Below are 55,943 nucleotides of genomic sequence, written 5' to 3'. Positions count from 1 at the left end.
ACCTTCCGACATAGCTGCGGGGAGCGGGCAAAAGCCGCTTCCCGTCATTGCCACGTCAGGCGCTCCATATTTCGGACTCCCATGACCGCTGTTTCAAGCACGCTACTGACACCACGCCTTACCACGGTTGTTGCCCACAACTGGAAACTCGCCATCGCTGTCGCTGTCGTCGTGTCGGCCATATCAATGGCGGGCTTGCCGGCGGCTGTCTCCTTCTGGGTGGTGGGCGCCACGGCGGCGTTGGTCGCGGCCGCATTTACCGTCAACGCGTATCGCCGCCACTACTTCGGCGCCTTGCTGGTCGCTCCGGCAATCGCCGTTCTGTTTGTAATGAATATCTTCCCCCTGCTGTGGTCGCTGGGCCTTTCGTTCTTCGCCTACCAGGCAAACCAGCAGACGATCCGCTTCGTCGGACTCGGGAACTACACCCGGATCCTTACCAACGATCTGGCTGCTCACGCGACTTGGGGCGCGCTGATCAATACCGCCATGTTCGTCGTGTTCACCGTCTCCGCGCAGATGATCGTCGGCTTTCTGCTGGCCATCCTGTTCGCCAAGCAATTTCCGCTGCGCAAGTATTTGTTGATCCTGGTGCTGACACCGATGATGCTTTCGGTTGTCGCCTCTGGCGTGTTCTTCACCTACTACTATGACCCGACATTCGGGATTCTCAGCTACGTCATCAATTCCATCTCCGGCAACCAGTTCATCCTGATGAGCAACAAAGTCGGTGCCGTGGCGGGAATCGTTTTCGCCGACGCATGGATGTGGTCGCCCTTCGTCATGCTTCTTGTGCTGGCGGGCCTCGTCTCGGTGCCGAAATACCTTTACGAGGCCGCTGCCATCGACCGTATTTCCAGCTGGCGGCAATTCTGGATGATCACCTTCCCCTACATCCGCGGCCTTCTGATGTTGGCCCTTCTCTTCCGCACTATCGAGGCATTCAAGCTGGCGGATCTCGTCATCCTCCTCACCAAGGGCGGCAACGACACACTGACGATCTCCTATCACTTGATCCGCATCGCCAACGAGCAGAACAAGACGAGTGAGGGCGCGGCGATCTCCTATCTGATGCTGTTCATGGTGATCGTTCTCACCAACCTCTACCTGTACCTCGCAAACCGCCGTACGCAGGGAGCATAACCCGTGGCCGAATCGATATTGGGAAAGCTCGGCTTCCGCAGGGCCAGCGGAGTAGACGAGGCCGGCTGGGGGCGGACGCTCGCCGTGGCCGTCGTCGCTTTTATCTATTTTCTGCCGGTGCTGTTCATCATATTCACCGCCTTCAAACCGCAGGGCGACGCGCTCCTGGTGCCTCCGACGCTGTCGCCCACGTCGCTGTTCGGCTTGATTCCGGACCATTTTGTGTTCAAGCCAACCCTCGAAAATTTTGGGTCCGTCTTTTCCCGCTCGATGACGCCGGACGGTGCCCCGGAAGCGACAGGATTCGACCGTTATTTCTTCAACTCGATCTTCATCGCCTCGGCGTCGGTGCTGCTGGCGCTGGTCATCGGCACCCTGGCGGCCTTCGGCTTCTCGCGCTATCCGCTGAAAGGCAATGACACCTACCTGTTCATCATCCTGACCACGCGCATGCTGCCGGCGATTGTGGTGATCATTCCGGTGATCCTGATGTTCCGCGTGGTGGGCCTGTCGGGCTCGTATCTCGGCATCATCATGCTCTACACCGCCTTCAACCTGGCCTTCACCATCTGGATGATGAAGAGCTTCTTCGATGAATTGTCGCCAGACGTCGAGGATGCCGCCCGCATCGACGGATCGTCCGGAATGCGGGTGTTCTTCAAGATTTGCCTGCCCCAGGTCATTGCCGGGCTCGCCGCCACGTTCGTGTTCGGCCTGATCCTCACCTGGAACGAGTTCCTCTTCGCCCTGTTGCTCTCGGGGCCCGACACGAGGACGGTCCCGGTCGCCATGAACCAAGCCGTGTCGTCGGGTGGACGCGGCACCGACTGGACTTTGCTTGCCGCCATCGAAACCCTGTTCCTTGTCCCAGTCTTCCTGGTCACCTTCTTCTTGCAAAACCATCTGTTGCGCGGCGTTACCTTCGGCACGGTGAAGCGCTGAGATGTCAACCATCGAACTCCGCAAAGTCACCAAACGCTTCGGCTCCTTCACCGCGGTCAAGGACGTTGACCTGTCGGTAGCCGCCGGTGAGGTCGTCTGCCTTCTCGGCCCGTCCGGCTGTGGCAAGACGACGACCTTGCGCGTCATCGCCGGGCTGGAACGCGTCACTGACGGCGAGATCGTCGTCGCCGGCAAGGTGATGAACAACCTGCCGCCCGAAAAGCGCGACATCGCCATGGTGTTCCAGTTCTACGCGCTCTACCCGTCGGCATCGATCGCCGAGAACATCGCCTTCCCGCTCTATCACGACGGCATTTCCGGGGCTGAGCGGACTGCCCGCGTCAACCGCGTCGCCGCGATCCTCCACTTGGAGCACGTTCTCGACCGGCTGCCGAACCAGATATCCGAGGGCGAAAAGCAGCGCGCCGCCATGGCCCGCGCCATCGTCCGCGACCCCAATTGCTTCCTCTTCGACGAGCCCTTGTCGCGTCTCGATGTCGAACTGCGCCAGACCATGCGTGGCCAGATCAAGGAAGTGCTGCAGGGCCTCTCCAAAGCGACCGTGATCGTGACCCATGACCAGCTCGAAGCGCTCACCATGGCCAACCGAATCGCCATCATGAAGGACGGCCTGATCGAGCAAGTCGGCTCACCCCACGAGGTATTTGCCAAGCCCGCCAATGCTTTCGTGGCGAGCTTCATCGGCACGCCGCAGATGAATCTTCTCGAGGCCGACCTCAAGACCTTCGCCGATGGCACGGCGGACATGACCGTGGCCGGCACTAGTCTGGCGATCCGCACGGACGCGGCGGTCGCGCGCCTGCAGCCCGGCAAGGTGACGATCGGTGTCCGCCCCCGCGCCTTCACCCCGACCGATACGGGGGACCGTGGCACCATCTCCGCCCGGGCCGAGCTCATCGAGCCCATGGGCGCCGAAACCCTTATTCATGCCCGCACGGCGGCAGGCGCCGACATCCGCGTCGTGGTGACGAGAAGCCAGCGGGTCAAGGTCGGCGAGGCGCTGAATCTACGCCCCGATCCCAGGCAAACGCATGTCTTCGATGGCGCCGGAAAGGCGGTGCGGTCATGAGCGACAGTTCTTCCGGCATGAGCCGGGCCGGCGCGTTCTGCCTCGAGGTCTTCATCATTGGCCTCGGCGTCGTGGCGCTGGTGCTGATCTTCCAACCCTTTTCCATCGGCCTGTACGCGGTCGGCAGCGGTCTCGTGGTGCTTGCCGGACTCATCAACAACCTGCTGCCGTTGGCCCAGCCGGGCGTCAAGGTGCGCAGTGTAGTGACAGTAGCGCTGGTCGTGGCGCTGGTCTTCTGCATTGTGCTGCTGGTTTCGATCACGGCGGCGCATCTCTACGGCGTCTTCTTCCTCAATCCACCGGACCCCAACACTCTCGCCGGCAAGGCGCAGCTCGCCACGCCGCCTTTCTACAAGCAGGCTTTCGTGTGGGAAATCGCCGCCGCGGCGGTGATTCTCGCGCTGGTCGTCACCGCTCTCAACAAGACAGCGCGATGATCAGCAGCTGACGCTATCCGGCAGGTCGCGCTCGCGCCGGTCCACGACGGTCGGTGTGCGTCGCCTCTCAACTCTCACGCCGTCATCCTCCGGCTTGACCGGAGGACCCGATGCCGAGATCAAGGATCGTGTCGATCGCGCGGCCCGTACGCTACGCATCGAGCATCTGCTCGACCGCAAGACCGACCGGCTCTCGGGCGGCGAGATGCAGCGCGTCTCGATCGGCCGCGCCATCGTGCGCAAGCCGCGCGTGTTCCTGATGGACGAGCCGCTGTCGGCGCTCGACGCCAAGCTGCGCGAGGCGCTGCGCACGGAACTGAAGAACCTGCAGATACAGCTCGGCGCCACCTTCCTGTTCGTTACCCACGACCAGATGGAGGCGATGTCGATGGGCGACAAGGTCGGCGTGTTGAACCACGGCCGCATCGTGCAGACCGGCACGCCGCACGAGATCTACAACAATCCGCGCGACACCTATGTGGCGAGCTTCGTCGGCTCGCCGCCGATGAACCTCATCGACGGCAGACTGGTGAACGGCCGCGCGGTGATGGCGCCGCTGAATTTCGAACTGCCCTTTTCGGGGGGAGCCAAGGCGAGCTCGGCGACCGACGGTCGCCCGCTCGTCTTCGGCATCCGTCCGGAAGACGTCTATCTCGAGAGCGGCGCGCCGGTCGAGGCGCGCGTCCATGATGTCGAGAACCATGGCGTCGAAAAGATCCTGACGCTGCGCGTCGGCGATACGACGCTGCGCGCCACGGTGCCGGCTAGGACCGATGTCGCCATCGAGCAGCCCGTGCGCTTTGCCTGGAACCCGGACAAGGTGGTGCTGTTCGACAAGGGCAGTGGCGTCAGCTTGCGTCACGCCGGATAGAGCGTCCGGTTATTTCGCCAAGTAGGTCTCGTAGGGCGTGTCGTTGATCAGCAAGATCACGCACTCCGTGTCGGACAGGCAAGCGTCGTCATGCATCTCGTTGGCCTTCTGGGTCCAGTAGGATCCCGGAGGCAGTTCGACCTTGGTCACTTCGCCGCCTTGCAGCTGCCAATGCGCCCACAGCCCCTTTATGACCACCGCACGGTAGTCGGCGGTGTGCGCGTGAACCGGAGCGCGCCAGTTGCCTGGGACTTTCAGCAGCGTTCCCGCAGGGCCCTTGGCCCTTTCGCCCCACAGCGGTCCGAGGCGCTGCGGCTGGTCTGGCGCCTCGGCGACATAGGGGATCTTGTTGGCCGGAAGATAGCTGTCCTCAAGGGCGAAAGCCTGGCCGGAGACCACGAGCATGGTGGCGAGCGTCAGGACCTTCAGATGATCTGGCATGGCTTTCTCCTTGAATCGGCCCGCTCACGGCTGGCAACGGCAAGCTATTGCATGCAGCCGGCCCGGCAATGACACAGCGTCCGGAAGACTTGGCAATTCATCCAGCCATCCAACACGGCAAGGTCCGTGCCGCGTTAGTCTAGCGTTCCTCGGAGGTGCCGTTGACGGTGCGCAGATGGCTGGGCGCCGTGCCGACGATGCGCTTGAACGCCCGGCTGAACGAAGCTTCGGACTCGTAGCCCAGTCGGGCGGCCACCACCGACACCCGCATCCGGTCTTCGATCAGCCACTGCCGCGCCTGGTGCATGCGCAGCCGGGCGACATATCGAGCCGGTGTTTCGCCGACGATTGCCGTGAACCGTTCGGCGAAGGCCGAACGTGAGGCGCCCATTTCGCGTGCGAGGGCTTCGACGGTCCAGTTCCGGTCGGGCTGGCGATGAATGGCCACCAGCACGCGGCCGATGTCGCGATCCCTTATCGCCGCGGTCCAGCCGGTGGTGCTGTCGCCACCGTTCTCCACCCATGAACGGATGATGCTTGCCGCCAATACGTCGGCCAGCCGCGCCAGCATGCTGCCCGAGCCGGCGCGATTGCCGGTCACTTCGCTGGCCATGGCTTCCAGAAGGTGCGGAATGCCCGGTTCGTCCGCCATCAAGTCGCGGGCGCGCATCATGTCCGGCATCATGGCGAGCACAGGATGCGATCCTCCCAGATTGAAGTGCATGCTGCCGCAAAACAGCAGGGTTTTCGCGCCATGGCCGCCGTTCGAGACGGCGTAGACATTATCCTGCAAAGGCTCGATGCTGTAGCTTTCGATCGGCACGGCATGGACGTCCGGCGCGCTGGCAAGAATGTGCTCGGCGCCACGCGGCAACAGCAGCGCATCGCCGGCTTTCAGCTCCGACCATTGCCGGGATGGCGAAAACAGCCAGCATCGGTGCCGGCCGATGAAGTGGAAACGCGCCGCCTCCTGGGCTGGAAAGAGCACGGCCCACGGCTCGCCAAGTTCGCAGCGGCCGTAATCGACGCCATCAAGCCGCAATCCTCGCAGCATGTCGGTCAGCGGACCGCCTGAAGCCGGCGAGACACCCTCGGATGATGTGAAATCCATGTCCGGGTTCTAGCGTGGAATTGTCAGTCCGTCACGGCCGAGATGCGTTACCCGGCCTGGCGGATGTCGGCCTGCTCCTCTGCGCGCAGATGGCTGGGCGCCGAACCGATGACGCGCTTGAAGGCACGGCTGAAGGCGGCGTCCGATTCATAGCCGAGGCGGGCGGCAACGACCGAGATCTTCATCCGGTCGCGGACCAGCCACTGCCGCGCCTGATGCATCCTGACCTGGGTGACATATTTTGCCGGCGTTTCGCCGACGATGGTGGCGAAGCGCTCGGCAAAGCCCGAACGCGAAGCACCCATCACCCTGGCCAGCGACTCGACCGTCCAGTCATGGTCGGGTTCGAGATGGATGGCGGCCAACACGCGGCCGATGTCGCGGTCCCGGACAGCGGCGATCCAGCCGGAGGAATCGCCGCAGCCACGCTCGACCCATGAGCGGATGACGGTGGCGGCGACCACATCGGCCAGCCGCGCCAGGATGCCGCCGGAGCCGACGCGCTCCATCGTCACTTCGCGCGCCATGGATTCCAACAGATGCGGAATGCCCGGCTCATAGGCTTCCAGCTCATGCGAGCGCATCACGTCCGGCATCATGCCGAGCAGCGGATGCAGGCCGTCGATGTTGAAATACATCGCGGCGCAGAACAGCAGCGTTCCCGGCTGGCAATTCTTGTCGCACATCTCCGCGTTCGACGTGCAATAGACGTCCTTGCAGACTTCCTCGAGCTTGTAGCCATGGATCGGCCAGGCCTTCGCCCGGGGTTCGCTGGCCAGTACATGGGCCTCGCCGCGCGGCAGCAGCACCGCATCGCCGGCATTAAGCTCCACCCATTCGCCGGAGGGCTGCTTCAGCCAGCAGCCCTTGCGGCCGATGAAGTGAAATCGCGCCCCTGGCTGAGCCGGAAACTGGATGCCCCAAGGCTCTTTCATCTCGCAGCGGCCATACTCGACGCCATCGAGGCGCAGGCCGCGCAATATGTCCGTCAGCGGGTCGCCCGTGATTGGAATTTTGGACGAATGGTCAAGCATAATGGGGTTTTTAGCATGGAAACTCCAGGGCGTCACTTCCTATGTTGCACTGCAGCCAAATGTTGCGCCGCAAACAAATCGCAGACCGGCCCCATGGCCAAGCCGTGACGGTAAGGCATGGAACGGGTGGAAGCCCCGGGCGGTCGTTTCTTATGTGGCGCTGCAACAGATCGGAGACTGACCATGGCCGAACCCGCAACTGATGTCATCGACGCCACACTTCTGAACCCCGCAGGCACCGATGAACGAACCGAACCGGCCTGGGGCGCCGTGGGTTCGCTGGCACTTGGCGTTTTCGGTCTCGTGACCGCCGAATTCCTGCCCACCAGCCTGCTGACGCCGATGGCGCGCGATCTCGGCGTCACCGAGGGCGTGGCAGGACAAGCGGTGACGGCAACCGCCATCGTCGGCGCCATTGCCGCGCCCACCATGGCGATCATCACAAGGCGCATGGACCGCAGGCTGGTGATGTGGATGCTGACCTCGTTCCTCATCCTGTCCAACCTTCTCGCCACCTTTGCCGCGTCGCTGCCCATGCTTCTGTTGGCCCGCGTCGTGCTCGGGGTCGCGCTGGGCGGCTTCTGGGCAATGTCGGCGGCCATGGCGCTGCGGCTGGTGCCGATGCGGCTGATGCCGCGCGCCATGTCGATCATCCTGACCGGTGTTTCGCTGGCCACCGTCACCGCCGCTCCTGTCGGCGCCTATGTCGGCGACATCTGGGGCTGGCGCACGGCGTTCATGGTCGCGACCATCGTCGGTGCCCTTGCGCTGCTGGTGCAGTTGGTCACCATTCCGAAGCTGCCGCCGGTGGGTGTCGCGAGCTTCCGCACCTTGCTCTATGTCCTGGAGCGGCCGTCGATCCGGGTGGCCCTGCTGGTGATGCTGCTGGTCGCGTCGGGGCATTTCGCCGGCTTCACCTATGTGCGCCCCTTCCTCGAAAAGGTGCCGATGCTCCACATCGAGACGATCTCATTGGTGCTTCTGGCCTATGGCATTGGCGGTTTCTTCGGCAATATCGCCGGTGGCTTCCTGGCCGAACGCAACCTCAAGATAGCTGTGGCGCTGGCGCCCCTGCTGATCGCCCTGGCAGCCGCCTCGATGCTGATCTTCGGCACCTCGCCGACGATCGCTGCGGTTGCCGTCGCCGCCTGGGGCTTTGCCTTCGGCGCGGTTCCGGTCGGACTGCAGAGCTGGCTGGTGCGGGCGGCACCCGACCAGGCCGAAAGCGCCGGCGGCTTGATGGTGGCGACTTTCCAGGTGGCGATTGCGCTGGGGGCCTTCCTCGGCGGCCTGCTGGTCGATCATGCCGGCGTGGCCAGCGCCTTCGCCTATTGCGGCATCGCAACGCTGCTGGCGGCCATCGTGGTGTTGCTGCGCGGCCCGAAGCAGGCCGAATAAGCTCTCATCTCCGCCTCATCCAGCGGCCCGAGAACCATCATGGTTTTCGGGCCGCTGCCGTCGTGATGGCGGCAACGAAACGGTTGAGGCTGTCCTCGACGTAGACGGCGACTTCAATCGTCGGATCGAAACTCCACCACAGCAACGATCCCTGCCAATGCGACGCCATCAGCAGGCCGATGTCCTGCGGTGAGCCGGGCGTTCCGGCAAAGCAAGGCGCGAGGGCATTGCACAGGGTTGTTTTCCAGGCGGCACCGCGCGTCCTGAGCATGGGGTCACGCAGATCCTCGCGCAGGACAAGCAGGCCCTCGGCATAGGATTCGATGCCGCCATAGCCCTGCGACAGCGCGACCAGCAATTCGACCGCGCCGGCAGGCGTTCTGGGAACGGCGGCCGCCAACGTCCTGGTCTTGTCGTCAAGACCGTCCCAGGCGTGCAGCAAGGTGCGCTGCTTCAACCGAGCCTTGTTCCCGAAGCGCTGCACCAGGGTTGCACCGGAGAGGCCACAGGCTTTTGCCAGGCGCTCGAAGGTGAGCGCTTCCGGGCCGTGCTCGTGGATCAATCGCAATGCGGCTTCCAGCACCTGCTCGTCGGACTGGGTTTTGGGCCGGGTCATCTTGACATCCTTATATAACCGAATGATCATTTATATATGATGCGAGCGGCGCGAGCCAGCCCGGTTTTCATCGATGGTGCCGTTTTTGGGAGAGTTCAATGATGTTGCAAGGAAAAGTTGCCCTGGTCGCCGGCGGCACACGAGGCGCCGGACGCGGCATAGCGGTCGAACTCGGCGCCGCCGGCGCAACGGTCTATGTCACGGGGCGGAGCACGCGTGCCCAGCAATCCGAATATGCCCGGCCCGAAACAATCGAGGAGACGGCGGAACTGGTCACGGCCAACGGCGGCAACGGCATCGCCGTCCAGGTCGATCACCTCGTGGCCGATGATGTGCGCGGGCTGGTCGAGCGCATCCGCAAGGAACAGGGCCGCCTCGATATACTGGTCAACGACATCTGGGGCGGTGAAAAGCTGTTCGAATGGGACAAGTCGGTATGGGAGCACAATCTGGACAATGGCTTGCGTATGCTGCGTCTGGCCATCGACACCCATCTGATCACCGCCCACCACGCGCTGCCGCTCATGATCGAGCAGCCGGGCGGACTGCTGGTGGAAGTCACCGACGGCACGGCCGAGTACAATGCCGAGCACTACCGGCTGTCACCCTTCTACGATCTTGCCAAGGTCGCGGTGAATCGCATGGCGTGGGCTCATGCCAAGGATCTTTCGAAACACGGCGCCACCTCGGTCTCTTTGACGCCAGGCTGGCTGCGGTCGGAGATGATGCTGGAGGCCTTTGGCGTGCGCGAGGTGAATTGGCGCGATGCCACGGCAAAGGTGCCGCATTTCATTATTTCGGAGACACCGCGCTTCATCGGCCGTGCCGTTGCCGCTTTGGCGGCGGACACGGACCGCTCGCGCTGGAACGGGCAGTCGCTGTCCAGCGGCGGACTGGCGCAGGTCTACGGCTTTACCGATCTCGATGGTTCGCGGCCCGATGCCTGGCGTTATCTACCGGAGGTTCAGGACGCCGGCAAACCCGCCGATGCAACGGGTTACCGGTAAGGCAATCCGGAATCGCTTCACAGCGAGCGTCCGTCGAAGTCGAAGATCGGCAAGGTGGACGGCTCGATATCGGCGACGCAGTTGAGGTTGACATAGGCGCTGCGCTCATCGCCTTCCCGGACGTCCTCGGCGAAAGGATGGATGCCGCAGGTGCGGCAGAAGCGGTGCGCCATGGCGTGGTTGCCGAACGTATAGGTGCCCAGATCGTCGCCCCAGGCCAGGACCGTCAGGCTCCCATGCGGGATGGCACATAGGAGCGCGCCCTTGCGCGAGCAGATCGAACAATTGCACCGCACGGCGCCGGTCAGTTCCGCCTTGAATTGGAAGGCGATCTTGCCGCAATGACAGCTGCCTTTGTAGAGCATCAGTATCTTCCTATCGCTGACAGGTGCAAAGGCACGCTGGCCGGGTTATCCCTTTCGCAGGCCCAACCGGCTGCCTGCCTTAAAGACGTTGCATCCTGGCGGAGTCCGACATCGACATGCAATCCATCCGCGACCGTCTCGAAATCATCCTGTCACGTCTTGCCAATCGTGCGGCCGACGAAAAGGTCTTTACCAAGCTCTATATCGAGGCCGCGCGGGCGGCGGCTGATGCCAGCGACGCCCGCGGCCGAGCCGGCGTGACGCTCGGACCGCTCGACGGCGTCATCGTCTCGATCAAGGATCTGTTCGACGTTGCCGGTGAACCAACCACGGCCGGCTCGCTGATGCGAAAGACCGCTACGCCCGCCGCGCGCGACGCCGCCATCGTCAGCCGGCTTCGGCAAGCCGGTGCGGTCCTCATCGGCAAGACCAACATGACCGAATTCGCCTTCACGGCGATCGGCGACAACATGCACTACGGCACGCCAGGCAATGCCGTCGATGCCAGCCTAATTCCTGGTGGTTCGTCCTCCGGCGCCGGCGTTTCCATCGGCGAGGGGACGAGCGATATCTCCATCGGATCCGATACCGGCGGCTCCATCCGCATTCCGGCGGCGCTCAATGGTGTCGTTGGTTTCAAGCCGACAGCGCGGCGGGTGCCGCTGACCGGCGCCTTTCCGCTGTCTGGCACCTTGGACTCGATCGGGCCGCTTGCCCGAACCGTTGCGCAATGTGCCGCCACAGACGCGGTGATGGCCGGCGAGGTGCCGACCGAACTGGCGGCCATATCGCTCGCGGGACTTCGCGTCGGTGTGCCGCGCGGTGTTCTTTTTGGCGACACGGAAGGTGAAGTTGCCGGGGCGTTCGAGCATTGTCTCGGCAAGATAGAAAAGGCGGGCGCGCGCATGGCCGATCTGGTGATCGACGACCTGATCGCGGAGTTCAGGACCGCCACCAAGCGTGGCTCGATCGCTGCCATGGAAGGGGCCGAAGTGCATGCCGACTGGCTGGCGAAAGGTGCATCGGTACCGGTCGACCCGCATGTCAGCGGACCTTTGTCGCGGGCGGCGATGCTGCCGGCGCCCGTCTATATCAGGGTCCTGCGCCGCCGCAGCGCTCTCATTGCCGCCATGGACGAGCGGCTGGCATCGGTCGATGTGCTGGCCCTGCCGACCACGCCGGTGATGGCGCTGACTATCGTTTCCATGGCCGAGGATGCCGAACTGCGGGACCGCGTGGAAGGCCTGCTGCTGCGCAACACGCAGGTGGCCAACCAGTTCGACCTCTGTGCGATCTCGCTGCCGATGCCCGACATGGCGCTACCGGCCGGACTGATGCTGGTCGCGCGCAACGGCCGCGACCGGCATCTGCTGCGGATAGCCGCCGAAACGGAGCGGCTGCTGGGCGGCTGACCGGCAATTGGCCGATCAGCGCGAGGAACAGTGCTTGCGTTCGCTGTCCTGGGCGGTGCGCACGATGCGTGTTGCGACCAGCCAGGGCAGACTGTAATCCTTGCCGGTGATGGTCTGGGTACGCTGCTCGATCGAGCCCCTGACGACGATCCTCCCCGAGTAGAGCACGTCGGACTGATCCGTTATCGCCTTGTCGGCCTGCGGTAATCCGCTGGCGTCGATCGATACACCCTTGATGATCTTGCCTGTGGCAAGGTCGAGAGCGCTGTTCGACGGGCAGGGCGCCTTGAGGCAGCGCAGCCCATTGTCGCAATAGACATAGCTGCTTTCGGCTGCCGCGAATGCCGGCAGGGCGAAGATGGACGAGGCTGCGGCAATCAGAAATGCGAGGCGAAGACTGGACATGGCTGCAACGTCGCGGAAAATTGGGGCGAAACAGCGATTGCTATAGGTCGAGCGGAAAGCGCCGCCGGTAGTGATCGACCGCTTCCGGATTGCGCAGATTGACCGGCAGCTTGCCGTCCAGCACCAGCAAGGCTTCGCCCGCCGCGCCGATGCCCATGCGCATCATCGATTCCTCGGTAATGCCTGCCATATGCGGGGTGATGATGACGTTGTCGAAGCCGAAATAGGGATGATTGGACGGCAGCGGCTGCGTCGAAAACACATCGAGTGCCGCACCGCCGATGCGGCGTTCCCGCAAGGCCTCGATCAGGGCGTCGTCATCGACGACCGGCCCACGCGAAACGTTGATCAAGAGCGCATTGGGTTTCATGCGGGCGATGCGCTCGCGGCTGATCAGGCCGCGCGTCTCCGGCGTCAGCGGACAGCAGAGCACGACGATGTCGCTCTGTTCGACCAGCGCGTCGATCGACAGGAAGCCGACTTTCTCGGGCGCCGGCTGCATGCTGCGCGTCGTTGCCACCACCTTCAGGTCGAAACCGTGCGCGGCGATATGGCCGACGGCTTGCCCGACGGCGCCGAGGCCGACAATGCCGATGGTCTTGCCGGCAAGCTCGATGTTGGAATTGGCGTGCTCGCGCCCGGCGAGCCAGCCTTTGGCGCGCAGGTCGCGGTCGACCCTGCGGAATTGCCGCAGCAGCGCAAGTGCGGTGAACATGACGTGTTCCGCCACCGAACGGGCATTGACCGCCGGCACATTGGCCACCAGCACGCCGGCCGCCGTCGCCGCCTCCATCGGGATCATGTCGAGCCCGGCGCCATGGCGGATGGCAGCCCTCAGCTTCCAGGCGCCCTCGAACAGCGCCGGCGGCAGCGGTGCACGCACGATGACGATGTCGGCGTCCTTGGCCTCCCGGGTCAAGGTGGCGGGATCGAGCGCCGATGCGATGACGAGCTGGCCGGCGCCCGCGAGCTTGGCCGAAGCGCGCGGATGCAGCGGATGGGTCGACAGGATCTTTGGCACGGTCTGGGCCACGCTCAGGCCTTTTCGAGCGCCGGGCTCGCGGGCGCAGCCGCATTGCCGCCCTCGATCAGGCCCTTCCAGTAGCTCTCCGCCCCTTGCAGATGGGCGCTCATCAGTGCCTGGGCGAGATTGCCGTCACGGCGCAGCAGCGCCTCGTAGATCTGCACATGCTCGGCATGCGAACGCACGCTGCGTTCGGGATCGTTGAAATAGATCGGCAGGCGCTGCTCGCCCATCAGATAGTAGACGCTGCAGATGTTGTGGAAGACGCTGTTCTTGGTGGCGCGCACAATCTCCAGGTGGAACTCGCGGTCCTCTTTGGCCAGACCTTCGCCGGCAGCGATGCGTTCCTCGGAAGCCTTGAGGATCTCGCGCAGTCGCTCGAAATTCTCCTCGGTGGCTCGCGAGCAGGCAAGTTCGGCGGCCTTGATCTCGTGGATCTTGCGCAACTCGACCGTCTCGTAGATCCGCAAGGGATCGAGCGGCAGGCCGGCGCGCGCGAACAGCGCCAGCGCCTCGACGCTCGCCTGCTTGGTGTCGATGTAGATGCCGGATTTGGCGCGCCGCTCGACGATGCGCATGGCTTCGAGGATGGCCAGCGCCTCGCGGATCTGGCCGCGGCTGACGGCGAAATGCTCCGCCAGCTCACGTTCGGATGGGGTGCGGCCGCTCTCCTTGTCCGAGTGGGAGAACAGATAGGCTGCGAGTTCCGCGAGAAGGTTCTTTTCTTTCATCGTCAATTGCGTTGCGCGTGCGCCTCCAGGAATCGCTCAGAAACGGTGAATCCCAATCCGGGCTTTTCCGGGATCGCTATCATACCGTCCTGTGCTTCGACAGTCTCTTCGATCAGATCGTGGATCATCGGGTTGGCGCCGAGTGAATATTCGACGGTGAAACTCGACGGCGAGGCGGCGCAGACATGCAGCCCGGCGAAGAAGCAGGGCGCGCCGGCCCACAGATGCGGCGCAAAGCGCAGATTGAAGGCGCTGGCGATGGTGCCGATCTTCATCGCTTCGCTGATGCCGCCGCAAAAGGCGGGATCGGGCTGGAAGATGTCGGCGGCCTTGAGCACGGCGAGGTCGCGGAAGGCATAGCGCGTCGCCTCGCTTTCGCCAGTGGCGATCGGCACGGCGCCGGAGGCGCGCACTTCCGCCATGCCCGGCTTGTCGTCGGCGATCACCGGTTCCTCGAACCAGGCAAGATCGAGGTCGTTGACGAGGTGGATGAAGCGTTTGGCCTCCGCCACCGTATAGGTGCCGTGGGCGTCGACCATCAGCTCGACATCGGGGCCGAGCGCCTGGCGCGCGGCGCGGACGCGGGCCGCCGAAATGTGCGCGGCGCCATCCATGGCGCCGACCCGCATCTTCAGCGCCTTGAAGCCGCCCCGGGCGATGTAGGATTTCAACTGCTCGCCGATGGCGTCGGCGGACGCCCAGCCGCCCGAGGCATAGGCCTGCATGCGGTCGATCTTGCGGCCGCCGAGCAGCCGCCAGACCGGCTGGCCGAGTGACTTGCCCAGGATGTCCCAAAGCGCGATGTCGACGGCGCTGATGGCAGCGATGCTCATGCCGCGCCGCGCCAGTTGCGGCATGGCGTGGCCGGCGCGGGCGGCACTGTCGTGGCGCACGCCGTTGTAGAGCATTTCCCAGATGATGCCGATGTCGGCCGGATCGCGGCCGATCAGCTGTGGCCCGACCTCCTGGTTCAGCATGTGGACGAGGGCGCCGTAGCTGCCGGCGCTGCCGGCAGCGTTCTTGCCTTCGCCCCAGCCGACCAGTCCGTCATCGGTTTCGATGCGCAGGATGGCGGCGTCGAAGGTCGTCACCTGGCCGAAGTCGCTGCGGTGCTGCCGAGCGGCTTCGATCGGGATGCGGACCCACCAGGCTTGGACGGTCTTGATGCGCATGTCTTTCCCCAGCCCCGCCGCCGGTCAGGGCGAAAGGGCGAATTTCCCAACAGTCGTCGACTACTTGATCAGCGGCAGCAGCGTTTCGGCGGTGATGCGCATCTGGTCGGTGTAGAATTTCTCGGTCAGCACGCTGGAGCCGTGGTCCTGGATGAACTTCAGCTGCTCAGGCGAGATATCGACCGGGTGGCGCTCGACCATTTCGGGATAGGGTGCCGCCGGCGTGCGGTCGACCGGGGCGACGAATTCGTTGGTCAGCGCGCCGTCGTAGCCGACCTCCTTCAAGGTGGCGACGATCTTCGGCCAGTCGATCTGGCCGAGGCCGGCTGCGAAGCGGTTGTTGTCGGCGACGTGGAAGTCGAACAGGCGCTTTCCGACCTGACGGATGGCGTCGTAGACGTTAAATTCCTCCATATGGATGTGGTAGGCGTCGAGGCAGACGCCGCATTCGGGGCTGACCGCGTCGGCCAGCGCCAGCGCCTGGGCGCCGCGATTGAACAGGTAGGTCTCGAAGCGGTTGAGCGGCTCGACGGCGATCTTGACGCCGACCTTCTTGGCATGGGTGAAGCATTCGCGGGTCGCGTCGACCACCCATTTCCATTCCTCTTCCTCGGTGCCGTCCGGCACGACCTTGCCGACCGTCGCGGGGACGAGCGTGATGATCTCGCCATCGAGCTCGCTGACCATGGTCAGCACGTCCTTGACGTACTGCACCGAGCGCTCGCGCTGACCCTGGTTCTTGGCGGCAAGGTTGCGTTCGCCCAGCATCAGGGTCACCGCGCCCCAGCAGCGAATGCCATGCTCCTTCAACAGCGCCCGCGTCTCCTTGGTCTTGTACTGCTCGGGCTCGCCGGAAATCTCGATCGACTCATAGCCGAACTTCTTGATGCGCTTGAGCGTCGTCTCCAATGGTTCCGCCCGCATCCAGTTGTGCGTCGAAAGATGCATGGTCTGTCCTTCCCAAATTCGTCCGTATCGTTTGCCTTCGACATGCACCGCCGAAAGACGGCGCAAGGGTTCCTCCCCAAGGCATCCCCAGCCTTTTTCCTGCAAACTGGTTCGACCAATTGGGCCTGAAGTGAGGTCTACAGCAAATTGCCTGGAACGGCAAGAAGCGCGGATGCGCAACTTGCTGTGCGAATTATTCCGTTGATTATATTGTGATATATGCCGATGCTTTGGACATTTGCAGATCTCGATCGATGCATTGCCAGGCTTGACCAAATTCCCCTATTTGGTAATACCAGAATGGCAGTGCCTGCAAAGCGCCCGCTGCAAAAAGACCAAAATGGCTGGCCCTGCTTCCAATCGGCGCTATGCTTGGTCGCGACACAATGAGGGAGGATGCCGATGCCGACGACAATGAAGGGCCCTGGACTGTTTCTGGCGCAGTTCGCGGGTGACGCAGCGCCATTCAATTCGCTGGCCGCGATCACCAAATGGGCCGCCGGTCTCGGCTATAAGGGCGTGCAGATCCCGACCTGGGACGCGCGCCTGTTCGATCTCGAGAAAGCGGCGTCTTCCAAGACCTATTGCGACGAGGTGAAGGGCATTTGCGCCGATGCCGGCGTCGAGATCACCGAACTGTCGACGCATCTGCAGGGTCAGTTGGTGGCGGTGCATCCGGCCTATGACGCGCAGTTCGACGGCTTCGCGCCGGCCTCGGTCCACAACAATCCCAAGGCGCGGCAGAAATGGGCGGTCGAACAGATGAAGTTCGGCGCCAAGGCCTCGAAGAATCTCGGCCTCAAGGCTTCGGTGTCCTTCTCCGGTGCGCTGGCCTTCCCCTACCTCTACCCCTGGCCGCAGCGGCCGGCCGGTCTGATCGAGGAGGCCTTCGCCGAACTCGGCAAGCGCTGGAAGCCGATCCTCGACGTCTATGAGGACAATGGTGTCGATGTCGGCTACGAAATCCATCCCGGCGAGGACGTGTTCGACGGCGCCACCTTCGAGATGTTCCTCGAGGCGGTCGGTGGCCACAAGCGCTGCAACATCAACTACGACCCGTCGCACTTCCTGCTGCAGCAACTCGACTATCTCGAATTCATCGACATCTACCACGAGCGCATCAAGGCCTTCCACGTCAAGGATGCCGAGTTCAACCCGACCGGCCGGCAAGGCGTCTATTCCGGCTATCAGAGCTGGACCAACCGCGCAGGACGCTTCCGCTCGCTCGGCGACGGGCAGGTGGATTTCGGCGGCATCTTCTCCAAGTTGACGCAGTACAATTATGATTCCTGGGCGGTGCTGGAATGGGAGTGCTGCCTGAAGCACCCCGAGGATGGAGCTGCCGAAGGGGCGCCTTTCATCCAGCACCACATCATCCGCGTGACGGAGAAGGCATTCGACGACTTCGCCGGTGGCGCTACGGACAAGAAAGTGCTGCGCGCGATGATGGGAATCTGACACGGCTTTCCCTTCCCCGGAGGGGAGAAGTATCCAAGACACGAGGGACAAAACATGGTCGGCGCATCGAAATCGGAAACGGGAGGCGGCCCGATCCGCTATGGCATGGTCGGCGGCGGGCAAGGCGCCTTCATCGGCGCGGTGCACCGCATAGCGGCGCGCCTGGACAATGAATTCGTGCTGGTGGCTGGTGCGCTGTCGGCGAACCCCGAGCGCGCCAAGGCTTCGGCCGCCGAACTCGGGCTCGATCCGGATCGCAGCTACGCTTCCTATGCCGAGATGGCCAAGGCCGAGGCCAAGCGCCCCGACGGCATCGAGGCGGTGGCCATCGTGACGCCCAACAATGTCCATGTGCCGGCAGCCAAGGCGTTTCTCGAGGCCGGCATCCACGTGATCTGCGACAAGCCGCTGGCGACGACACTGGCCGAGGCAAAAAAGCTCGCGGCGATCGTCGAGAAGACCGGCAAGGTGTTCGTGCTCACCCACAATTACACCGCCTATCCGATGGTGCGGCAGGCGCGCGAAATGGTGGCCAAGGGCGTGCTCGGCGACATCCGCATCGTGCAGTCGGAATATCCGCAGGACTGGCTGACCGAGGACCTCGCCGCCACCGGCCAGAAGCAGGCATCATGGCGCGGCGACCCCAAGCAGGCGGGCGCCGGCGGTGCGCTGGGCGACATCGGCACCCATGCCTACAATCTTGCCCGCTTCGTCTCCGGGCTAGAGCTGGATTCGCTGTCGGCCGATCTCGATGCCTTCGTGCCGGGGCGGCTGCTCGACGACAATGTCAACGTCATGCTGCGCTTCAAGCCCACCGGCAAGACGCATCCTGCCAAGGGCATGATCTGGGCGAGCCAGGTGGCGCCCGGCCATGAGAACGGGCTGAAGCTGCGCATCTATGGCTCGAAGGGTGGGCTGGAATGGGTGCAGGCCGATCCCAACTATCTCTGGTACACCCCATTCGGCCAGGCCAAGCAGTTGATCACCCGCAACGGCGCCGGCGCGCTGCCGGTGGCGGGCCGTGTCAGCCGCGTGCCGTCAGGCCATCCGGAGGGCTATCTCGAAGGCTTCGCCAACATCTATCAGGAGGCGGCGCGCGCCATCCGCGCTGCGCGCAAGAAGGGTGGCAAGCCGGCAAAGGATGTCGTCTTCCCGACCATCCAGGACGGCGTCGAAGGCATGGCCTTCATCGAGGCCTGTGTGAAATCGTCGAAGAAGAATGGCGCGTGGACCAAGCTCTAAAACAAAAATGATCCGGGGGGATTAAACGGGGGGAGGGCGTCGATGAAAATCGGCATGTGCATGTTCTTGTGGACGACGGCGGTGTCGAAGAAGCATGAGCCTCTGCTTCGCGACATCAAGGCGACGGGCTTCGACGGTGTTGAGATACCGATCTTCGCCGGCATGCCGGACGATTATAAAAAGCTCGGCGACCTGCTCGATCGCATCGGGCTGGAGCGGACCGCGGTCTCGGCGATGGGCGATCCCTCGATGAACCTGATCTCGGCCGATGCGGCAACGCGCAAGGCCGGTATCGCTTACATGAAATGGGCTGTTGATTGCGCCGATGCGCTTGGCGCCAGAACGCTCAGCGGGCCGCTGCATTCGACGCTCGGCGCCTTTTCCGGCAGCGGGCCGACCCCCGCCGAGAAGAACCGTTCCATCGCCTCGCAGCGCGCCATCGGCGACCATGCCGGCACGCGCAACGTCACCATCGGGCTGGAGGCGCTGAACCGCTTCGAATGTTATCTTTTCAACACGATGGCGGACCTCTCGGAGCACATCGATGCCGTCGGCCGTCCGCACATCAAGGCGATGTACGACACCTTTCATGCCAATATCGAGGAGGCCGACCCGATTGGCGCCTATACGAAGCATCGCCGGAATGTCGTGCATATCCACATATCGGAAAACGATCGCGGCGTGCCGGGGCGCGGCAACATCCCGTGGAAAGAGACGTTCGCGGCGATCCGCAAGAGCGGCTATGACGACTGGCTGACAATCGAGGCGTTCGGGCGGTCGCTGAAGGACCTGGCTGCGGCGACCAAGGTTTGGCGCGATTTTTCCGAGAGCCCGGAAGCTGTCTATCGCGACGGGTATAAGCATATCAGGAATGGGTGGAAGAAGGCGGCTTAGGCTCCTCTCTTCGCGAGATGCAGCCGCCAACCATGGCATCCAGGCCTATCACCCCTGCTCGACCTGGATCCTGTTGTAGTCGTGGATGGTGCGGCTCAGCCGGCGGCGCAGGAAATTCGAGATGTTGTCGAAGATGAAGACGACCAGCAGGATCAGCAGCACCATGTAGAAGACGTTGGCCCAGTTGGAATTGGTGCGCATCGCTTCCCACAGTTTCAGGCCGATGCCGCCGGCGCCGACGGCGCCGATGATGGTAGCGCCGCGTGTGTTGGATTCCCACTGGTAGAGCGTCTGGCTGATGAAGACCGGAATGACTTCCGGCATGACGCCGTAGCGCTGCACCAGGAGACCGTTGGCGCCGGTCGACAGCACACCTTCGCGCGGCTTGTCGTCGATGTTCTCCAGCGCCTCGGAATAGGTTTTGCCGAGCGTGCCGATCTCGGTGAAGAAGATCGCGGCACTGCCCGCAAGCGGACCAGGGCCGAAGGCGCGGGTGAAGAACAGCGCCCAGATCAGCATGTCGACCGAGCGCATGAAGTCGAAGAAGCGTTTCAGGACCTGGCTGAGCACACCGCTCGGCGTGATGTTGCGGGCGGCGAAGAAGGCAAGCGGGAAGGCGACGATACCGCCAAGCAGGGTGCCCAGGAACGCCATGACGATGGTCTGCAGCAGCTTCGTCCAGACGTCACCGTGCTGCCACTGGGCGTTGTTCCAGATGTTGTCGCCCGCCAGCGCCAGGTTCGAGGTGCCCGGCTTCAAATCAGGCCCGGACACGATCAGCGAGATCACCTCTCCCGACGATTTGCCGAAGAAGGGCGAGCGTGTGTCGAAGACGAAATTCGCCCAGCCGAGGAAGCGCTTGCGCACCTTGACGCGATCGACGGTGACGCGCACTTCGCCGACGAAGCCCATCTTGGCAACCACCTCGTCGTCATGCGCGGCGATCCAGTCCGGCACCGGGCCTGATATCACCGGCTTGCCGCTGGTCAGCGAAACCGGCACGGTCTGGCCGTTGGCCACGATCGTTGCCTGCGCCTTGCCGAAAGTCACGGATTTCGCCGGGCCGTCGATCAGCACGGTGAAGGTGCCGTCCGGATTCTTGATCACCCAGTCGGGGTTCGGGTTCTCGCCAAGCGCGGAAAAGCGCGGGTATTTTGGCGTGATCTCAGGCTGGTCGAGGCGGAATTCCGGTTGCAGGTCGTAGCTGATCCATTGTGTCAGGAACAGCGGCAGACGCTCCCAGTGCGATTCCCGCAGCACTTGCGGCAGGCTGAAGAACCACAGGACATAGATGAGATAGGTCAGGATGCCGATGAACAGGAACAGCGGAGCGAAGCGCTTGTACAGCGGCCGCCGGAACACTTGCGGATAGCGCTCCTCGATCGACAGTATCTCCTCGGCGGTCATGGTCGCCATGATTCACGCCCCCATCATGAAAGCTTGCTCGCCGACCAGCTTGCGGCGCAGCCAGGCGGAGAACTGGTCGATGATGAAGATGGTCGTGAACAAGAGCAGCACCAGCGCCAGCGTCTTGGCGCCGAAGCCGCGCGAGATGGAGAGCTTCAACTCCTCGCCGATGCCGCCGCCGCCGACGGCGCCGATGATGGTCGAGGCGCGGACATTGATCTCGACGCGCAGCAGTGTGTAGGACATGAAATTGGGCAGGACCTGCGGCAGGTCGGCGAAGCGCACGCGCTCGAACCAGTTGGCTCCGACCGCGCGCAGGCCTTCCTCGGCACGCATGTCGATGTTCTCGTTGATCTCGTAGAACAGCTTGCCGAGCGCGCCGATCGAATGCAGGCCGATGGCGATGATGGCGGCGATCGGGCCGATGGAGACGATTGCCGCGAACAGGCCGGCAATGACGATCTCAGGGAAGGCGCGCAGCAGCTCCATAAAGCGCTTGACGATCAGCCGCAGCGCCGGATGGGGCGTCAGGTTGCGGGCGGCGATGAAGGAAAACGGCACGGCGAAGATGAAACCGACGAAGGTCGAGACCAGGGCTACATTGACCGTCGTGATCATCAGCTCGAAATATTCGGGGATGTAGAAACCGCCCCAGACATAGATCCGGCCGAGCGGGAAATTGTATTCCTGGGTGCCGGTGTCATGCGGCGAGGCGATGTCGAACAGTGCCCGCCAGACGTCGTTCCAATCCTTTGGGACCAGCCAGCCCAGAAAATCCAGAATATGCGGCAGCCGGTCGAAAAAGTGCCCGGCATTGGCTTCGTCGGCGAACCACATGCTGGCGAGCATCGCGGCGAGCAGCAGGCCGACGCCGAGCACTGTATAGAACCGGCGCAGCGACGTCTGGCGTCGCCAGGCATCGGCCATCTGCTGGGGGGCGCCAGAAGAGGCTGTCAATGAGGGGGCTGTCACGGAAAGGGTCATGATCGGAGATGCAAAAAGGGCGGTGCTTTCGGCACCGCCCTTTCCGATTTCGCCGTTAGCCGCCGATGGCTGCCTTACGGGCTTCGACGATGACGTTGTAGAAGTCTGGCTTGACCGGAACGTAGCCGGTGAAATCGCCACCTTCGACGCCCTCGAAGCAAGCCTTGTCCTTCGTCGGCAGCTCGGTGAAGAAGGCGGCGAGCTTGGCGGTCATCTCGTCACCGAGCGCGGTGCGCACGACCAGCGGGCCGTTCGGGATCAGGCCCGAGCGCCAGACTTCGACGAAGTCGTTCGGGTCGACGGCGCCCTTGGCGACGACCTTGTGGAAGGTGCCGGAGGTGAAGCCGTTCTTGAAGTCGCCGATGCCGGAGGAATCATCGACCGCGACATCGACCTTGCCGTCGCGCACGGCCAGGATGTTGTTCTCATGGCCGCCGTTGAACTGGGTCGAGGCGAAGAAGGTTTCGTTCGAGGCGCCGGTGTCCTTCGGAATCTGGGTCAGCGGGATCAGGTAGCCCGAGGTGGAGTCCGGATCGGCGTAGCCGAGCTTCTTGCCCTTGGCCGACTTGATGTCGGTGATGCCCGAGGTCTTCAGAGCCAGGCCGATCGAATAATAGCCGGTGGAACCGTCGGTCTGCTTGGTGGTGAGGATCGGGGTCACCGCCTTCGGGTCCTTGAGATAGACGCTGGCGTAGCCGGAGGCGCCGAGTTCTGCGAAGTCGAGCGTGCCGCCGAGCAGGCCCTGGATGACGCCGTCATAGTCGGCGGCAGGAAACAGCGAGACCTTCTCGAAGCCGAATTCGGCCTTCAGATGATCGGCCAGGCATTGGTAGTTGCGCAGCCGGTCGGTCTCGTTTTCACCGCCCAGAATGCCGACGCGGAATTCCTTCATGTCGGCGGCGTGGGCCATGCTGGTTGCCATGGCAAGCACCGAAACGGCGCTGAAAACCATCTTCCTGAACATTTGATGTCTCTCCTGTAAGTTCCGGCCCCGCGCCGGCAGCGTTCTTGATCTTGACAAGTGCCCTTGACGCGGGCGGACGATCCCAACCGCCCTTTCTTGGCCCATGATCTTTCCCGAAAACCGGATTCCACTTTTCGGGATCATGGGCTCAGTAACCCGGGAATGCGGGTTCGAGCGGTCCGGCGGATGCGGCAATCTTCTGCTTGAAGGCAACGCTGGTGGAGGTGATGGCCTCCGATATCTCTGCGCCATTGCTGTCAGCGCCATAGACGAGGCGCACGGCCTCGCGGTTGAGCTCTTCCGGCGGGCCGTCGAAGACGACCTTGCCGGCGGCCATGCCGATGATGCGGTTGCAATAGGCGCGGGCGGTGTCGAGCGTGTGCAGATTGGTGACGACCGTGATGCCCTCGCGCAGATTGATGTCCTGCAGCGAATCCATCACCACCTTCGCGTTGAGCGGGTCGAGCGAGGCGATCGGCTCGTCGGCGAGGATCACTTTGGGCTGCTGCATCATGGCGCGGGCGATGGCGACACGCTGCTGCTGTCCGCCAGACAAGGTGCCGGCGGGCTGAAGCGCGGTGCGGGCTATGTCGAGCCGCTCGAGCGCGGCGACCGCCTCGGCGCATTCGGCGCGCGAGAACATGCCGAGAAGGTTGGACAGGGTCGAGCGATGGTTCAATTTGCCGAGCAGGACGTTTGTCAGCACGTCGAGGCGCGGCACCAGGTTGAACTGCTGGAAGATCATGGCGCAATCGCGCTGCCAGCGCCGCAGCGGCGAGCCGCGCAACTGGGAGACCTCGGCGCCGTCAAAAAAAATCGACCCCTGGCTGGGGTCGACAAGACGGTTGATCATGCGAAGAAGGGTCGATTTGCCAGCGCCCGAACGGCCGATGACGCCAACCATCTGACCCTGTGGGATCGAGATGTTGACGTCGCTGACGGCGGTGTTCTTGCCAAATCGTCGGCTGACGCCGCGGATTTCGAGTGTGGCAGAGCTTGCTGACATGAGCAGGTTCCAGTCCGGACCTTGTTGATCGTCAGGCTCTCGCCTAGCGCAGCCACATGAACCTGCCGTGTCGCCAGCATGTCAGTTTTGTTACGCTCCACAGGCGCGACGGCTGAAGCGCGTCGCGCTGAAACGAATTCACGCGGCGCGCTTCGGGTCTTTGTTTTTATGCATGTCGTTCTCCCAAAACCGGGGCCACTTTCGGGCGACATGCATTGGCGCGTGACCGGCGATCAGCCAAGCACCAGCAATTCCTCGAAGTGCTTCATGTCGCGAAAGGCGCAGAAGGCGGGCGCCTTGATCTCGATCACCGGAGCCTGCCTTGTCAAAAGCGTCAGGCAATCGTCGAACAGAGCCTGCCATGCTGCCGCACGGTCGTCGGCAAGACGCCGGATCTGATACGCGAAGGTGATGTGGAAGACGTAGGCGTCATGATCGGGGTGCCGGTAGCCGAACGGCACCGCCAACGCATCGCGCCATTGACGCATGATGCGCACGTCCTCGTCGGTCGCGCCGGCAACGGTGAGACCGGTGGGCACGACCTCGATCACCTTGATGTTGAAAGGAGCTCCAGATAGAGGCGGGTCATGGCGTCGATGCTGGTGTCGAGCGGTACGTCCTGCGGCCAGTAAGGCAAGCGGCGGCGATATTCGATGATGCCCTGGAACAGCGTCATATGCAGGCTGGAAACGGGCGTGAAGGCGAGCCGGTCGGCGTCGGGCATCGCCAGCATCTTCTCGCGCACCGCAAGCACGGCGGCTTCGGAAGGCGATCCGCTGACGAGATGGCTGACGACGGTGTTGCCGGGCTCGGTCAGGAAATTGCCCGAGGTGTCGTAGCGCGTGCCGAGATGCGCCGGCGGGGTCGGGTTGGTGCCGGCAAAGAATCCGAAAAGCGAGGGTCTGACGGTGTCGAGCATGGCAATCTCCTTGGGGAGATGGCGTCCTGTCCGAGTCCTGTGTCAGAGATATGAACAGGCCCCCTTATGACGGCAATGTGAGGAACTATCCCTCGTATTTCTCCAGGAATGCCTCGGCCGTCAGCTCGCGAAAATCGTCGAGCGAAGCGCGCAGCCTAGCGTGGTCCCAGTCCCACCAGGCAAGCGCCTGATAGCGTTCGGCGGTGCGGCGGTCGAAGCGCTCGCGGATCGGCTTGGCCGGCACGCCGGCGACTATGGTGTAGGGCGCGACATCCTTCGAGACGACCGCGCCGGCGCCGACCGCCGCGCCATCGCCGACAGTGACGCCGGGCAGGACGGTCGAGCCGTGGCCGAGCCAGGTATCGTGGCCGATGGTGACGCGTTTGGCGCGGCGCTGGGCGAAGAATTCGCTCTCGTGCTCGGCGTCGTCCCAATAGTCCGAGGCGCGGTAGGTGAAATGATGCAGCGTCGGCCGCCAAGTCGGGTGGTTGGTGGCGTTGAGGCGCACGCTTGCCGCGATGTTGGCGAACTTGCCGATCGTCGCGCACCAGACAGAGCAATCCTGCATCATGTAGGAATAGTCGCCGAGTTCGCTCTCCGAAACCCGGCTGCGGTCGGCGATCTCGGTCCAGCGGCCAAGCGTCGAATTGTGTACCTCCGCCGTCGGGTGAACCAGCGGCGTCTCCGACAATTTCCTGGTCATGCGGCGAGTTTTCCTGGAGCAAAAGCGGTGACGTCGATGATGCGGTCGGCAACCGCCTCGCGAACATCATGATCGTGGAAGATGCCAAGCAGGGCGACGCCCGCCGCCTTTTTGGCGGCGATGAGTTCGATCACCACGTTGCGGTTGGTAGCATCGAGCGAGGCGGTCGGCTCGTCGAGCAGCAGGATAGGGTGCTCGGTGATGAAGCCGCGCGCGATGTTGACGCGCTGCTGCTCGCCGCCGGAGAAGGTCGCCGGCGGCAGCGCCCAGAGTTTTTCCGGCAAATTGAGCTGCGCCAGCAGGGCGCGTGCCTTGCCGCGTGCAACCTCGCGTTCCTCGCCGCGCTCGACCAGCGGTTCGGCGACGACGTCGAGCGCCGAGACGCGCGGCACGGTGCGCAGGAACTGGCTGACATAGCCGATCGTTTGCCGGCGAACGGCAAGCACGGTGCGCGGGCTGGCGTTGGCGAGATCGATCAGTCCGTCCTCGTGCCTGACGATGATCTGGCCCTCGTCGACGGCATAGTTGCCGTAGAGCATCTTCAGGATCGAGCTCTTGCCGGCGCCCGACGGGCCGCCGAGCACGGTGCATTCGCCCGCCCTGATCGAGAACGAGACACCGGCGACGACAGGCAGTTTGATGCCATCGCGCAGATGCATGGTGAAGCTCTTGGCGACGTCGGAAACAACGAGCGGCGTTGGCATCGTTACACCTGCAAAATGGAAGAAACGAGAAGCTGCGTGTAGGGCGCGCGCGGATCGTCGAGCACGCGGTCAGTGAGGCCGCTTTCGACGACGCGGCCGTCCTTCATCACCATCATGCGCTGCGACAGCAGGCGCGCCACGGCGAGATCGTGGGTGACGACGATGGCCGCGAGACCGAGGTCGGTGACCAGTCCACGCAACAGGTCGAGCAGGCGGGCCTGCACCGAGACGTCGAGGCCGCCGGTCGGCTCGTCCATGAACACCAGCCGTGGGCCGGTAACGAGGTTGCGGGCGATCTGCAGGCGCTGGCGCATGCCGCCGGAAAAGGCACGTGGCTCGTCGTCGATACGGTCTTGCTCAATCTCGACGCGCGACAGCCAGTCGACCGCCGTGGCGCGGATCTTGCCATAGTGGCGGTCGCCCACCGCCATCAGCCGTTCGCCGACATTGGCGCCGGCAGACACCGTCATGCGCAGGCCGTCGGCCGGGTTCTGGTGGACAAAGCCCCAGTCGGTGCGCATCAGGAAGCGGCGCTCGGCCTCGCTCATGCGGTAGAGCTCGCGGAACTGGCCGTCGCGCATGCGGTAGCTGGCGGTGCCCGACGACGGTAAGAGCCGCGTCGACAGGCAATTGAGCAGCGTCGTCTTGCCGGAACCGGATTCGCCAACGACTGCCAGGACTTCGCCCGGCCACAGGTCGAAGGAGACGTTGTCGCAGCCGACGCGCGAACCGTAGAATTTGGAGAGCGCCGAGACGCGTAGCAGCGGTTCGTCGGTCATTGTGCCGGCTCCACTTTTTCGGAAGCAAGATGGATCTCCGGAGCAAGATGGCCGCGATGGCCCTCTTGGCGCCGCTTCTCGCAATGGTCGGTGTCGGAGCAGACGAACATGTGGCCGCCATGGTCGTCGAGGATGACCTCGTCGAGATAGACATTTTCGGCCGCGCACAGTGCGCAGGGCTGGTCGAAGGTCTGCACCTCGAACGGATGGTCCTCGAAGTCGAGGCTGACGACATCGGTGAAGGGGGGCACCGCATAGATGCGCTTCTCGCGTCCGGCGCCGAACAGCTGCAGCGCCGGCGAGCGGTGCATCTTGGGATTGTCGAATTTCGGCGTCGGTGAGGGGTCCATCACATAGCGGCCCTCGACCTTGACCGGATAGGCATAGGTGGTGGCGATGCGGCCGTGCTTGGCGATGTCCTCATAGAGCTTCACATGCATGAGGCCATACTCCTCAAGCGCATGCATCTTGCGCGTCTCGGTCTCGCGCGGTTCGAGGAAGCGCAGCGGCTCGGGGATCGGCACCTGGTAGACCAGCACCTGGCCCGCGGTCAGCGGATGTTCGGGGATGCGGTGGCGGGTCTGGATGATGGTGGCGCCGGCGGTATCGGTGGTGACAGCGACATTGGCGACCTTCTTGAAGAAGGCGCGGATCGATACCGCGTTGGTGGTGTCGTCGGCGCCCTGGTCGATGACCTTCAGCACGTCATCGGGGCCGATGATCGAGGCGGTGACCTGGACGCCGCCAGTGCCCCAGCCATAGGGCATCGGCATTTCGCGCGAGGCGAACGGCACCTGATAGCCGGGAATGGCGATGCCCTTGAGGATCGCGCGACGGATCATCCGCTTGGTCTGTTCGTCGAGATAGGCGAAGTTGTAGGTGGCGATGTCGGTCATGATGCGACCTCAAGTCCTTTGGCATAGCGCGCCAGCCGCTCGGTGAGCGTGCCGGTGTGCAGTTCGAACATGTGATTGTCGTCGTCGTAGAAATAGATCGAGCGGCCTTCGCCCTCGACGCGTGGGCGCGGCGGGCGCATGTCGAGGCCTAGTCTGCCGACGCGCTCGGCGTAGCGGTCGAAATCGTCGTCGTCGATCTTGAAGGCGATGTGGTTGTAGCTGCGCTCGGCCAGCTTCTCGCCTTGCATGATGGCGATCCAGATGTCGCCGATCAGGAAGAATTTTTCGCGCGACAGCGAAAACTGCGCGGCGTCGCTGGCAAAGACCTCGCGGGCGTCGAAGACGCCCTCGAGTATCCTTGTCATCCGCTCAAGGTCGCGGACGATGAAGGTCATGTGGGACAGGCCTTCGATCATTCCGCGGCCTCCCGCTTTTCGTCGACCTTGGCGGGGTTCTTACGGGCCTCATATTCGGCGCGCATGCGGCGCACGAGGTCCAACTCGGCCTGGAAGTCGACATAGTGCGGCAGCTTCAGATGCTCGACGAAGCCGGTCGCCTGGACATTGTCGGAATGCGAGATGACGAATTCCTCGTCCTGGGCGGCGGCGATGATGTCCTCGCCAAGCTCGGAGGCGCGCAGCGCGCGGTCGCAGAGCGCCATGGCCATCGCCTTACGCTCGCTCTGGCCAAAGACCAGGCCGTAGCCGCGGGTGAACTGCGGCGGCGCCTTGGCCGAGCCCTTGAACTGGTTGACCATCTGGCATTCGGTGACCCGCACCGTGCCGAGGGGGGCTGCGAAGGGCAGTTCGGGGACATCGAGTTCCAGCTCGACCTCGCCAATGCGGATTTCGCCGACAAAGGGATGGTTGCGGGCATAGCCGCGCTGGGTTGAATAGCCGAGCGCCAGGAGAAAACCCTCATCGCCACGCGACAGCGCCTGCAGGCGGATGTCGCGCGCCATCGGGAATTCCAGCGGCTCGCGGGTGATGTCGCCGGGCACATGGTCCTGCGGCATCTCGCCATCCGGTTCGATCAGGCCTTCGCGGGCGAGGATCGCCGAGACGCGCGGCATGGCCTGCGCTTCCGTCTCGCGCCGCAAGGGTGCGGCGACGTTGGCGCCAGCGGCAAGCTCGGGGTCGAGCAGCCGGTGCGTGTAGTCGAAGGTCGGGCCGAGCAACTGGCCGCCGGGCAGGTCCTTGTAGGTTGCCGAGACGCGCCGCTCGACCAGCATGGCGCCGGTGTCGATCGGGTTGCTGTAGCCGAAGCGGGGCAGCGTGGTGCGATAGGCGCGCACCAGGAAGATCGCCTCAATCATGTCGCCGCGCGCCTGGACGATGGCGAGTGCGGCGAGCTCCAGGTCGTAGAGCGAGCCTTCGCTCATCACCCGGTCGACGCCGAGCGCCAGCTGCTCGACGATCTGGTCGAGGCGCAGGGCCGGCACCGAACGGTCGCCGCGCCGGCGATCGGCGAGCAGGCTGTGGGCGTTACGAATAGCGGCTTCGCCGCCTTTTACCGCGACATACATCCTATGCCTCCATCGTCTTGATGCGCGTGGTGCGCGGCAGGCAGGCTATGCCTTCAGCGGTGGCGAGGATGATGTCGACGCCGCGCGGAAAGCGCTGGATATTCTGCTTCCATTGCTCGATGAAATGACGCGGCATCTGCGCCGGCGCGATCGTGGCGCTGGTTTCGATGCCAGGCCCTTCCAGCAGCAGCGGAGTGCCTGAGGTGAGGTCGCTGACCTGCAGGATCAGGGTGGTCGACCGGTCGGGATAGTCCTGCGTTCCCTGCGCAAAGCCGTCGAGCGCCATCATCTCGGCCGGCGTGGCGACAAAGGCGAAATGCGCGTCGGCAGGCGTGTTGGCGAGCGGCGCGCCGGTGTGGAAGCCAAGCCAGGAACCGATCGCGGCGGAGACGTGCAAGGCGGGGTCGAGCCAGAGCGGCGTGTCGTTGTCGCATAGCGCCAGTGCCACGGCGCCGGCAGTTGCCGAGAGCGGCGCCGGCGGGCGGGCCAGGGCCGGCAAAGGCTGCACGCTGCCCGGCCGCGCCATCGCGTCCATGACCGCGCGAAACACCGTCTGGGCGTTGAACACCGGATCGGCAAAGCCGCCCTCGATCGATTGCGCTGCGATATCCATCAGTCTTCTCCGCGAACCATGGTGAAGAAATCCACCTTCGTTGCCGCCGTCTCGGCACGGCGTTTTTCCTGGGCAGTGGCGAGCGCCGACCTCAAAGGCCCGATCAGCCTGGTCTCGACCTCGGTCCGGCGGGCAGGGTCCTGCCAGAGCGCGTCGGCGATTGCCGCGAGCTTCGCCTTCTGCTTGTCGCGGCCAAGCGCGTAGCAATGGCCGACCTGTCCGGACGGCAGCCTGACGGTGGCGCGGGTGACGGTCGCCTCGCCGACATTAAACGGCGCGCCGCCGCCGCCGATGCGGCCGCGCAGCGTCACGAGCCCGGTCTCGGGGCCGCGCAGCAGCTCGGCCTGCGAAGGCAGGCCAGCTTCGTTCCAGAGCCGGACGATGTCGTCGCCACTCGATTGCGCCAGCGTCGCCATGGCGGCCTTGCGCTCGGCCTGGTCGCGGGCTTCCTGTCCTCGCATCGGCAGTATTCCTCTTTGCTAAATTTGTCTATTGATATAGACAACTATACAAATTATAGATATTACCTAACGCGAGTCCATGACGGGTGGATGACAGGGGATAGATGGCCGGGGGCAATTCATGATCGGGCGACAGGAAGCCGACAGTATCGAGCGGCGCAGCGGCGTCTCGCTGTGGCGGCAGATCGCCGACAGGATCCTGCAGGCGATCGCCACCGGCGATTTCGCCGAGAATGCCGCGCTGCCGCCGGAGGTGGCGTTGGCCGAGCGTTATGGCGTCAACCGTCACACGGTGCGCAGCGCCATATCCGCACTTGTGCAGGAAGGAGTGCTGCGGGCAGAGCAGGGGCGTGGCACCTTCGTGCTGTCGCGCAAGCGACTGTCCTATCCGATCGGCGCGCGCACACGCTTTTCAACAGGCCTGCAAGGGCAGACCTCGGAACGCCACATCGTGCTGCTTTCCTCATCGGTCGAGCCGGCCAGTCAGCGTGTCGCCGAGGGTCTTGGACTGGCCAGGGCGACCGAGGTGATCAGATTGGAGACACGCGGTGAAGCCGATGGACGGCCTGTGTCACGCGCTGCCGGCTGGTTCGATGCCAGGCGCTTTGCCGGCATCGACAAGGCGATGGCAGAGACTGGCTCGATCACCGCATCGCTGGCCCGCTTCGGCATAGACGATTATCTCAGGCAGTCGACCGTGCTGTCGGCGCGCCATGCCGATGCGGCCGATCTCGCCGACCTCGACCTTCAGCCAGGCGCCATCGTGCTGGTCACGGTGGCCGTCAACATCACGCCGGACGGCCGACCGATCCAGTTTTCGGAGTCGCGCTTTCCGGCGGAACGGGTGGAACTGAAGCTGTCGGCGCTGTGAGCCGGATTCTGCCGACTATGCGACCTCGATCACCGCTTTGATCAGGCCGGATTTCTCGTGCGCCCAGCGGGCGAGATCGCCCGGCGTATCGGCAAGCGTGGTGCGGTGGGTGACGAGCTTGGCCAGGGGCACGGCGCCGTTGCCGATCGAGGCCGCGACATGATCGAAATCGGCACGCAAGGCATTGCGGCTGCCGACCAGCTTCATTTCGCGTTTGTGGAATTCCGGATCGGAGAAGACGATGTCGTCCTTGACGACGCTGACGAGCACCAGTGTGCCGCCATGCGCGACATGGGCGAAGGCCGACTGCACCGACCGGGTGTTGCCGGTCGCGTCGAAGGCCACGTCGAAGCCTTCGCCTGATGTCGCTTCCTTGACCAGGTCCGGCACCGCTCCGCGCGAGCCGTCGAGGATACTGAAACCAAGTTCGTTTTCGGCGAAAGCGAGGCGTTCACTGCTCATGTCGAGCAGCGTCACGTTGAGCCCGGCAATCCGGGCGAAGATGGCGTTGCCGAGCCCGATCGGGCCGGCGCCGATGACCAGCGCGCGGGCGCCGGGATCGGCGCGGGCGCGACGTACGGCGTGGGCGCCGATGGCCAGGAATTCGACGGCGGCTGCGTCGGCCAGCGACAGGCCATTGGCCGGATAGAGATTCTGCGCCGGGACAAGAATGCGTTCGCACATCGCGCCGTCGCGATGGACGCCGAGCACCTCGATCTTGACGCAGCAATTCGGCTTGCCATGCCGGCAGGCGATGCACTTGCCGCAGGAGAGGTAGGGGTTGATGACGACCGGTTCGCCAATGGCAAGGTCGACGCCCTCGCCAGTCTCGATGACGGTGCCGGAGACTTCATGGCCCATGATGCGGGGGTAGGCGAGGAACGGGTGCTTGCCCTCGAAAATGTGGTAGTCAGTGCCGCAGATGCCGACATGGCTGACCGCGACCAGTGCCCAGCCGGCAGGGGGGGCAGCGGGCGCGGGGCGATCTTCCAGGACGAGCTCCCCGGGCGAGCGGCAGATAACGGCTTTCATGTTTCAGTCCAGTTGGGTTTGCGACCCGTCTTCATGCCGGGCCGGAGATCGATTTCAGCAGTGGTCACTTGCCGCCGCGGCGGCGCAGACCGTCGAAATAGACGATGACGATGATCAGCACGCCGGTGATGATGCGCTGCCAGAAGGCGTTGACGTTGAGCAAGTTGGCGCCGTTGTTGATGGTGGCGAGAATGAAGGCGCCGAGCAGCGGGCCGTGCACCGAGCCGACCGCGCCGAACAGCGAAGTGCCGCCGATGACCGAGGACGCGATCGCCTGCAGTTCCCAGCCCTCGGCCTGGGTCGGGTTGCCGATGCCGATGCGCGAGGCCAGGAGCACGCCGACAAAGGCCGCGCACAGGCCCGACAGCGTGTAGGCCATGTAGATGGTGCGCTGGACATTGACGCCGGAGAGGCGCGACGCCTCGGCGTTGGAGCCGACCGAGAAGAGATAGCGGCCCCAGCGGCTGTGATGCAGGAAGATGTAGGCCGGGATGCCGACCAGGATCACCATCCAGAACAGATTGGGCACGCCGAGGAAGGAGTTGCGCGAGAATTCCTGGAAGGCATCATTGTTGATGGAGATCGAGTTGCCGTTGGTCATCAGAAGGCCGATGCCGCGCAGCGAGGTCAGCGTCGCCAACGTGATGATGAAGGGCGGCAGGCCCATCTTGACGATGCCGAAGCCGTGGAACAGGCCGATGGCAACGCCGACCAGCAGCGTGATCAGGATGGCAAGGAAGACTGGTATGCCGGCATTGATCAGCATCGCCGCAATGACGGTGGCGAAGCCGACCACCGCACCGACGGACAGATCGATGCCGCCGGTGATGATGACGAAGGTCTGGCCGACCGCCAGGATGGCGATCATCGAACCCTGACGTAGAAGGTTCGAAATGTTGTTGGCCGAGGCGAAGCTCGATGTCGACAGCGACAGGATGACCCAGAGCAGCACCAGCAGCGCCAGCAGCGTTAGCCCGAACAGGGCGTTGTAATTGCGCTTGGGTTTTTCGGCAGGAATCGCCTCGGTGCTCATATCTTTCCTCCCAGCTTTTCTTGTTTCTCGGCGAGCGCCTGTGTGAGAATTTCCTCGTGATCGGCGGTGCGGAATCCGTGTGTCGCCACCAGCTTGCCGCGGCGGAACACATGCAGCGTGTCGGCCAGCTCATAGACTTCCGGCAGATAGGACGAGATCAGGATGATGCCGGCGCCCTTCGACAAGAGCGCGCCGAACAGCCGGTAGATCTCGGCCTTGGTGCCGACATCGACGCCGACTGTCGGCTCGTCGAAGATGAACAGCTTGGCGCCATGCGCCAGCCATTTGCCGATGACGATCTTCTGCTGATTGCCGCCCGACAGGCTGGAGGCCAGCGCGTGGCGTGTCGGCGTCTTGATGCGGAGATCGGCGATCTGTCGGTCGGCCTGGGTCTTCTCCTGCGCGCCGGAGATCAACATGTTTTTGGAGATGCGCTTGTAGATCGGCAGGTTGAGATTGAGGCCGACCGGCAAATTGAGGCAAAGGCCCTGGTCGCGGCGGCTTTCCGGCGCCAGCGCCATGCCGAGCTTGATCGCGTCATGCTCCGAATTGACCTGGACCGGCTTGCCTTCCCACAGGATCTGGCCGGCCGATTTGCGATGGCGGCCGTAGAGCGTGGTGACGAATTCGCTGCGCCCGGCGCCGATCAGCCCGTAGAGCCCGACGATCTCGCCGGCGCGGACCGTCATCGAGACATTTTCGAAGCCCTTGCCCGACAGGTTCCTGGTTTCCACGATCGCGGCACCCGGCGTGAAGTGCTCCTTGTGATAGACCTGCTCGATCGAGCGGTTGATCATCAGCTTGACCAGTTCGGCATCGTTGGTCTCGGCGATGTTTCTGGTGCCGACCAGCGTGCCGTCGCGCAGCACGGAGACGCGATCGGCGAGCTCGAAGACTTCCTCCATGCGGTGGCTGATGTAGATGATGGTCACGCCCTCGGACTTCAGGCGGCGGATCAGGGTGAAGAGCTGGTCGGCCTCCTTGCGGGTGAGGTAGGCGGTCGGCTCGTCGAAGATCAGGAATTTGGTACCACGCACGGTGGCGCGGGCGGCGGCGATCAGCTGCTGCTGGCCGATGGTGAGGTCGCCGAGCACGACATGCGCCGGCAGATCGAAGCCAAGATCGTCGATGATCTTCTGCGCTTCCTTGACCATGGCGCGCTGCTGCAGGATGCCGAAGCGCGAATTCTCCTCGCCGAGGAACATGTTGGCGGCAACCGTCAAATGCCGGCAAAGCACGACTTCCTGGTGCACGGCGTTGATGCCGAGCGCCATCGCCTCATGCGGGGTCGCCAGCGGCGCGGGCTTGCCTTCCCAGATGACATCGCCGGAGGTACGCGGCATGACGCCGGTCAGAAGCTTGATCAGAGTGGATTTGCCGGCACCGTTCTCGCCGACGATGGCGTGGATTTCGCCCGACTTGAAGGCCAGCGTCACCGGCTTCAGCGCATGGGTGCCCGGATACTTCTTCTCGAGGCCACGCAGTTCGAGGATCGTCCTGCCGGGCTCGAGCACAGGGGCGGGGTGCAGCTCTTGCGCCGTCGATGTCATGACAATCCTCCTCCCAGATTGGCCTCACGATTTGGCATGCGGCGAGGCTTTGAAATGCCATCCAGAGCAACCTAGCCCAGGCTGGCGGATTTCCAAGCGATATGACTGTCGTTTCCGGGGCGCGAGGCCCCGGAAACTGTGCGGTTGCGCCTAAGGCTCAGTTGAGCTTCGGGTTGAGCAGCGCGTCGATCTTGGGTTCTTTCATATTCGCCTTGGTGACGAGGTTGGCGCCGGTGTCGACATTGGCCTCGACCTTCTCGCCCTTCGAGGCGGCGAGCGCGGTCTTGATGCCGTCATAGCCCATCCGGTAGGGGTCCTGGACGACGAGGCCGGAAATGACGCCGTCATTCAGGAACTTGATCAGCTTCTCGTCGCTGTCGAAGCCGATCAGGCCGACCTTGCCGGCAAGCTTGTTCTCGGCGATCGCCTGGCCGACGCCCTGCGCCATGATCAGGTTGGAGGCGAAGATGCCCTTCAGATCCGGATTGGCGGTGATCAGGTCGGTCGCGATGTTGAGGCCGGTGGTGGCCTGACCGTCGGCATATTTGTCGGCGATCAGTTCGAGGCCGGGATACTTGGCCTTGAGCTGTTCCTTGAAGCCCTGGGCGCGCTGCTCGAGCGAGCCGGCGCCAGGCAGTGCGGTGATCAGGGCAACCTTGCCTTCGACCTTGCCGCCATTGGCCGCACCGATGGCTGCTGCAAGACCGTCCGCGGCGACGCGGCCGCCCTGGACGTTGTCGGTGGTCAGGAACGAGGTGAAGGCCTTGGAGTCGGCGCCGGAGTCGATGCCGATGACCTTGACCTTGGCCGCTGCCTCGTCGATCGGCTTGCCGAGCGCCTTGGCTTCGGTCGGCGCGATGACGACGGCGGCCGGGTTGCCGGCGACGGCGTTCTCGAGGATGGAGATCTGGCCGTTCACGTCGGTTTCAGCCTGGGCGCCGAGTTCCGGCACGTTGACGCCGAGATCCTTGCCGGCCTTGCGGGCGCCAGCGAGCACGATCTGCCAGTAGAAGGACGTGGTGTCCTTGACGATGATCGGAATAGTCACATCCGCCGCCGAAACCGGCGCCGAGTGCATGACGCCGGCGAGCATCGACGCTGCTGCCAGGGCCATGACGGCGCGGCGGTTGAGAATGCTGGTCACGAATTTCATAGGATTCCTCCCTAAGTCGCCCGGTGAACGTTACGGAAGCTCCGTTCGGATAGGCGTGGCCCAAACAGAACTTTATCAATAAAAAACATTTACGCTGTTTTGATAGTGCATCGATCTGGACGATGCAAGCGGTGTTTCGCACCTGATCCCCATCTCAGGCACTGACACATTCACGCGCCGCTCCTCCCTGGACGCAGCCGAACGCTCCCGTTTCGTTAATACATGGAATATTAATTCCATTCATTAGTCAATATGGAACGTTCATTCTTTCTGTGGAGTCGCGCGTTTGTGAAGTCGAGCCTCTCCCGTCAAGGCTGGTGGACGCCGGTTTCACGCCAGGCTCTGCACCACCGTGTAGGGACGATATTTGGCGTATTCCGTCCCTGGCACGTCGGTGTCGAGCAGTTCGAGGTTGCGTGTCAGGTTTGCCAGTTTGGCGGTGCCGGTCAGCACGGTGGCGACCGTCGGCTCGTGCAGGGGAAACTGAAAGGCAGCAGCGGCCAGCGGGTAACCGCCTTCGCCGGCGATCTTTTCCATGGCGTCGACCCGATCGAGTATATCGCGGCCGGCGGGCTGGTAATCGAAATGCGCTCCTTGCACCGGCCCGGTCGCCAATATGCCGGAGTTGAACACGCCGCCGATCACCAGCGATGTCTGCTGCTCCCGGCACAGCGGCAGCAGTTCGGCTTCGGCGCTGCGGTCGAGCAAGGAATAGCGGCTGGCGAGCAGGATGCAGTCGAGTGGGGCCTGGCGCATCACGTCGAGGCAGATCTGGACTTCGTTGACGCCGAGACCGTAGGCGGAAATCGTGCCGGCCCGCTTCAACTCCTCGAGCGCCTTAAGCCCGCCATCCATCAACTGGCGAAAGTGCAGCTTGTTCTTCTCGACGCCATGCGTGTAGGCGCCAATGTCGTGCACATACAGGATATCGATCTTGTTCAGCCCAAGCCGCGCATAGCTGAAGTCGACCGACCGCATGATGCCGTCATAGGAATAATCGTAGTCGAGCGCGAAGGGCAGCGGATCGACATAGGAGTGATCGGGCACCTGGTCTTCAGGCACCGGGCGGAACAGGCGTCCGACCTTGGTGGACAGCACGTAGGAATCACGCGGCTTGTAGCGCAGGAAATCGCCAAAGCGCCGTTCCGAAAGGCCGAAACCATAGAAGGGCGCGGTGTCGAAATAGCGCAAGCCCGCGTCCCAGGCGCCTTGCAGCGTTTCCATCGCCGCCTCGCGTGGACAGGCGCGGTACAGGCCGCCGATCGCGGCGCCGCCGAAGCTGACTTCGGTGACCTCGAGCGCCGTCTTGCCGATGCGGCGTTTTTTCATGCAAACCCTCCCCGTTGCCGGCCGTTGTCCAGCCCGGCAGTTCTACCACATTTCAGTTGAATTCAGAGCGTCGCGCCGAGATGCCAGGGCACGAACTCGTTGTCGCCATAGCCGAAATCCTCGCTCTTGGTCTTGCGGCCGGAAGCCGTCTCGACGATGAGTTCGAAGATCTCGCGGCCCATGCCGGCGATGGTCTTTTCGCCCGAGGCGATGACGCCGCAATTGACGTCCATGTCCTCTTCCATCTGGTTATACATGGTCGAGTTGGTGGCGATCTTGATCGACGGTGTCGGCCGGCAGCCGAAGCAGGAACCGCGGCCGGTGGTGAAGACGATGACATTGGCGCCGCCAGCGACCTGGCCGGTGGCCGAGACCGGGTCGTAGCCGGGCGTGTCCATGAACACCAGTCCGTTGCCGGTGACCTTCTCGGCATAGCCGAACACACCATTGAGCGGCGTCTGGCCGCCCTTGGCGACCGCGCCCAGCGACTTTTCCAGGATGGTGGTGAGGCCGCCGCGCTTGTTTCCAGGCGAGGGGTTGTTGTCGATCGAGGCGCCATGCTTGGCGACGTGATCTTCCCACCATTTGACATATCCATCGAGCTTCTTGGCGATCTCGGGCGTCGCGGCGCGGTAGGCGAGCAGATGCTCGGCGCCGTAGATTTCCGTGGTCTCGGAGAGGATGCCGATGCCGCCGACGCCGGCCAGAATGTCAACGGCCGCCCCCAGAGCCGGATTGGCGGTGATGCCCGACATGCCGTCGGAGCCGCCGCATTGCAGGCCGACGACGATCTCGCTGACCGGGATCGGCTCGCGCTTCAACTGACCGACTTCCTCGGCGATCTCGGCTAGCACGCCCATCGCCTTTTCCACCGATTTGCGCGATCCGCCGGCGTCCTGGATGTTGAAATGGCGTTTTCCGGCGGCGGCGCCCTTCTGGCCATAGAGGGTGAGCTGGTTGACCTCGCATCCCAGGCCGACCATCAGCACGCCGCCGAAATTCGGGTGGCGGGCATAGCCGGCAAGCGTGCGGTGCAGCACCATCATGCCGTCGCCAGTGCCGCTCATGCCGCAGCCCTGACCGTGGACGATCGGCACGAAACCGTCGATGCCGGGATATTTCGGCAGCAAGGTCCGGTTGGCGGTGTCGGCGATGGAATGGCAGACCGTGGCCGAGCAATTGACGCTGGCGATGATGCCGATGAAGTTGCGCGTGCCGGCGCGGCCATCGGCGCGGCGATACCCCATGAAGGTGCGGGCGCGGTCGGCCGTTGTCGCGTGCTCGGCCTCGCTCGGCGGCACCACCGGCAGGCGGCCGGCCTCGAACACCAGATTGTGCGAATGGACATGCTCGCCCGGTGCGATGTCCTGTGTGGCGCGGCCGATCGCCTGGGCGTATTTGACCACGGCTTCACCGGCGGCAATCGGCTTGATCGCCACCTTGTGGCCGGGCTCGATAACGGCGGTGGCAAGCGCGCCGCCCGGCAGGGCCGTGCCGATCTCGATGCGGCCATTGGCAACGGCGACATTGTCGGCGGAGGACAGAAGAATGGTGTTCGAGACGTTCACGGGCGGTTTCCTGGGTGATCCTGGGATGCGCGGATTGACACGCGCTTGTTAAGAGTTAATGTCTTTTATCGTGAAAAAACAGTTTTGCGTCAATTGTTTTTTCGCAGGCGCTCCGCACGCCTCTGGCTAGCGGCGGTGCTGCAAACAATGGACCGTGCCCTGGCGAAAGCAATTCCTGCTTTCCAGGGTCATGGGAACGTCATATTGCGCTTCAAGCCGGCCGCCGCAAGCGCTGGCATGAATGGGTCAGGGGATGTCCAAGAGCAACAACGTCTACAAGGACGCCTATAACAGGTGCCTCCGGCTGCTCGACGAAACGCGCAGCCTGCCGTCGGAACCGGAACTGGGCACGCTGCTCGGCGTCAGCCGCACGACCGTGCGCAGCATCCTGGCGCGCATGGAGGAAACCGGCCTGATCGCCTGGAACAAGCGTGCCAAGACGGTGCTGCGCGATCCGCGACCCGACGATTTTTTCCCTGAGGAAGAGACAGACACACTGGCCGAGATCATCGAGCGGTCGTTCATGCGGCGCCTGCTCGCCGGCGGCGCCGAGGCCGGCATGCAGATCAACGAGCTTGAACTGGCGCGCGAGATTGGTGTCGGCACCACCAGCGTGCGCGAGTTCCTGATCCGCTTCTCGCGCTTCGGCCTGATCGAGAAGCGCCGCAACAGCCATTGGGTGCTGAAGGGTTTTACGCGGGCTTTCGCGCTCGAACTGACCGAGATCCGCGAGATGTTCGAACTGCGTTCGGCGGCTGCCTTCGCCGCCCTGCCGCAGGACAGCCCGGTCTGGGCCGATCTCGACCGCCTGGAGGACGAACATCGCCTGCTGGCACAAGAGATCGCCACGCGCTTCAACGCGTTTTCCGAGCTGGACGAGCGCTTCCACCGGCTCATCCACCGGGCCTCGCACAACCGTTTCATCGTCGATTTCTACGACGTCATCGCCATGATCTTCCATTACCACTACCAGTGGAACAAGGCGCAGGAGCGCGAGCGCAACGAAGTCGCGGTCGGCGAGCACCTTGCCTATATCGAGGCGCTCAAATCGCGCGACCTCGGCAAGGTCGACGCCGCCTGCCGCAAGCACCTGAAGTCGGCGCGCCAGACGCTTTTGACCTCCATCCCCGAAAGCCGGTCCTTGCAGAAATCCTGATCGCGCCGCGTTGCCGCAGCATCGAATTGGCGATTTTCGACCTGCCGCTGCCATGATAGGTATCCTTCCAGGAGTTGCTTGAAGAGGCAGATGGCTTGAACCGCCGGGGCAAACGCTGGAGCTTGCCGACCGCGCTTGTCGCGGCCTGCCTGCTGCTGCTCCAGTCGACGCTCGGCGCCTTCGCTTTCGCTACCGGGCCGAATGCCGCGCAACTCGACGCCTTCGGCAACGTCATCTGTACCCGCGACGGTGCCACCCAGCTTCCCGGCGGTGACCAGCACCCATCGCATCTGCCGGCCTGCTGCACGCTTGGCTGCAGCATGTTTTCATCCGCGTTTGCGCCGCCGCCCGACGCCGGGCTGGCCGTGGCCAGCCTTTCGTTTGAAGCGGTCGCCTTCGTTTTTCCGGCGAGCATTTACCTCGGCTTCGCGCGTGAACGCTCGCCGTCGAACCCGCGCGCGCCGCCGCTGGCGGCCTGAGCTTGCTCGCCCTGCGGAACCTTTCGTGGGCGCACCCATCCAACGACCAAACAGCTCGCGACCGGTGACGGCGCGATCATCACTTCATGGAGCAACCATGTCCCATTTTTCCGATATAGCGGCGGGCACTCTGTTCAGCCGCATTCTGTCCCACGTCCAGGAGCGTCTCGGCACTGCCGTGCTTGCTTTGGCGATCATGCTCGCCGGCGCTCAATCCGTCCTGGCGCATGAGTTCAAGGTCGGCGATATCGAGATCGGCCACCCCTGGTCACGCGCCACGCCGGCCGGCGCCAAGGTGGCCGGCGGCTATTTTACCATTACAAACAACGGCAGCGCGCCGGACCGGCTGCTGTCGATTTCCTCCGATATCTCCGAAAAGGCCGAGCTGCATGAGATGGGCGTCAAGGACGGCGTCATGACCATGCGGCCCGTTGTCGGCGGCCTGGAGATTCCAGCCGGCGGCAAGGTCGTTTTGGGTCCCGGCAGCTATCACGTGATGTTCATGGATTTGAAGCAGCCACCCAAGCAAGGCGAGATGTTCGCCGCCACGCTGACCTTCGAAAAGGCCGGGACGGTGACGATCAAATTCGCCGTGCAGGCCATGGGCAGCGCGGCGCCTCAAGAAGACAACGACTGAACTGGCCATAGTACCGAGGGGCATCATGAACAAGTATCTTTTGTCGGCGGCAGCACTTCTGGTGCTGGGGACAAATGCCGCCTGCGCGCACATCACGCTCGAAACCCAGGAGGCGGCGGTCGGCTCGACTTACAAGGCAGTGCTGCGGGTGCCGCATGGTTGCGACGGCAAAGCGACGACCGCCGTGCGGGTGCAGATTCCGGAAGGGGTGATCGCAGTGAAGCCGATGCCGAAACCCGGCTGGACGCTGCAGACCAAGAAGGGCAAATATGAAAAATCCTATCAGCTCTATGGCCAGGCGGTGACCGACGGCGTCAAGGAAGTCGACTGGAGCGGCGGCAATCTGCCGGATGAATTCTACGACGAGTTCGTCTTTCGGGCCATTCTGACGGCGGACCTGCCCGTCGGCCAAAAGCTCTATTTCCCGGTGGTGCAGGAATGCGGCGATGCCGTCGACCGCTGGATCGAGATCCCGGCGGCGGGGCAGGATGAAGACACGCTGGAGACCCCGGCGCCCGGCATCAAGCTCACACCGAAGAAATAGGTTCTCCCTTGGCGCGCTCTGCTTGCCGGAGCGCGCCGCATCCTCGTGGCATGGCATGACCGCAATACCCTCTCGGATGGTCGATACCAACAGCAAGCGCGTCGGCCGGATTGCCGGCGGGCTGTTGGGCTTGCTCATGGCGCTTGTCGTCATGGCCTCGACCAGTCAGGCTTTTGCCCATGCCGCGCTGATCAAGACCGACCCGGCCGACGGTGCCGTGCTGGCCCAGACGCCAACCCAGTTCTCGCTGACCTTCAGCGAACCGGTTTCGCCCTTGGTGCTGACGCTGGTGAAGCCGGACGGCACTCCGGTTGCGCTGACATCCTTCCGCCTCACCGACCAGACGCTCGAGATCGACAATCCGCAAGCGCTCAAATCCGGCACGCATGTGCTGAGCTGGCGCGTCATTTCCGCCGACGGCCATCCGGTCGGCGGCTCGCTGCTGTTTTCCATCGGTGCGCCGACCGAGCCGCCCGTCGTGTCCGAAGCCGTCGACTGGCCGTCGCGGTCGGCGATCTGGATCGGCAAGGTCTTTCTTTACATCGGTCTTTTCCTCGGTGTCGGCGGCGCCTTCGCCCTTGCCTGGCTGGCCGGTGAGGGACGTGCCGGTCAGCGTTTTGTCACGGCCGCGATCCTGTGCGGCCTGGTGGCGGCACCCCTGTCACTCGGCTTTCAGGGGCTCGACGCGCTCGGAGCGCCGCTCTCCCATCTGGCACAGCCGGTGATCTGGCGGACCGGGCTGGGCACCTCCTTCGGCTGGACGGTGCTGGCCGCCCTGACCGCGCTGGGGCTCGGTTTGCTGTCGCTGGCCGGACCGCGTGTGCTCGCCAGGCCATTGGCGCTCGCCGGCCTGGCTGGCGTCGGCGTCGCGCTTGCCGCCAGCGGCCACGCCAGCGCGGCCGAACCGCAATGGCTGACGCGGCCGCTGGTGTTCGTGCACGGTATCGGCATTGCCTTCTGGGCCGGCGCGCTGATGCCGCTAGGTCTCGCGCTGAAGCGCCAGACGGCTGGCGCCGTCGCCTTCCTGCGCCGCTTCTCCTGCGCGATCCTGCCTGTGGTGGCCGTGCTTGCCGCGGCCGGCATTGTGCTTGCCGTCATCCAGGTGCAGACGCCCTCGGCGCTGGCCGGCACCGCCTATGGCCGGCTGCTGCTGGTCAAGCTGGCGCTGCTGGTCTTCCTGTTCACGTTGGCCGCGGTCAATCGCTGGAAACTCACTGCTTCCGCCGAGGCGGGCGCCACGGAGGTGCAGCGCAGGCTCGCCCGCTCGATCGGTGTTGAAATGCTGATCGTGCTGGCGATCTTCGGCGTTGCCGCGGGCTGGCGCTTCACGCCGCCGCCACGGGTCCTGGCGATCGCGGCGGCGCAGCCGGTCTCGGTCCACATCCACGCGTTGGAGGCGATGGCCGATCTCAGCATCACGCCAGGTCATGCCGGGCCTGTCGCCGCCTCGATGATCATCATGACCGGTGATTTCGGGCCACTCGACGCCAAGGAGGTGACGCTGGTGCTGTCGAAGCCCGATTCAGGCATCGAGCCGCTGAAGCGCGCGGCGACCAAGCCCGGCGACGGCAGCTGGCGTGTCGACAACCTCGTCATTCCGGTTCCCGGGCGCTGGACGGTGCGCATCGACATCCTGGTCTCGGATTTCAAGATGGTGAAGATCGAAGCGCCTGTGGACGTCCGGCCGTAACCGACAGATGGGATCGTTGTCGAACGCTTGCATTGTGCAACTGCAACACAATTCGGCGAGGCGGTTGACGCGGCCCGAAAGGCCCGTCAATCATCCCGGGAAGAACGGGCATCCGGCAAAATCGCGGGCTCCAACCAACAAGATCCGAAAGCAGGGAAGAAACAATGGAAAAAGCCGAAATCGGCCTGATCGGCCTTGGTACGATGGGCTCCAACCTGGCGCTGAACATCGCCGAGCACGGGCACCGCATCGCCGTCTTCAACCGCACAAGGGCACGCACCGACGCCTTCGTCGAGAATGCCGGCGCGCTGAAGGACATGGTTGTGCCCTGCTACAGTCTGGAAGAACTTGCCGCCGCGATCCGGCCGCCGCGCCCGATCATCATCATGGTGCTGGCCGGCAAGCCGGTGGATGAACAGATCGAAGCCTTGCGCGGCGTGCTGTCCAACAACGACATCGTCATCGATGCCGGCAACGCCAATTTTCGCGATACGATGCGGCGCTTCTCCGAACTGTCCGGCTCGGGCCTGACCTTCATCGGCATGGGCGTGTCCGGCGGCGAGGAGGGCGCGCGCCACGGCCCGTCGATCATGGTCGGCGGCACGGAAGATAGCTGGAAGCGTGTCGAGACGGTGCTGACCGCCATCTCCGCAAAGTTCAAGGACGAGCCCTGTGCCGCCTGGCTCGGCACCGATGGCGCCGGCCACTTCGTCAAGACCATCCACAACGGCATCGAATATGCCGACATGCAGATGATCGCCGAGATCTACGGCATCTTGCGTGATGGCCTCGGCATGGGGCCGAAGGACATCGGCACGGTGTTCTCCAACTGGAACAAGGGCCGGCTCAACTCCTACCTGATCGAGATCACCGCCAAGGTGCTTGCCGCCGACGATCCCAAGACCGGCAAGCCGGTTGTCGACATCATCCTCGACCGGGCAGGCCAGAAGGGCACCGGCAAATGGTCGGTCATCGAGGCGCAGCAACTCGGCATTCCGGCGACCGCGATCGAGGCGGCCGTGGCGGCCCGTGTTCTGTCGTCGATCAAGGACGAGCGGCTGGCGGCGGAACAGGCCTATGGCGCTATCGGCGTGTCGAAGATTTCCGGCGACAAGGATGCGCTGCTGAAAGATCTCGAACTGGCGCTTTTCGCCGGCAAGATCGCGGCTTACGCTCAGGGTTTCGCGGTGATGAGCGGCGCCTCGAAGGAGTTCAACTGGAACCTGCCGATGCCGACCATCGCCAGGATCTGGCGCGCCGGCTGTATCATCCGCTCGCAGATGCTGGATACGATGGCCGAGGCCTTCAGCAGCGGCGGCGCTTCGACCAATCTTTTGATGGCGCCGGCTTTCATCAGCTTGATGCAGGAAGCGCATCCGTCGCTGCGGCGCATCGTGGCGAGGGCTTCCGAGGCCGGCGCGCCGGTGCCGGCGCTGTCTTCGGCACTTGCCTATTTCGACAGCTATCGCCAGGGCCGCGGCACCTCGAACCTGATCCAGGCGCAGCGTGACTTCTTCGGCGCGCATGGCTTCGAACGCATCGGCGAGCAGGGTGCCTTCCACGGTCCGTGGGGCAGCGGCGCGGCGGGTTAGAGCAATTCCAGGAAAAGTGTGAGCGGTTTTCCGTCTGGAATTGCGTCTAGCTCAGTCGTCAGCGCGCTGGTAGGCCAGAACCTCGCCCGGCACGCTGAGACTTTGCAGCGAGCCGGGTGCGGCGCCGCCGATCCAGCCGAGCACGGAGCGCGCGAGCTCCGAGCCCGCCAGCCGGAAGTTCTCGTTGACGATCAGCAGTTCGGGCCTGAACAGATGCAAAAGGTCCGATGACTGCTTGGAGACGATGTCGACGTCGTGGCCAAGCTTGAGGCCGGCATCCTCGATGCCGGCGACGAGCGCAAGCGTGGCGGCGGCGGCGCTGCTGACAAAGCCGTCCGGCCTGATGTCGCGGCGCATCAGTTGCGCGGTCCTCGTCCGGATCTGCTCGATCGAATGGTCGATCGATACGGTACTGAACGGGATCTCGCTGGCGCCGACCTCGCTCAGCGCATCGGCAAAGCCGTTGACCGTATGGCCGTAATAGGTCAGGCCGACGGGTGGCGTCAGCAGAGCGAGCTTGCGGCGTCCCATGCTCGCAAGGCGCCGTACGGCTTCGACCGCGAAGGCATGATTGTCGAAATCATGATAGGGGTGGACCAGCCCCATATCGGTGCGGCCATGCGTGGCAAAGGGAATGCCATGCTCCAGCATATAGCGGGCCCTGGCATCGTTCGGCTGCGTGCGTGAAATGATGACGCCGTCGGCGGAACCGGTCTCGACCAGGTAGCGTATGGGGTCGAGTGGATCCTGCGAGCGCGAATAGGGCGTGACGATCAGGTGGTAGGGCGTGTCGGCAATGACTTCCGAGACACCGTAGATGATGTCTGAGACGAAGCTCATGATCTCGCGGTCGGTGTTGAGCACGAGGCTGATGACATTGGTCTTGCCGGTTCTGAGCCTGACGCCGGCGCGGTTCGGGCGGTAGCCGATCTGCTTGGCGACGAGCTGGACGCGGCGCCTGGTTTCGGCGCCGATCTCAGGGGCATCCTTCAAGGCGCGCGACACGGTGGTGACGCCGAGCCCGGTCATGAAGGCAAGCGTCTTCAGCGTTGGCCGCTCTTGCGCCGACGCTTCCTCGTTCTTTTCCGTATGCCGTCTGTCCATTCGTCCCGCCCGTCAGGCGCATAGCAGCCGCAGGCCGGGTCGGCAATCGCCGTGATTGGCGGCGTCGCATGATTTCAAGCCCGGCAATCCGTCAATATACTGAAACGTTACAGATTGCCAATCGCACTGCGCTGGCGGGCGAATTCGCAGGACGACATGGAGTCGCGAATTCCCTTGAGAATCCAGAGCGAAACGCCGTCCTGGCGACGCTCTATGCCGGCTTTCATGGACCTTTTCATATTTTGCACTGCAATTGCTCATATTGCGGCGCACAACGGCAAGGCCGGTCGATAGATTTTATTCGCGACTCGAAAAAATATCGAACGGTCTCCACGCCTGGGGTTGCGCCATCCACGCAATTGCCGTATCGAAAATCTGTAACGTTTCAGATTCTGGGAGGAACCGAAATGCGATACAAACTTTTGACCGCTGCCCTTGCGGCCACGGCCGCGCTGCAGTTCGCCGGCCCGGCCACCGCGACGGACCTGGAAGTCACTCATTGGTGGACTTCCGGCGGCGAGGCGGCGGCGGTCGCGGAACTCGCCAAGGCATTCGACGCCACCGGCAATCACTGGGTCGACGGCGCCATTGCCGGCTCCGGCGGCACGGCACGGCCGATCATGATCAGCCGGATCACCGGCGGCGACCCGATGGGCGCCACCCAGTTCAATCACGGCCGGCAAGCGGAAGAGCTGGTGCAGGCCGGCCTGATGCGCGACCTGACCGATGTCGCCACCAAGGGCAAGTGGACAGAGGTCGTGCGGCCGAAGAGCCTGCTCGACAGCTGCACCATCGGCGGCAAGATTTATTGCGTGCCAGTCAACATCCACTCCTGGCAGTGGCTGTGGCTCTCGAACGACGCCTTCCAGAAGGCTGGCGTGCCGGTGCCAAAGGACTGGAATGAGTATGTGGCCGCCGCCCCGGCGCTCGAGAAGGCAGGCATCGTCCCGCTGGCGGTGGGCGGGCAAGCCTGGCAGTCGTCCGGCGCCTTCGACGTGCTGCTTGCAGCGGTTGGCGGCACCGACACCTTCCTCAAGGTCTACAAGGACAAGGACGCCAAGTTCGCGGCCGGTCCTGAAGTCGCCAAGGTGTTCAAGGCGGCCGACGATGCGCGCAAGATGGCCAAGAACACCAATGTGCAGGACTGGAACCAGGCCACCAACATGGTCATCACCGGCAAGGCCGGCGGCCAGATCATGGGTGACTGGGCGCAGGGCGAGTTCCAGGTTGCCGGCAAGACCGCCGGCAAGGACTATACCTGTCTTCCCGGCCTTGGCCTGAACGAGGTCATTGCCACGGGTGGTGATGCCTTCTATTTCCCGGTGCTCAAGGATGCCGACAAGTCCAAGGCGCAGGAAGTCCTGGCCGAAACCTTGCTCGATCCCAAGACCCAGGTCGCCTTCAATCTCAAGAAGGGCTCGCTGCCGGTGCGTGGCGACGTCGACCTTAACGCTGCCAATGACTGCATGAAGAAGGGGCTCGCCATCCTAGCCAAGGGCGCCGTCATCCCATGGACCGATCAGCTGCTTTCGCAAGACAGCCAGAAGCAGAAGGAGGACCTGTTCTCCGAGTTCTTCGCCAAGCCCGAGATGACCGTGGAAGAGGCGCAGAAGCGCTTCGCCGACATCATCGCCACGGCGGACTGATACCGCCGGCAAAGTCCCATTCCTCCCGGTCCGGTGAACTCCAGGCCGGGAGGGCGCGCCCTTACCCGATCCAGCATGGCTGCACCGATGAGCAAGAGCGAACGCCCGAGCCGACTGTTTCGCAATCTCAATGCGAAGGTCGCGTCGATCCCCATGATCCTCACCGCGCTGGTGGTTTTCGTCGGCGGCACGGCGTGGACGGTGCTCTATTCCTTCACCAATTCGAAGCTGTTGCCGCGGCTGAATTTCGTCGGCCTCGACCAGTATTACCGGTTGTGGGCGACCCCGCGCTGGCTGATCTCGATCGAGAACCTGCTGATCTACGGCGTGATCTCGCTGGTTTTCTCGCTGGTGATCGGTTTCATCCTCGCTGCCCTGCTCGACCAGAAGATCCGTTTCGAGGACACGTTCCGCACGATCTTTCTCTATCCCTTCGCGCTCTCCTTCATCGTCACCGGCCTTGTCTGGCAATGGCTGCTCAATCCCGACTTCGGCATCCAGGGCGTGATACGAAAGCTTGGCTGGACGAGCTTCGCTTTCGATCCGCTCTACAATTCCAGCATCGTCATCTACGGCATATCGATCGCCGCGCTCTGGCAGGGCACCGGGCTGATCATGTGTCTGATGCTGGCCGGCCTGCGCGGCATAGACGAGGATATCTGGAAGGCAGCGCGGGTGGACGGGATCCCGATGTGGAAGACCTATCTGTTCATCATCATCCCGATGATGCGGCCGGTCTTCATCACCACGCTCGTCATCATCGCGTCCGGCATCGTCAAGGTCTACGACCTCGTCGTCGCCCAGACCAGCGGCGGGCCGGGCATCGCGTCCGAAGTGCCGGCAAAATATGTCTACGACTACATGTTCTTCGCCCAGAATCTCGGCCAGGGTTTCGCGGCCTCGACCATGATGCTGCTCTCGGTGATGATTGTCATCGTGCCGTGGGCTTATCTCGAATTCGGAGGCAGGAAGCGTGTCTGACCAAGCCGTCTCCTTGTCCGCGCCGTCCGGCGCCGGCCATGCCGATGCCTCGGGGCCGAGCGGACCGAAGCCGCGTCACATTTTCTCGCGCCGCAACATCTTCCTCTATGGCACGCTCATCGTGGCGGCGCTCTACTACCTCCTGCCGCTCTATGTGATGATCGTCACCTCGCTCAAGGGCATGCCGGAAATCCGCCTCGGCAACATCTTCTCGCCACCGCTCGAGATCACGTTCGAGCCCTGGGTCAAGGCGTGGTCGACGGCCTGCACCGGCCTCAATTGCGACGGACTCTCGCGCGGCTTCTGGAACTCCGTTCGTATCACCGTACCTTCGGTGATCTTGTCGATCGCGATCGCCTCCGTAAACGGCTATGCGCTGGCCAACTGGCGCTTCAAGGGCGCCGACACGTTCTTCATCATCCTGATCGTCGGTGCCTTCATCCCCTATCAGGTGATGATCTATCCGATCGTCATCATCCTGCGCGAGATCGGCCTCTATGGCAGCCTGAGCGGCCTGGTGGTCGTCCATTCCATTTTCGGCATGCCGATCCTGACACTTTTGTTCCGCAACTATTTCACCTCCATGCCGGAGGAATTGTTCCGGGCGGCGCGCGTCGACGGCGCCGGCTTCTGGGGCATCTATCTGCGCATCATGCTGCCGATGTCGCTGCCGATCTTCGTCGTCGCCGTCATCCTGCAGGTGACAGGCATTTGGAACGACTTCCTGTTCGGCGTCGTCTACACGCGCCCCGACACCTATCCGATGACGGTGCAGCTCAACAACATCGTCAACTCCGTGCAGGGCGTGAAGGAATACAACGTCAATATGGCGGCGACCATCCTGACCGGGCTGGTGCCGCTCGTTATCTATTTCATTTCCGGCAGGCTTTTTGTGCGTGGCATCGCTGCCGGCGCGGTGAAAGGATGATGATGGCAGAAATCGCGAACCCCAGCGTATCGATCCAGAACCTGTCGCTGAACTATGGCGCGGTGTCGGTTCTGCAGACACTCAACCTCGATATCGCCGAGGGCGAGTTCATCGTGCTCCTGGGGCCCTCCGGCTGTGGCAAGTCGACCTTGCTCAACTGCATTGCCGGGCTGCTCGACATTTCGAAGGGCCGCATCTTCATCAAGGGCAAAAACGTCACCTGGGAGGAGCCCAAGGATCGCGGCATCGGCATGGTATTCCAGTCCTATGCGCTCTATCCGCAGATGACGGTGGAGAAGAACCTGTCCTTCGGCCTGCGCGTCGCGGGCCTGCCCAAGGACGAAATTGCCAAGCGTATCGCGCGCGCCGCGGAGATCCTGCAGATCGAACCGCTGCTGCAGCGCAAGCCCTCCGCACTGTCCGGCGGCCAGCGCCAGCGCGTGGCGATCGGGCGGGCGCTGGTGCGCGATGTCGACGTTTTCCTGTTCGACGAACCGCTGTCCAATCTTGACGCCAAGCTGCGATCCGAATTGCGCGTCGAGATCAAGCTGCTGCATCGCAGATTGCAGAACACCATGATCTACGTCACCCACGACCAGATCGAGGCGATGACGCTCGCCGACCGGATCGCGGTGATGAAGGGCGGCGTCATCCAACAGCTCGACGCCCCGCAAACCATCTACAACCGTCCGGTCAATCGCTTTGTCGCCGGATTCCTCGGTTCGCCGGCGATGAATTTCATCGAGGGTCAACTGGAAGCCGGCGATGCCGCGGCGTTCACCGCCGACGGGGTTTCGATACCGCTCGACCGCTATGAGTTCGACAAGGATCGCGGCAGCGCGGGCAAGCCCTGTGTGTTCGGCATCAGGCCCGAGCACGTCGCCTTTGGAGATGCGGCCAAGGCCATGCCGTTCACCGCCGAGTCAGCCGTCGAGATCGTCGAGCCGATGGGCTCCGACACGCTGGTGTGGACCAAGCTCGGCGGCCGCAATTTTTCCTTCCGCGTCGAGGCGGAAAAGACGCTGCGCACCGGCGATCCAATCCGGATCGGCTTTGACCCAGCCCGCGCCTCGCTTTTCGACACCCCATCCGGCAACCGCCTATAGCCCCCAAGCCTTCCTCCCAAGAACCCACCCTACCAAGCAGAACGGACAGAGACGATGAACTGGTCATTCCAACTTTACAGCGCCCGCAATTTTCAACCTTGGGAGGGCGTGCTCGCCTCGCTCGGCAAGCTCGGCTACGCGCAAGTCGAAGGTTTCGGTGGCGTCTATGAAAATCCCAAGGCCTTCCGCGCGGAACTCGACAAGAACGGGCTTTCGATGCCGACCGGGCATTTCTCCATCGATGCGTTGGAGAAGGATTTCGACGGCGTGCGCAAAACGGCCGAAGCGCTCGGCATCAAGCTTCTGATCTGTCCCTATCTGATGGCCGAGGACAGGCCGTCAGACGCCGCCGGCTGGCGCGGCTTTGGCGAGCGACTGGCCAAGGTTGGCGAGGTCGCCTCGAAGGCCGGCTACGGCTTTGCCTGGCACAACCATGATTTCGAGTTCAAGGCACTCGCCGACGGTTCGGTGCCGCAGGATCACATCCTGTCGTCCGCTCCCGATATCGGCTGGGAGATGGACCTTGCCTGGGTGGTGCGCGGCGGCGCCGATCCGCTGCCCTGGATCGAAAAGCACGGCAAGCGCATCGTCGCCGTGCATGTCAAAGACATCGCCAAGCCGGGCGAGGGACTGGACGAGGATGGCTGGTCGGATGTCGGCCACGGCACGATCGACTGGGCCAACCTGATCAAGGTGTTGCGGGCCAAGAGCGCGGCAAAATACTTTGTCATGGAGCAGGACAACCCCAACGACATCGAGCGCTTCGCTCGTCGCTCGATCGCATCCGTCAAGGCTTACTAGGAACAATCATCATGGCAAAGAAACTGGGTATTGGCGTCATCGGCTGCGGCAACATCTCGAAGGCGTATTTCTCGCTGGCACCGCTGTTTCGCGGCATCGAGATGCGCGCCTGCGCCGACATCAACATGGACGCGGCCAGGGCGCGGGCGAAGGAGTTCAAGCTGCGCGCCGAGACCGTCGAGGACCTGCTCAAGGCCGATGACATCGACATCATCGTCAACCTGACGATACCGGCGGTGCATTACGAGGTGTCCAAACGCGTGCTCGATGCCGGCAAGCACGTCTATTCGGAAAAGCCGTTCGTGCTCTCGCTCGAAGAGGGCCAGGACCTCAAGGCCCGGGCTGAAAGGAAGGGGTTGCGCATCGGCTCGGCGCCCGACACGTTCCTCGGCGGCGCGCACCAACTGGTGCGTGAACTGATCGACGAGGGGAAGCTCGGCAAGATCACCAGCGGCACCTGCCATGTCATGGGTCACGGCATGGAGCACTGGCACCCGAATCCGGATTTCTTTTTCCAGCCGGGCGCCGGACCGGTGCTCGACATCGGGCCGTATTACATCACCAATCTGATCCAGCTGATCGGGCCGGTGAAACAGGTGGCCGCCTTTGCGACGACCCCGGCCAAGGAGCGGACGATTTCGTCGAAACCGCGTGCGGGCGAAAAAATCCCGGTCAACACGCCAACCACCATCCATGGCCTGCTGGAGTTCGAGAACGGCGCCGTGGTGACGTTGAACACCAGCTGGGATGTCTGGGCTCACGGCCATGCGCCGATGGAACTCTATGGCGAAGCGGGCACGGTGTTCGTGCCGGATCCGAATTTCTTCGGCGGCGACGTGCGCTTCACCGAAGAGGGCAAGCCGGTCAAGAAGCTGCCGAAATGGAAGCACCCGCTTGGCGTGCCCAATGAAATGCACGGCCAGGGCATGATGGCCAACTACCGCACGGCAGGTCTCGCCGACATGGCGTTGGCGATAGTCGAGGGGCGGCCGCATCGTTGCTCGATGGAATTGGCGCTGCATGCCGTCGATGTCATGACCGGCATCCTGCGCTCCGGCGAAACCGGCAAGTTCGTCGTCATGCAGACCACTTGCGAGCGGCCGGCGGCACTTGGCGTCAAGGCGGCCAAGGAACTGCTGGCGAAGAAGTAGGCGCAAAGATTATCGATAATGTTGACTTGCCCCTCTCCCCGTTCGGCCGGGGAGAGGGTAAAAGGGCGCCGGGCCGGCTCACCGCTTTGCGATGAAGCTGCCCGGTCTGTTCACATTCGAGGATCTTTCCCAATGCCCTATGTCGCCGCCGAAAATCGCTACGAAAAAATGATCTACAATCGCTGTGGGCGCTCCGGCCTCAAGCTGCCGGCGATCTCGCTCGGCCTGTGGCACAATTTCGGTAACGACACGCCGCACAAGACCAAGCAGGCGATCGTGCGCAAGGCGTTCGACCTCGGCATCACCCATTTCGACCTCGCCAACAATTACGGGCCGCCGCCCGGCTCGGCCGAAACCGCTTTCGGCGAAATCCTGCGCACCGATTTTTCCGCCTATCGCGACGAGCTGATCATCTCGACCAAGGCCGGCTATGAAATGTGGGCTGGCCCTTACGGTGAATGGGGCGGGCGCAAATACATGCTGGCCAGCCTCGATCAGAGCCTGAAGCGGATGGGGCTCGATTATGTCGACATCTTCTACTCACACCGCTTCGACCCGGACACGCCGCTGGAAGAAACCATGGGCGCGCTCGACCATGCGGTGCGCTCGGGCAAGGCGCTCTATGCCGGCATTTCGTCCTACAACTCGCAGCGCACCCGCGAGGCCGCCGACATATTGCGGCAGCTCGGCACGCCCTGCATCATCCACCAGCCGAGCTATTCGATGCTGAACCGCTGGGTCGAGGAAGACGGCCTGCTCGACACGCTGGAAGGGCTCGGCGTCGGCTCGATCGTGTTCTCGCCGCTGGCCCAGGGCATGCTGACCGACAAATATCTTGGCGGCATCCCCGAAGGCAGCCGCGCCTCGCAGGGCAAGTCGCTGAAGTCGGCCTTCATCAACGACCGCACCATCGCCAACATCAAGGCGCTCAACGCCATCGCCGGCAAGCGCGGCCAGACGCTGGCGCAGATGGCGCTGGCCTGGGTGCTGCGCAAGGGCAAGGTGACATCGGCGCTGATCGGCGCCAGCCGGCCGGAGCAGGTCGAGGACTGCGTCGGCGCCCTGAAGGTGCTCGACTTCAGCGATGCCGAATTGGCCGAGATCGATAGCTACGCGCGCGAATCCGACATCAATCTGTGGGCGGCCTCAGCCGAGCGCAAAGGCCCGCCGAGGAAATAAAGCTGTAGGACAAGCCGGCAAATGACAACGGCGGGAACCCTTCCCGCCGTTTTCATGGCAAGCAAAATGTCGAACAAGATGGCTGGGCCTCAGGGCGTCTTCGGCTTCTGGGCCGTGCCCAGCCCGGCTTTCGGCTTTTCCGGCGCAGGAGCAGGGCCCTTCATCTTCGCCTCGATCCAGCCGCCGTAGTTGGCCAGCCGCGTGTAGATGCCATAGGCGTCCTTGTGGCCGCAGGCCGCGCTGCCGTCGGCGGGGCCTTCGCCCCAGCTGACGACGCCGACCTGAACCGGGCCGTCGGCGCCGGTCATGAACAGCGGGCCGCCGCTGTCGCCATTGCAGGCATCGCGCACACCGCTGGTGGTGCCGGCGCAGATCATGTTGCCGGTCAGCGGATCGGTCATGTCGGCGGCAATCGCATTGGCGGCGGCATCGATGCCCTTTTCCGAATAGCGCATGCGGTGGGACAGATCGCCGAGCGCGGCCTTCAGGTCGTGCGCATAGATGGCCTTGATGCCAGTGTTGCAGGCGCTGTTCGGCTGTAGATCAAGGTCGGCGACCATCAGCGTGGTCGGGAACGTTCCGTCCTGCATCTTGCCCCAGCCGGTGACGGTGGTCTTGCCGGTGTCAGGGGTCGCCTGGCGGGTAAGCTTGATGGTCGGCGCATCGGCCGGCTCGGCAAGCCGGAGCAGGCCGAGGTCGTTGTCGAGCGTCTGCTCGCTGTAGCCTTCGTTGACGATGACCTCCACCACCTTGTGGCGCTTGCCTTCGCCGAGGTCGGTGGCGCCGGTCAGCACGGTGACCGAATCCGGTGAGATCGGCTTGCCCTTGTCGTTGAGGCAGTGTGCCGCGGTCAGCACCCATTGCGGGGCGATCAGGCTGCCGCCGCAGAATTGTGCATTGGCCTGCGAGGCCGGGTTCTCGTCCAGCCTGGCGGTGGTGAGCAGCGCGACCTGGAACGGATAGGCGCCCTTTTCGGCCTGGTTGCCGCCATAGACCCGGTCGGCGCCGTCAGGGTTATCAGCGGCTGCCTTGGCCCTGGCCTCGGTCACCCGCTGCATCGGCGAGACCGCCGCTTCGGGCCTTGCGGCGCTTTCATCCGCCCGGCCGGGGTTGATCGATACAAAGGCGGCGGCAATGCCAAGCAGCGATGCGGCAACGATTGGTCCGAACCGATTTGTGATGTGCACCTGAACCTCCTCAGACAATTTTCCCGCGCGGATCGACGCCGGGCATTGTGCAAGGAGGTGTCGCCGGTCCGGCGATCCTCACGCGTGCCGTATCGAAAACGGCGCGCGATCGGTCACAAAACCGAATCCCACTTTTGCTAACCGTGCCCGCGAGCAGAACCCGCACAAAATCCTATAGCCCCCCACGGGCTAGGTGGAAGCGATTTATCATTGCCAATCTTGGATTATTTTAGGCAGTATACCGTTGCAGAGTTTTTTTGGCGGGGGCCTTGAAAATGACAGCCTAGAACAACGCTCGCGGGGAATGCCGGCGAGCAGACTCATTTTTCGGCGTCACCACGATCTCGACAATATTTCTCTATTTTGATCCAGTCCTTGCTGACTTTTGGGAGAGTCTCACCATGACAAAACTGACAAACGCACTTATTGCGTCCGCTTTGCTTTCCACCGCAATGTGGACGGTCCCGGTTTTCGCCGCCGACCCTGGGTCCGCCAGTGCCGGCAATGGCGAAAGCATGCGGGAC

The 55,943-nt window shown here is 63.5% G+C and carries 57 protein-coding genes and 1 pseudogene (2 of these 58 only partly in view); 27 read left to right on the top strand and 31 right to left on the bottom strand.

The annotated features are described in order from the left end of the window. From D3242_RS17630 to D3242_RS17605, 6 genes are all read left to right on the top strand, one after another. Position 1 carries a 1-nt sliver of an ABC transporter substrate-binding protein gene (locus D3242_RS17630; RefSeq protein ID WP_019861307.1) on the top strand. 1,433 nt of this gene lie to the left of the window's left edge, so a 1-nt sliver of its 1,434-nt coding sequence is all that appears in the window; its start codon lies beyond the left edge, outside the window; its stop codon straddles the left edge of the window (only 1 of its three bases is visible, at position 1). An 80-nt stretch (positions 2-81) separates the two neighbouring features. Further along, positions 82-1,143: a carbohydrate ABC transporter permease gene (locus tag D3242_RS17625; RefSeq protein WP_019861306.1), complete on the top strand. Its 1,062-nt coding sequence runs from the start codon at positions 82-84 to the stop codon at positions 1,141-1,143. 3 nt (positions 1,144-1,146) lie between these two features. Next, positions 1,147-2,085 carry a carbohydrate ABC transporter permease gene (locus tag D3242_RS17620; protein WP_020629045.1) on the top strand — a complete coding sequence of 313 codons (939 nt, stop codon included), beginning with the start codon at positions 1,147-1,149 and terminating at the stop codon, positions 2,083-2,085. A 1-nt stretch (position 2,086) separates the two neighbouring features. Next, on the top strand, positions 2,087-3,175 hold the full coding sequence (locus D3242_RS17615; RefSeq protein WP_019861303.1) for an ABC transporter ATP-binding protein: 1,089 nt from the start codon (positions 2,087-2,089) through the stop codon (positions 3,173-3,175). Beyond that, positions 3,172-3,612, top strand: coding sequence for a hypothetical protein (locus D3242_RS17610; protein WP_064980944.1), 441 nt, complete (start codon positions 3,172-3,174; stop codon positions 3,610-3,612). The genes D3242_RS17615 and D3242_RS17610 overlap by 4 nt, the downstream gene beginning before the upstream one ends. A gap of 7 nt (positions 3,613-3,619) precedes the next feature. After that, entirely contained in the window at positions 3,620-4,483 is an 864-nt protein-coding gene (locus tag D3242_RS17605) for an ABC transporter ATP-binding protein (RefSeq protein ID WP_425374460.1), read from the top strand. A gap of 9 nt (positions 4,484-4,492) precedes the next feature. Here D3242_RS17605 and D3242_RS17600 read toward each other — a convergent pair whose 3' ends face one another. The 3 genes from D3242_RS17600 to D3242_RS17590 all read right to left on the bottom strand — a co-directional run bounded on the left by D3242_RS17600 (position 4,493) and on the right by D3242_RS17590 (position 7,069). After that, positions 4,493-4,924, bottom strand: coding sequence for a DUF4437 domain-containing protein (locus tag D3242_RS17600; RefSeq protein ID WP_064980942.1), 432 nt, complete (start codon positions 4,922-4,924; stop codon positions 4,493-4,495). A 139-nt stretch (positions 4,925-5,063) separates the two neighbouring features. Next, entirely contained in the window at positions 5,064-6,035 is a 972-nt protein-coding gene (locus D3242_RS17595; protein WP_064980941.1) for an AraC family transcriptional regulator, read from the bottom strand. A gap of 47 nt (positions 6,036-6,082) precedes the next feature. After that, complete coding sequence (locus D3242_RS17590) at positions 6,083-7,069, bottom strand: AraC family transcriptional regulator (protein WP_064980939.1); 987 nt, start codon at positions 7,067-7,069, stop codon at positions 6,083-6,085. A gap of 183 nt (positions 7,070-7,252) precedes the next feature. On the opposite strand from D3242_RS17590, the gene D3242_RS17585 reads away from it, so the two are divergent. Continuing rightward, a complete protein-coding gene (locus tag D3242_RS17585) occupies positions 7,253-8,467 on the top strand; it encodes an MFS transporter (protein WP_064980937.1) in 1,215 nt (404 codons plus the stop codon). A 37-nt stretch (positions 8,468-8,504) separates the two neighbouring features. Here D3242_RS17585 and D3242_RS17580 read toward each other — a convergent pair whose 3' ends face one another. After that, positions 8,505-9,083 (bottom strand): TetR/AcrR family transcriptional regulator, encoded by a 579-nt coding sequence (locus tag D3242_RS17580; protein WP_223217855.1) that lies wholly within the window; start codon positions 9,081-9,083, stop codon positions 8,505-8,507. A gap of 98 nt (positions 9,084-9,181) precedes the next feature. Here D3242_RS17580 and D3242_RS17575 point away from each other — a divergent pair, with 98 nt between their 5' ends. Further along, the gene (locus tag D3242_RS17575; protein WP_038649816.1) at positions 9,182-10,090 is read left to right on the top strand and encodes an SDR family oxidoreductase; all 909 of its coding nucleotides are present in this window, start codon (positions 9,182-9,184) and stop codon (positions 10,088-10,090) included. 17 nt (positions 10,091-10,107) lie between these two features. On the opposite strand, the gene D3242_RS17570 is transcribed toward D3242_RS17575, so the two are convergent. Beyond that, the gene (locus D3242_RS17570; protein ID WP_019861292.1) at positions 10,108-10,455 is read right to left on the bottom strand and encodes a GFA family protein; all 348 of its coding nucleotides are present in this window, start codon (positions 10,453-10,455) and stop codon (positions 10,108-10,110) included. Between the two features lie 116 nt (positions 10,456-10,571). On the opposite strand from D3242_RS17570, the gene D3242_RS17565 reads away from it, so the two are divergent. Further along, positions 10,572-11,867 (top strand): amidase, encoded by a 1,296-nt coding sequence (locus tag D3242_RS17565; RefSeq protein WP_064980933.1) that lies wholly within the window; start codon positions 10,572-10,574, stop codon positions 11,865-11,867. A 15-nt stretch (positions 11,868-11,882) separates the two neighbouring features. Here the strand turns inward: D3242_RS17565 and D3242_RS17560 are convergent, their stop codons facing one another. From D3242_RS17560 to D3242_RS17540, 5 genes are read right to left on the bottom strand one after another with little or no spacing between them, the layout of a single operon-like run. Continuing rightward, a complete protein-coding gene (locus tag D3242_RS17560; protein WP_064980931.1) occupies positions 11,883-12,272 on the bottom strand; it encodes a hypothetical protein in 390 nt (129 codons plus the stop codon). Between the two features lie 40 nt (positions 12,273-12,312). Next, positions 12,313-13,305 (bottom strand): hydroxyacid dehydrogenase, encoded by a 993-nt coding sequence (locus tag D3242_RS17555; RefSeq protein WP_394811832.1) that lies wholly within the window; start codon positions 13,303-13,305, stop codon positions 12,313-12,315. A gap of 2 nt (positions 13,306-13,307) precedes the next feature. Further along, positions 13,308-14,027, bottom strand: coding sequence for a FadR/GntR family transcriptional regulator (locus D3242_RS17550; protein ID WP_064980929.1), 720 nt, complete (start codon positions 14,025-14,027; stop codon positions 13,308-13,310). Positions 14,028-14,029: 2 nt separating this feature from the next. After that, positions 14,030-15,199: a mandelate racemase/muconate lactonizing enzyme family protein gene (locus D3242_RS17545; RefSeq protein WP_064980927.1), complete on the bottom strand. Its 1,170-nt coding sequence runs from the start codon at positions 15,197-15,199 to the stop codon at positions 14,030-14,032. Positions 15,200-15,259: 60 nt separating this feature from the next. Beyond that, the gene (locus tag D3242_RS17540) at positions 15,260-16,147 is read right to left on the bottom strand and encodes a sugar phosphate isomerase/epimerase family protein (protein ID WP_019861286.1); all 888 of its coding nucleotides are present in this window, start codon (positions 16,145-16,147) and stop codon (positions 15,260-15,262) included. A 402-nt stretch (positions 16,148-16,549) separates the two neighbouring features. Between D3242_RS17540 and D3242_RS17535 the strand changes: the two genes are divergently transcribed. Genes D3242_RS17535 through D3242_RS17525 form a run of 3 tightly spaced genes read left to right on the top strand, consistent with a single transcriptional unit; the run spans position 16,550 to position 19,741 of the window. Continuing rightward, positions 16,550-17,605, top strand: a complete 1,056-nt coding sequence (locus D3242_RS17535; protein WP_064981681.1) for a sugar phosphate isomerase/epimerase family protein — start codon at positions 16,550-16,552, stop codon at positions 17,603-17,605. Between the two features lie 54 nt (positions 17,606-17,659). Then, complete coding sequence (locus D3242_RS17530; RefSeq protein ID WP_064980926.1) at positions 17,660-18,847, top strand: Gfo/Idh/MocA family protein; 1,188 nt, start codon at positions 17,660-17,662, stop codon at positions 18,845-18,847. Between the two features lie 42 nt (positions 18,848-18,889). Then, complete coding sequence (locus tag D3242_RS17525) at positions 18,890-19,741, top strand: sugar phosphate isomerase/epimerase family protein (protein ID WP_038649802.1); 852 nt, start codon at positions 18,890-18,892, stop codon at positions 19,739-19,741. A gap of 48 nt (positions 19,742-19,789) precedes the next feature. Here the strand turns inward: D3242_RS17525 and phnE (D3242_RS17520) are convergent, their stop codons facing one another. The 13 genes and pseudogenes from phnE (D3242_RS17520) to phnG form a co-directional block, all read right to left on the bottom strand. Further along, positions 19,790-21,157, bottom strand: a complete 1,368-nt coding sequence (phnE, locus tag D3242_RS17520; RefSeq protein ID WP_019861280.1) for a phosphonate ABC transporter, permease protein PhnE — start codon at positions 21,155-21,157, stop codon at positions 19,790-19,792. A gap of 3 nt (positions 21,158-21,160) precedes the next feature. After that, positions 21,161-22,132 (bottom strand): phosphonate ABC transporter, permease protein PhnE, encoded by a 972-nt coding sequence (gene phnE / locus D3242_RS17515; protein WP_019861279.1) that lies wholly within the window; start codon positions 22,130-22,132, stop codon positions 21,161-21,163. Between the two features lie 55 nt (positions 22,133-22,187). Then, on the bottom strand, positions 22,188-23,096 hold the full coding sequence (gene phnD / locus D3242_RS17510; RefSeq protein ID WP_019861278.1) for a phosphonate ABC transporter substrate-binding protein: 909 nt from the start codon (positions 23,094-23,096) through the stop codon (positions 22,188-22,190). A 148-nt stretch (positions 23,097-23,244) separates the two neighbouring features. Then, positions 23,245-24,102 carry a phosphonate ABC transporter ATP-binding protein gene (gene phnC, locus D3242_RS17505; RefSeq protein ID WP_019861277.1) on the bottom strand — a complete coding sequence of 286 codons (858 nt, stop codon included), beginning with the start codon at positions 24,100-24,102 and terminating at the stop codon, positions 23,245-23,247. A gap of 233 nt (positions 24,103-24,335) precedes the next feature. After that, a pseudogene (locus D3242_RS17500) lies at positions 24,336-25,021 on the bottom strand (DUF1868 domain-containing protein). Between the two features lie 85 nt (positions 25,022-25,106). Beyond that, positions 25,107-25,724 (bottom strand): DapH/DapD/GlmU-related protein, encoded by a 618-nt coding sequence (locus D3242_RS17495; RefSeq protein WP_027047411.1) that lies wholly within the window; start codon positions 25,722-25,724, stop codon positions 25,107-25,109. Further along, on the bottom strand, positions 25,721-26,428 hold the full coding sequence (gene phnL / locus D3242_RS17490) for a phosphonate C-P lyase system protein PhnL (RefSeq protein WP_038649790.1): 708 nt from the start codon (positions 26,426-26,428) through the stop codon (positions 25,721-25,723). The genes D3242_RS17495 and phnL overlap by 4 nt, the downstream gene beginning before the upstream one ends. Positions 26,429-26,430: 2 nt before the next feature. Next, positions 26,431-27,207, bottom strand: coding sequence for a phosphonate C-P lyase system protein PhnK (gene phnK / locus D3242_RS17485; RefSeq protein WP_013892928.1), 777 nt, complete (start codon positions 27,205-27,207; stop codon positions 26,431-26,433). After that, positions 27,204-28,103 carry an alpha-D-ribose 1-methylphosphonate 5-phosphate C-P-lyase PhnJ gene (locus tag D3242_RS17480; RefSeq protein WP_064980924.1) on the bottom strand — a complete coding sequence of 300 codons (900 nt, stop codon included), beginning with the start codon at positions 28,101-28,103 and terminating at the stop codon, positions 27,204-27,206. Before D3242_RS17480 ends, phnK begins: the two co-directional genes overlap by 4 nt. Next, positions 28,100-28,519, bottom strand: coding sequence for a FosX/FosE/FosI family fosfomycin resistance hydrolase (fosX, locus tag D3242_RS17475; RefSeq protein WP_038649784.1), 420 nt, complete (start codon positions 28,517-28,519; stop codon positions 28,100-28,102). The genes D3242_RS17480 and fosX overlap by 4 nt, the downstream gene beginning before the upstream one ends. Beyond that, positions 28,516-29,628 (bottom strand): carbon-phosphorus lyase complex subunit, encoded by a 1,113-nt coding sequence (locus D3242_RS17470; protein WP_064980923.1) that lies wholly within the window; start codon positions 29,626-29,628, stop codon positions 28,516-28,518. Before D3242_RS17470 ends, fosX begins: the two co-directional genes overlap by 4 nt. A 1-nt stretch (position 29,629) precedes the next feature. After that, entirely contained in the window at positions 29,630-30,241 is a 612-nt protein-coding gene (gene phnH / locus D3242_RS17465) for a phosphonate C-P lyase system protein PhnH (RefSeq protein WP_064980921.1), read from the bottom strand. Beyond that, positions 30,241-30,702: a phosphonate C-P lyase system protein PhnG gene (gene phnG / locus D3242_RS17460; RefSeq protein ID WP_019861270.1), complete on the bottom strand. Its 462-nt coding sequence runs from the start codon at positions 30,700-30,702 to the stop codon at positions 30,241-30,243. Before phnG ends, phnH begins: the two co-directional genes overlap by 1 nt. A 121-nt stretch (positions 30,703-30,823) precedes the next feature. Here phnG and phnF point away from each other — a divergent pair, with 121 nt between their 5' ends. Beyond that, the gene (gene phnF, locus D3242_RS17455) at positions 30,824-31,573 is read left to right on the top strand and encodes a phosphonate metabolism transcriptional regulator PhnF (RefSeq protein WP_064980919.1); all 750 of its coding nucleotides are present in this window, start codon (positions 30,824-30,826) and stop codon (positions 31,571-31,573) included. A 15-nt stretch (positions 31,574-31,588) separates the two neighbouring features. Here phnF and D3242_RS17450 read toward each other — a convergent pair whose 3' ends face one another. From D3242_RS17450 to D3242_RS17425, 6 genes are all read right to left on the bottom strand, one after another. Further along, on the bottom strand, positions 31,589-32,605 hold the full coding sequence (locus tag D3242_RS17450; protein ID WP_064980918.1) for a zinc-binding alcohol dehydrogenase family protein: 1,017 nt from the start codon (positions 32,603-32,605) through the stop codon (positions 31,589-31,591). 64 nt (positions 32,606-32,669) lie between these two features. Further along, on the bottom strand, positions 32,670-33,638 hold the full coding sequence (locus tag D3242_RS17445; protein WP_019861267.1) for an ABC transporter permease: 969 nt from the start codon (positions 33,636-33,638) through the stop codon (positions 32,670-32,672). Beyond that, entirely contained in the window at positions 33,635-35,188 is a 1,554-nt protein-coding gene (locus D3242_RS17440) for a sugar ABC transporter ATP-binding protein (RefSeq protein WP_038653376.1), read from the bottom strand. The genes D3242_RS17445 and D3242_RS17440 overlap by 4 nt, the downstream gene beginning before the upstream one ends. Before the next feature lie 157 nt (positions 35,189-35,345). Continuing rightward, complete coding sequence (locus D3242_RS17435) at positions 35,346-36,341, bottom strand: ABC transporter substrate-binding protein (RefSeq protein ID WP_019861265.1); 996 nt, start codon at positions 36,339-36,341, stop codon at positions 35,346-35,348. A gap of 330 nt (positions 36,342-36,671) precedes the next feature. Further along, positions 36,672-37,670 (bottom strand): aldo/keto reductase, encoded by a 999-nt coding sequence (locus D3242_RS17430; RefSeq protein ID WP_064980916.1) that lies wholly within the window; start codon positions 37,668-37,670, stop codon positions 36,672-36,674. A gap of 62 nt (positions 37,671-37,732) precedes the next feature. Then, positions 37,733-39,238 carry a UxaA family hydrolase gene (locus D3242_RS17425; RefSeq protein WP_064980915.1) on the bottom strand — a complete coding sequence of 502 codons (1,506 nt, stop codon included), beginning with the start codon at positions 39,236-39,238 and terminating at the stop codon, positions 37,733-37,735. Between the two features lie 253 nt (positions 39,239-39,491). Between D3242_RS17425 and D3242_RS17420 the strand changes: the two genes are divergently transcribed. From D3242_RS17420 to gndA, 6 genes are all read left to right on the top strand, one after another. Next, positions 39,492-40,394 carry a GntR family transcriptional regulator gene (locus D3242_RS17420; protein WP_019861262.1) on the top strand — a complete coding sequence of 301 codons (903 nt, stop codon included), beginning with the start codon at positions 39,492-39,494 and terminating at the stop codon, positions 40,392-40,394. A 122-nt stretch (positions 40,395-40,516) separates the two neighbouring features. Then, positions 40,517-40,873: a DUF2946 family protein gene (locus tag D3242_RS17415; protein WP_038653373.1), complete on the top strand. Its 357-nt coding sequence runs from the start codon at positions 40,517-40,519 to the stop codon at positions 40,871-40,873. Positions 40,874-40,970: 97 nt separating this feature from the next. After that, on the top strand, positions 40,971-41,510 hold the full coding sequence (locus tag D3242_RS17410; protein ID WP_038649764.1) for a copper chaperone PCu(A)C: 540 nt from the start codon (positions 40,971-40,973) through the stop codon (positions 41,508-41,510). 25 nt (positions 41,511-41,535) lie between these two features. Beyond that, positions 41,536-42,054, top strand: coding sequence for a YcnI family copper-binding membrane protein (locus D3242_RS17405; protein WP_064980913.1), 519 nt, complete (start codon positions 41,536-41,538; stop codon positions 42,052-42,054). Positions 42,055-42,109: 55 nt separating this feature from the next. Further along, entirely contained in the window at positions 42,110-43,744 is a 1,635-nt protein-coding gene (locus tag D3242_RS17400) for a copper resistance CopC/CopD family protein (protein ID WP_081295880.1), read from the top strand. A gap of 164 nt (positions 43,745-43,908) precedes the next feature. Beyond that, on the top strand, positions 43,909-45,336 hold the full coding sequence (gene gndA / locus D3242_RS17395) for an NADP-dependent phosphogluconate dehydrogenase (protein ID WP_064980909.1): 1,428 nt from the start codon (positions 43,909-43,911) through the stop codon (positions 45,334-45,336). Positions 45,337-45,387: 51 nt separating this feature from the next. Here gndA and D3242_RS17390 read toward each other — a convergent pair whose 3' ends face one another. Beyond that, entirely contained in the window at positions 45,388-46,440 is a 1,053-nt protein-coding gene (locus D3242_RS17390) for a LacI family transcriptional regulator (protein ID WP_019861256.1), read from the bottom strand. A gap of 407 nt (positions 46,441-46,847) precedes the next feature. On the opposite strand from D3242_RS17390, the gene D3242_RS17385 reads away from it, so the two are divergent. The 7 genes from D3242_RS17385 (at position 46,848) to mgrA (ending at position 54,232) form a co-directional block, all read left to right on the top strand. Beyond that, on the top strand, positions 46,848-48,086 hold the full coding sequence (locus tag D3242_RS17385) for an ABC transporter substrate-binding protein (RefSeq protein WP_019861254.1): 1,239 nt from the start codon (positions 46,848-46,850) through the stop codon (positions 48,084-48,086). Positions 48,087-48,173: 87 nt separating this feature from the next. Then, complete coding sequence (locus D3242_RS17380) at positions 48,174-49,067, top strand: carbohydrate ABC transporter permease (protein WP_064980907.1); 894 nt, start codon at positions 48,174-48,176, stop codon at positions 49,065-49,067. Then, positions 49,060-49,995 (top strand): carbohydrate ABC transporter permease, encoded by a 936-nt coding sequence (locus tag D3242_RS17375; RefSeq protein WP_019861251.1) that lies wholly within the window; start codon positions 49,060-49,062, stop codon positions 49,993-49,995. Before D3242_RS17380 ends, D3242_RS17375 begins: the two co-directional genes overlap by 8 nt. A 2-nt stretch (positions 49,996-49,997) precedes the next feature. After that, complete coding sequence (locus D3242_RS17370; protein WP_027047407.1) at positions 49,998-51,101, top strand: ABC transporter ATP-binding protein; 1,104 nt, start codon at positions 49,998-50,000, stop codon at positions 51,099-51,101. Positions 51,102-51,155: 54 nt separating this feature from the next. After that, positions 51,156-51,902 (top strand): sugar phosphate isomerase/epimerase family protein, encoded by a 747-nt coding sequence (locus D3242_RS17365; RefSeq protein WP_019861249.1) that lies wholly within the window; start codon positions 51,156-51,158, stop codon positions 51,900-51,902. Between the two features lie 11 nt (positions 51,903-51,913). Beyond that, a complete protein-coding gene (locus D3242_RS17360; RefSeq protein ID WP_038649749.1) occupies positions 51,914-53,053 on the top strand; it encodes a Gfo/Idh/MocA family protein in 1,140 nt (379 codons plus the stop codon). 132 nt (positions 53,054-53,185) lie between these two features. Further along, complete coding sequence (gene mgrA / locus D3242_RS17355; protein ID WP_019861247.1) at positions 53,186-54,232, top strand: L-glyceraldehyde 3-phosphate reductase; 1,047 nt, start codon at positions 53,186-53,188, stop codon at positions 54,230-54,232. Positions 54,233-54,321: 89 nt separating this feature from the next. On the opposite strand, the gene D3242_RS17350 is transcribed toward mgrA, so the two are convergent. Next, on the bottom strand, positions 54,322-55,419 hold the full coding sequence (locus D3242_RS17350) for a S1 family serine peptidase (protein WP_038649743.1): 1,098 nt from the start codon (positions 55,417-55,419) through the stop codon (positions 54,322-54,324). Positions 55,420-55,820: 401 nt separating this feature from the next. On the opposite strand from D3242_RS17350, the gene D3242_RS17345 reads away from it, so the two are divergent. Beyond that, on the top strand, positions 55,821-55,943 hold the 5' portion of the coding sequence (locus D3242_RS17345) for a trypsin-like serine peptidase (RefSeq protein WP_038649740.1). Its footprint extends 972 nt past the window's final position; 123 of the gene's 1,095 nt are visible here — the first part of the coding sequence; its start codon is at positions 55,821-55,823; its stop codon lies off the right edge, out of view.

The sequence above is a fragment of the Mesorhizobium jarvisii genome (assembly GCF_003601985.1).
GTDB lineage: Bacteria > Pseudomonadota > Alphaproteobacteria > Rhizobiales > Rhizobiaceae > Mesorhizobium > Mesorhizobium jarvisii.
The sequence above is the reverse complement of the archived record's forward strand: the minus strand, read 5'-3'. Positions and strand labels throughout refer to the sequence as shown.

Bases quoted from the DNA above. Each gene is read 5' to 3' on its own strand.
- D3242_RS17625 (WP_019861306.1), top strand. From the start codon at position 82: ATGACCGCTGTTTCAAGCACGCTACTGACACCACGCCTTACCACGGTT.
- D3242_RS17615 (WP_019861303.1), top strand. From the start codon at position 2,087: ATGTCAACCATCGAACTCCGCAAAGTCACCAAACGCTTCGGCTCCTTC.
- D3242_RS17610 (WP_064980944.1), top strand. From the start codon at position 3,172: ATGAGCGACAGTTCTTCCGGCATGAGCCGGGCCGGCGCGTTCTGCCTC.
- D3242_RS17600 (WP_064980942.1), bottom strand. From the start codon at position 4,924: ATGCCAGATCATCTGAAGGTCCTGACGCTCGCCACCATGCTCGTGGTC.
- D3242_RS17595 (WP_064980941.1), bottom strand. From the start codon at position 6,035: ATGGATTTCACATCATCCGAGGGTGTCTCGCCGGCTTCAGGCGGTCCG.
- D3242_RS17590 (WP_064980939.1), bottom strand. From the start codon at position 7,069: ATGCTTGACCATTCGTCCAAAATTCCAATCACGGGCGACCCGCTGACG.
- D3242_RS17585 (WP_064980937.1), top strand. From the start codon at position 7,253: ATGGCCGAACCCGCAACTGATGTCATCGACGCCACACTTCTGAACCCC.
- D3242_RS17580 (WP_223217855.1), bottom strand. From the start codon at position 9,083: ATGACCCGGCCCAAAACCCAGTCCGACGAGCAGGTGCTGGAAGCCGCA.
- D3242_RS17575 (WP_038649816.1), top strand. From the start codon at position 9,182: ATGATGTTGCAAGGAAAAGTTGCCCTGGTCGCCGGCGGCACACGAGGC.
- D3242_RS17570 (WP_019861292.1), bottom strand. From the start codon at position 10,455: ATGCTCTACAAAGGCAGCTGTCATTGCGGCAAGATCGCCTTCCAATTC.
- D3242_RS17565 (WP_064980933.1), top strand. From the start codon at position 10,572: ATGCAATCCATCCGCGACCGTCTCGAAATCATCCTGTCACGTCTTGCC.
- D3242_RS17560 (WP_064980931.1), bottom strand. From the start codon at position 12,272: ATGTCCAGTCTTCGCCTCGCATTTCTGATTGCCGCAGCCTCGTCCATC.
- D3242_RS17550 (WP_064980929.1), bottom strand. From the start codon at position 14,027: ATGAAAGAAAAGAACCTTCTCGCGGAACTCGCAGCCTATCTGTTCTCC.
- D3242_RS17545 (WP_064980927.1), bottom strand. From the start codon at position 15,199: ATGCGCATCAAGACCGTCCAAGCCTGGTGGGTCCGCATCCCGATCGAA.
- D3242_RS17540 (WP_019861286.1), bottom strand. From the start codon at position 16,147: ATGCATCTTTCGACGCACAACTGGATGCGGGCGGAACCATTGGAGACG.
- D3242_RS17535 (WP_064981681.1), top strand. From the start codon at position 16,550: ATGCCGACGACAATGAAGGGCCCTGGACTGTTTCTGGCGCAGTTCGCG.
- D3242_RS17530 (WP_064980926.1), top strand. From the start codon at position 17,660: ATGGTCGGCGCATCGAAATCGGAAACGGGAGGCGGCCCGATCCGCTAT.
- D3242_RS17525 (WP_038649802.1), top strand. From the start codon at position 18,890: ATGAAAATCGGCATGTGCATGTTCTTGTGGACGACGGCGGTGTCGAAG.
- phnE (WP_019861280.1), bottom strand. From the start codon at position 21,157: ATGGCGACCATGACCGCCGAGGAGATACTGTCGATCGAGGAGCGCTAT.
- phnE (WP_019861279.1), bottom strand. From the start codon at position 22,132: ATGACCCTTTCCGTGACAGCCCCCTCATTGACAGCCTCTTCTGGCGCC.
- phnD (WP_019861278.1), bottom strand. From the start codon at position 23,096: ATGTTCAGGAAGATGGTTTTCAGCGCCGTTTCGGTGCTTGCCATGGCA.
- phnC (WP_019861277.1), bottom strand. From the start codon at position 24,102: ATGTCAGCAAGCTCTGCCACACTCGAAATCCGCGGCGTCAGCCGACGA.
- D3242_RS17495 (WP_027047411.1), bottom strand. From the start codon at position 25,724: ATGACCAGGAAATTGTCGGAGACGCCGCTGGTTCACCCGACGGCGGAG.
- phnL (WP_038649790.1), bottom strand. From the start codon at position 26,428: ATGCCAACGCCGCTCGTTGTTTCCGACGTCGCCAAGAGCTTCACCATG.
- phnK (WP_013892928.1), bottom strand. From the start codon at position 27,207: ATGACCGACGAACCGCTGCTACGCGTCTCGGCGCTCTCCAAATTCTAC.
- D3242_RS17480 (WP_064980924.1), bottom strand. From the start codon at position 28,103: ATGACCGACATCGCCACCTACAACTTCGCCTATCTCGACGAACAGACC.
- fosX (WP_038649784.1), bottom strand. From the start codon at position 28,519: ATGATCGAAGGCCTGTCCCACATGACCTTCATCGTCCGCGACCTTGAG.
- D3242_RS17470 (WP_064980923.1), bottom strand. From the start codon at position 29,628: ATGTATGTCGCGGTAAAAGGCGGCGAAGCCGCTATTCGTAACGCCCAC.
- phnH (WP_064980921.1), bottom strand. From the start codon at position 30,241: ATGGATATCGCAGCGCAATCGATCGAGGGCGGCTTTGCCGATCCGGTG.
- phnG (WP_019861270.1), bottom strand. From the start codon at position 30,702: ATGCGAGGACAGGAAGCCCGCGACCAGGCCGAGCGCAAGGCCGCCATG.
- phnF (WP_064980919.1), top strand. From the start codon at position 30,824: ATGATCGGGCGACAGGAAGCCGACAGTATCGAGCGGCGCAGCGGCGTC.
- D3242_RS17450 (WP_064980918.1), bottom strand. From the start codon at position 32,605: ATGAAAGCCGTTATCTGCCGCTCGCCCGGGGAGCTCGTCCTGGAAGAT.
- D3242_RS17445 (WP_019861267.1), bottom strand. From the start codon at position 33,638: ATGAGCACCGAGGCGATTCCTGCCGAAAAACCCAAGCGCAATTACAAC.
- D3242_RS17440 (WP_038653376.1), bottom strand. From the start codon at position 35,188: ATGACATCGACGGCGCAAGAGCTGCACCCCGCCCCTGTGCTCGAGCCC.
- D3242_RS17435 (WP_019861265.1), bottom strand. From the start codon at position 36,341: ATGAAATTCGTGACCAGCATTCTCAACCGCCGCGCCGTCATGGCCCTG.
- D3242_RS17430 (WP_064980916.1), bottom strand. From the start codon at position 37,670: ATGAAAAAACGCCGCATCGGCAAGACGGCGCTCGAGGTCACCGAAGTC.
- D3242_RS17420 (WP_019861262.1), top strand. From the start codon at position 39,492: ATGTCCAAGAGCAACAACGTCTACAAGGACGCCTATAACAGGTGCCTC.
- D3242_RS17410 (WP_038649764.1), top strand. From the start codon at position 40,971: ATGTCCCATTTTTCCGATATAGCGGCGGGCACTCTGTTCAGCCGCATT.
- D3242_RS17405 (WP_064980913.1), top strand. From the start codon at position 41,536: ATGAACAAGTATCTTTTGTCGGCGGCAGCACTTCTGGTGCTGGGGACA.
- D3242_RS17400 (WP_081295880.1), top strand. From the start codon at position 42,110: ATGACCGCAATACCCTCTCGGATGGTCGATACCAACAGCAAGCGCGTC.
- gndA (WP_064980909.1), top strand. From the start codon at position 43,909: ATGGAAAAAGCCGAAATCGGCCTGATCGGCCTTGGTACGATGGGCTCC.
- D3242_RS17390 (WP_019861256.1), bottom strand. From the start codon at position 46,440: ATGGACAGACGGCATACGGAAAAGAACGAGGAAGCGTCGGCGCAAGAG.
- D3242_RS17385 (WP_019861254.1), top strand. From the start codon at position 46,848: ATGCGATACAAACTTTTGACCGCTGCCCTTGCGGCCACGGCCGCGCTG.
- D3242_RS17380 (WP_064980907.1), top strand. From the start codon at position 48,174: ATGAGCAAGAGCGAACGCCCGAGCCGACTGTTTCGCAATCTCAATGCG.
- D3242_RS17370 (WP_027047407.1), top strand. From the start codon at position 49,998: ATGGCAGAAATCGCGAACCCCAGCGTATCGATCCAGAACCTGTCGCTG.
- D3242_RS17365 (WP_019861249.1), top strand. From the start codon at position 51,156: ATGAACTGGTCATTCCAACTTTACAGCGCCCGCAATTTTCAACCTTGG.
- D3242_RS17360 (WP_038649749.1), top strand. From the start codon at position 51,914: ATGGCAAAGAAACTGGGTATTGGCGTCATCGGCTGCGGCAACATCTCG.
- mgrA (WP_019861247.1), top strand. From the start codon at position 53,186: ATGCCCTATGTCGCCGCCGAAAATCGCTACGAAAAAATGATCTACAAT.